The sequence below is a fragment of the Hydrogenophaga sp. GW456-12-10-14-TSB4 genome (assembly GCF_059424305.1).
The window spans coordinates 1-55561 of record NZ_JBWKZH010000023.1; the positions used below are offsets into that span (position 1 = coordinate 1).

General features: G+C 66.9%; 53 protein-coding genes (1 of these 53 cut by a window edge). 21 read left to right on the forward strand and 32 right to left on the reverse strand.

All coding sequences use genetic code 11. The features are described 5' to 3' along the window. Nucleotides 1-110 precede the first annotated feature (110 nt). The 7 genes from AC07ZS_RS13085 (at nt 111) to AC07ZS_RS13115 (ending at nt 5178) form a co-directional block, all read left to right on the forward strand. A complete protein-coding gene (locus AC07ZS_RS13085; RefSeq protein ID WP_494798977.1) occupies nt 111-1094 on the forward strand; it encodes a Bug family tripartite tricarboxylate transporter substrate binding protein in 984 nt (327 codons plus the stop codon). Nucleotides 1095-1199: 105 nt separating this feature from the next. Next, a complete protein-coding gene (locus AC07ZS_RS13090) occupies nt 1200-2186 on the forward strand; it encodes a Bug family tripartite tricarboxylate transporter substrate binding protein (protein ID WP_494798978.1) in 987 nt (328 codons plus the stop codon). A 5-nt stretch (nt 2187-2191) separates the two neighbouring features. Next, on the forward strand, nt 2192-2518 hold the full coding sequence (locus AC07ZS_RS13095; RefSeq protein ID WP_494798979.1) for a hypothetical protein: 327 nt from the start codon (nt 2192-2194) through the stop codon (nt 2516-2518). Next, a complete protein-coding gene (locus AC07ZS_RS13100; protein ID WP_494798980.1) occupies nt 2515-2961 on the forward strand; it encodes a RidA family protein in 447 nt (148 codons plus the stop codon). The genes AC07ZS_RS13095 and AC07ZS_RS13100 overlap by 4 nt, the downstream gene beginning before the upstream one ends. 6 nt (nt 2962-2967) lie before the next feature. After that, nucleotides 2968-3747, forward strand: a complete 780-nt coding sequence (locus AC07ZS_RS13105; protein ID WP_494798981.1) for an SDR family oxidoreductase — start codon at nt 2968-2970, stop codon at nt 3745-3747. A gap of 61 nt (nt 3748-3808) precedes the next feature. Next, nucleotides 3809-4795, forward strand: a complete 987-nt coding sequence (locus tag AC07ZS_RS13110) for a Bug family tripartite tricarboxylate transporter substrate binding protein (RefSeq protein ID WP_494798982.1) — start codon at nt 3809-3811, stop codon at nt 4793-4795. A 14-nt stretch (nt 4796-4809) separates the two neighbouring features. Then, nucleotides 4810-5178, forward strand: coding sequence for a RidA family protein (locus AC07ZS_RS13115; RefSeq protein WP_494798983.1), 369 nt, complete (start codon nt 4810-4812; stop codon nt 5176-5178). Here AC07ZS_RS13115 and AC07ZS_RS13120 read toward each other — a convergent pair. Then, nucleotides 5166-5477 carry an NYN domain-containing protein gene (locus AC07ZS_RS13120; RefSeq protein WP_494798984.1) on the reverse strand — a complete coding sequence of 104 codons (312 nt, stop codon included), beginning with the start codon at nt 5475-5477 and terminating at the stop codon, nt 5166-5168. The genes AC07ZS_RS13115 and AC07ZS_RS13120 overlap by 13 nt on opposite strands. 12 nt (nt 5478-5489) lie before the next feature. Next, nucleotides 5490-5630 carry a hypothetical protein gene (locus AC07ZS_RS13125; RefSeq protein ID WP_494798985.1) on the reverse strand — a complete coding sequence of 47 codons (141 nt, stop codon included), beginning with the start codon at nt 5628-5630 and terminating at the stop codon, nt 5490-5492. A 393-nt stretch (nt 5631-6023) separates the two neighbouring features. On the opposite strand from AC07ZS_RS13125, the gene AC07ZS_RS13130 reads away from it, so the two are divergent. Further along, complete coding sequence (locus tag AC07ZS_RS13130; protein WP_494798986.1) at nt 6024-6533, forward strand: DUF1993 domain-containing protein; 510 nt, start codon at nt 6024-6026, stop codon at nt 6531-6533. A gap of 319 nt (nt 6534-6852) precedes the next feature. Here the strand turns inward: AC07ZS_RS13130 and AC07ZS_RS13135 are convergent, their stop codons facing one another. Together AC07ZS_RS13135 and AC07ZS_RS13140 are read right to left on the reverse strand one after the other, a co-directional pair. Continuing rightward, entirely contained in the window at nt 6853-7416 is a 564-nt protein-coding gene (locus tag AC07ZS_RS13135; RefSeq protein ID WP_494798987.1) for a uracil-DNA glycosylase family protein, read from the reverse strand. 36 nt (nt 7417-7452) lie between these two features. Continuing rightward, the gene (locus AC07ZS_RS13140; RefSeq protein WP_494798988.1) at nt 7453-7980 is read right to left on the reverse strand and encodes a hypothetical protein; all 528 of its coding nucleotides are present in this window, start codon (nt 7978-7980) and stop codon (nt 7453-7455) included. A gap of 161 nt (nt 7981-8141) precedes the next feature. On the opposite strand from AC07ZS_RS13140, the gene AC07ZS_RS13145 reads away from it, so the two are divergent. Continuing rightward, nucleotides 8142-8663 carry a hypothetical protein gene (locus AC07ZS_RS13145; protein ID WP_494798989.1) on the forward strand — a complete coding sequence of 174 codons (522 nt, stop codon included), beginning with the start codon at nt 8142-8144 and terminating at the stop codon, nt 8661-8663. A gap of 404 nt (nt 8664-9067) precedes the next feature. Here AC07ZS_RS13145 and AC07ZS_RS13150 read toward each other — a convergent pair whose 3' ends face one another. The 4 genes from AC07ZS_RS13150 to AC07ZS_RS13165 all read right to left on the reverse strand — a co-directional run bounded on the left by AC07ZS_RS13150 (nt 9068) and on the right by AC07ZS_RS13165 (nt 14097). Beyond that, nucleotides 9068-9649: an AlbA family DNA-binding domain-containing protein gene (locus AC07ZS_RS13150; protein ID WP_494798990.1), complete on the reverse strand. Its 582-nt coding sequence runs from the start codon at nt 9647-9649 to the stop codon at nt 9068-9070. Nucleotides 9650-9972: 323 nt separating this feature from the next. Beyond that, nucleotides 9973-10701: a complement resistance protein TraT gene (traT, locus tag AC07ZS_RS13155; RefSeq protein WP_494798991.1), complete on the reverse strand. Its 729-nt coding sequence runs from the start codon at nt 10699-10701 to the stop codon at nt 9973-9975. A gap of 1 nt (nt 10702) precedes the next feature. Continuing rightward, entirely contained in the window at nt 10703-13087 is a 2385-nt protein-coding gene (locus AC07ZS_RS13160) for a S1C family serine protease (protein WP_494798992.1), read from the reverse strand. Between the two features lie 641 nt (nt 13088-13728). Beyond that, on the reverse strand, nt 13729-14097 hold the full coding sequence (locus AC07ZS_RS13165; RefSeq protein ID WP_494798993.1) for a DUF1428 domain-containing protein: 369 nt from the start codon (nt 14095-14097) through the stop codon (nt 13729-13731). Nucleotides 14098-14326: 229 nt separating this feature from the next. Between AC07ZS_RS13165 and AC07ZS_RS13170 the strand changes: the two genes are divergently transcribed. The 3 genes from AC07ZS_RS13170 (at nt 14327) to AC07ZS_RS13180 (ending at nt 18628) form a co-directional block, all read left to right on the forward strand. Then, a complete protein-coding gene (locus tag AC07ZS_RS13170; protein ID WP_494798994.1) occupies nt 14327-15136 on the forward strand; it encodes a phosphatase PAP2 family protein in 810 nt (269 codons plus the stop codon). A 171-nt stretch (nt 15137-15307) separates the two neighbouring features. Then, a complete protein-coding gene (locus tag AC07ZS_RS13175; protein ID WP_494798995.1) occupies nt 15308-15811 on the forward strand; it encodes a hypothetical protein in 504 nt (167 codons plus the stop codon). Nucleotides 15812-15847: 36 nt separating this feature from the next. Continuing rightward, nucleotides 15848-18628 (forward strand): M48 family metalloprotease, encoded by a 2781-nt coding sequence (locus AC07ZS_RS13180; protein WP_494798996.1) that lies wholly within the window; start codon nt 15848-15850, stop codon nt 18626-18628. Between the two features lie 41 nt (nt 18629-18669). Here the strand turns inward: AC07ZS_RS13180 and AC07ZS_RS13185 are convergent, their stop codons facing one another. The 5 genes from AC07ZS_RS13185 to AC07ZS_RS13205 are packed head-to-tail and all read right to left on the reverse strand — an operon-like array spanning nt 18670 to nt 24320. Further along, entirely contained in the window at nt 18670-20265 is a 1596-nt protein-coding gene (locus AC07ZS_RS13185) for a class I adenylate-forming enzyme family protein (protein ID WP_494798997.1), read from the reverse strand. A gap of 2 nt (nt 20266-20267) precedes the next feature. Beyond that, nucleotides 20268-21248 carry a Bug family tripartite tricarboxylate transporter substrate binding protein gene (locus tag AC07ZS_RS13190; protein WP_494798998.1) on the reverse strand — a complete coding sequence of 327 codons (981 nt, stop codon included), beginning with the start codon at nt 21246-21248 and terminating at the stop codon, nt 20268-20270. A gap of 23 nt (nt 21249-21271) precedes the next feature. Then, complete coding sequence (locus AC07ZS_RS13195; protein ID WP_494798999.1) at nt 21272-22525, reverse strand: thiolase family protein; 1254 nt, start codon at nt 22523-22525, stop codon at nt 21272-21274. Next, nucleotides 22522-23508 (reverse strand): fumarylacetoacetate hydrolase family protein, encoded by a 987-nt coding sequence (locus AC07ZS_RS13200; protein ID WP_494799000.1) that lies wholly within the window; start codon nt 23506-23508, stop codon nt 22522-22524. Before AC07ZS_RS13200 ends, AC07ZS_RS13195 begins: the two co-directional genes overlap by 4 nt. Next, nucleotides 23505-24320: a cyclase family protein gene (locus tag AC07ZS_RS13205; RefSeq protein ID WP_494799001.1), complete on the reverse strand. Its 816-nt coding sequence runs from the start codon at nt 24318-24320 to the stop codon at nt 23505-23507. Before AC07ZS_RS13205 ends, AC07ZS_RS13200 begins: the two co-directional genes overlap by 4 nt. A gap of 106 nt (nt 24321-24426) precedes the next feature. Between AC07ZS_RS13205 and AC07ZS_RS13210 the strand changes: the two genes are divergently transcribed. Then, nucleotides 24427-25161 (forward strand): TetR/AcrR family transcriptional regulator, encoded by a 735-nt coding sequence (locus AC07ZS_RS13210; protein ID WP_494799002.1) that lies wholly within the window; start codon nt 24427-24429, stop codon nt 25159-25161. A gap of 2 nt (nt 25162-25163) precedes the next feature. On the opposite strand, the gene AC07ZS_RS13215 is transcribed toward AC07ZS_RS13210, so the two are convergent. Continuing rightward, nucleotides 25164-26153 carry an AraC family transcriptional regulator gene (locus tag AC07ZS_RS13215; RefSeq protein ID WP_494799003.1) on the reverse strand — a complete coding sequence of 330 codons (990 nt, stop codon included), beginning with the start codon at nt 26151-26153 and terminating at the stop codon, nt 25164-25166. A 92-nt stretch (nt 26154-26245) separates the two neighbouring features. On the opposite strand from AC07ZS_RS13215, the gene AC07ZS_RS13220 reads away from it, so the two are divergent. From AC07ZS_RS13220 to AC07ZS_RS13230, 3 genes are read left to right on the forward strand one after another with little or no spacing between them, the layout of a single operon-like run. Continuing rightward, on the forward strand, nt 26246-27385 hold the full coding sequence (locus AC07ZS_RS13220; RefSeq protein WP_494799004.1) for an FAD-dependent monooxygenase: 1140 nt from the start codon (nt 26246-26248) through the stop codon (nt 27383-27385). A 29-nt stretch (nt 27386-27414) separates the two neighbouring features. Further along, nucleotides 27415-28398 carry a Bug family tripartite tricarboxylate transporter substrate binding protein gene (locus tag AC07ZS_RS13225; RefSeq protein ID WP_494799005.1) on the forward strand — a complete coding sequence of 328 codons (984 nt, stop codon included), beginning with the start codon at nt 27415-27417 and terminating at the stop codon, nt 28396-28398. Between the two features lie 10 nt (nt 28399-28408). Next, entirely contained in the window at nt 28409-29989 is a 1581-nt protein-coding gene (locus AC07ZS_RS13230) for a sulfatase family protein (RefSeq protein WP_494799006.1), read from the forward strand. Nucleotides 29990-29993: 4 nt separating this feature from the next. On the opposite strand, the gene AC07ZS_RS13235 is transcribed toward AC07ZS_RS13230, so the two are convergent. Genes AC07ZS_RS13235 through AC07ZS_RS13255 form a run of 5 tightly spaced genes read right to left on the reverse strand, consistent with a single transcriptional unit; the run spans nt 29994 to nt 35319 of the window. After that, nucleotides 29994-30710, reverse strand: coding sequence for an SRPBCC family protein (locus AC07ZS_RS13235; RefSeq protein ID WP_494799007.1), 717 nt, complete (start codon nt 30708-30710; stop codon nt 29994-29996). Continuing rightward, nucleotides 30700-31176, reverse strand: coding sequence for a (2Fe-2S)-binding protein (locus tag AC07ZS_RS13240; protein WP_494799008.1), 477 nt, complete (start codon nt 31174-31176; stop codon nt 30700-30702). Before AC07ZS_RS13240 ends, AC07ZS_RS13235 begins: the two co-directional genes overlap by 11 nt. Before the next feature lie 3 nt (nt 31177-31179). Further along, nucleotides 31180-32046 carry an FAD binding domain-containing protein gene (locus AC07ZS_RS13245; protein WP_494799009.1) on the reverse strand — a complete coding sequence of 289 codons (867 nt, stop codon included), beginning with the start codon at nt 32044-32046 and terminating at the stop codon, nt 31180-31182. Then, complete coding sequence (locus AC07ZS_RS13250; protein WP_494799010.1) at nt 32039-34336, reverse strand: xanthine dehydrogenase family protein molybdopterin-binding subunit; 2298 nt, start codon at nt 34334-34336, stop codon at nt 32039-32041. The genes AC07ZS_RS13245 and AC07ZS_RS13250 overlap by 8 nt, the downstream gene beginning before the upstream one ends. Before the next feature lie 2 nt (nt 34337-34338). After that, nucleotides 34339-35319, reverse strand: a complete 981-nt coding sequence (locus AC07ZS_RS13255; protein ID WP_494799011.1) for a Bug family tripartite tricarboxylate transporter substrate binding protein — start codon at nt 35317-35319, stop codon at nt 34339-34341. Between the two features lie 237 nt (nt 35320-35556). On the opposite strand from AC07ZS_RS13255, the gene AC07ZS_RS13260 reads away from it, so the two are divergent. Next, complete coding sequence (locus tag AC07ZS_RS13260) at nt 35557-36099, forward strand: MarR family winged helix-turn-helix transcriptional regulator (protein ID WP_494799012.1); 543 nt, start codon at nt 35557-35559, stop codon at nt 36097-36099. On the opposite strand, the gene AC07ZS_RS13265 is transcribed toward AC07ZS_RS13260, so the two are convergent. From AC07ZS_RS13265 to AC07ZS_RS13285, 5 genes are all read right to left on the reverse strand, one after another. Then, complete coding sequence (locus tag AC07ZS_RS13265) at nt 36096-37064, reverse strand: PDR/VanB family oxidoreductase (protein WP_291117532.1); 969 nt, start codon at nt 37062-37064, stop codon at nt 36096-36098. The genes AC07ZS_RS13260 and AC07ZS_RS13265 overlap by 4 nt on opposite strands. A gap of 10 nt (nt 37065-37074) precedes the next feature. Beyond that, nucleotides 37075-38103, reverse strand: a complete 1029-nt coding sequence (locus tag AC07ZS_RS13270; protein WP_494799013.1) for a Rieske 2Fe-2S domain-containing protein — start codon at nt 38101-38103, stop codon at nt 37075-37077. A gap of 43 nt (nt 38104-38146) precedes the next feature. Next, nucleotides 38147-38371 (reverse strand): recombinase-like helix-turn-helix domain-containing protein, encoded by a 225-nt coding sequence (locus AC07ZS_RS13275; RefSeq protein WP_494799014.1) that lies wholly within the window; start codon nt 38369-38371, stop codon nt 38147-38149. Between the two features lie 18 nt (nt 38372-38389). Continuing rightward, the gene (locus AC07ZS_RS13280; protein ID WP_494799015.1) at nt 38390-39364 is read right to left on the reverse strand and encodes a VOC family protein; all 975 of its coding nucleotides are present in this window, start codon (nt 39362-39364) and stop codon (nt 38390-38392) included. A gap of 184 nt (nt 39365-39548) precedes the next feature. After that, nucleotides 39549-40430, reverse strand: a complete 882-nt coding sequence (locus AC07ZS_RS13285; protein WP_494799016.1) for a transglutaminase-like domain-containing protein — start codon at nt 40428-40430, stop codon at nt 39549-39551. 167 nt (nt 40431-40597) lie between these two features. Between AC07ZS_RS13285 and AC07ZS_RS13290 the strand changes: the two genes are divergently transcribed. Then, a complete protein-coding gene (locus tag AC07ZS_RS13290) occupies nt 40598-43150 on the forward strand; it encodes an ABC transporter permease (RefSeq protein ID WP_494799017.1) in 2553 nt (850 codons plus the stop codon). Continuing rightward, nucleotides 43150-44280, forward strand: a complete 1131-nt coding sequence (locus tag AC07ZS_RS13295; RefSeq protein ID WP_494799018.1) for a lipocalin-like domain-containing protein — start codon at nt 43150-43152, stop codon at nt 44278-44280. The genes AC07ZS_RS13290 and AC07ZS_RS13295 overlap by 1 nt, the downstream gene beginning before the upstream one ends. A gap of 204 nt (nt 44281-44484) precedes the next feature. Here the strand turns inward: AC07ZS_RS13295 and AC07ZS_RS13300 are convergent, their stop codons facing one another. Both AC07ZS_RS13300 and AC07ZS_RS13305 read right to left on the reverse strand, forming a co-directional pair. Next, nucleotides 44485-45555, reverse strand: a complete 1071-nt coding sequence (locus AC07ZS_RS13300; protein ID WP_494799019.1) for a M48 family metallopeptidase — start codon at nt 45553-45555, stop codon at nt 44485-44487. Beyond that, the gene (locus AC07ZS_RS13305) at nt 45555-46757 is read right to left on the reverse strand and encodes a YjgN family protein (protein WP_494799020.1); all 1203 of its coding nucleotides are present in this window, start codon (nt 46755-46757) and stop codon (nt 45555-45557) included. Before AC07ZS_RS13305 ends, AC07ZS_RS13300 begins: the two co-directional genes overlap by 1 nt. Nucleotides 46758-46846: 89 nt before the next feature. Here AC07ZS_RS13305 and AC07ZS_RS13310 point away from each other — a divergent pair, with 89 nt between their 5' ends. After that, on the forward strand, nt 46847-48631 hold the full coding sequence (locus AC07ZS_RS13310) for an ABC transporter transmembrane domain-containing protein (protein WP_494799021.1): 1785 nt from the start codon (nt 46847-46849) through the stop codon (nt 48629-48631). A gap of 119 nt (nt 48632-48750) precedes the next feature. Continuing rightward, nucleotides 48751-50082 carry a Glu/Leu/Phe/Val family dehydrogenase gene (locus AC07ZS_RS13315; protein ID WP_494799022.1) on the forward strand — a complete coding sequence of 444 codons (1332 nt, stop codon included), beginning with the start codon at nt 48751-48753 and terminating at the stop codon, nt 50080-50082. Between the two features lie 68 nt (nt 50083-50150). On the opposite strand, the gene AC07ZS_RS13320 is transcribed toward AC07ZS_RS13315, so the two are convergent. The 6 genes in view from AC07ZS_RS13320 to nuoL are tightly spaced (at most 55 nt apart) and all read right to left on the reverse strand, a layout consistent with a single transcriptional unit that may run on beyond the window. Next, entirely contained in the window at nt 50151-50624 is a 474-nt protein-coding gene (locus tag AC07ZS_RS13320) for a DUF1178 family protein (protein ID WP_494799023.1), read from the reverse strand. Continuing rightward, a complete protein-coding gene (locus AC07ZS_RS13325) occupies nt 50621-51229 on the reverse strand; it encodes an NUDIX domain-containing protein (RefSeq protein WP_494799024.1) in 609 nt (202 codons plus the stop codon). Before AC07ZS_RS13325 ends, AC07ZS_RS13320 begins: the two co-directional genes overlap by 4 nt. A gap of 5 nt (nt 51230-51234) precedes the next feature. Then, a complete protein-coding gene (locus AC07ZS_RS13330) occupies nt 51235-51537 on the reverse strand; it encodes a DUF2818 family protein (RefSeq protein WP_494799025.1) in 303 nt (100 codons plus the stop codon). A 55-nt stretch (nt 51538-51592) separates the two neighbouring features. Continuing rightward, entirely contained in the window at nt 51593-53101 is a 1509-nt protein-coding gene (gene nuoN, locus AC07ZS_RS13335; RefSeq protein WP_494799026.1) for an NADH-quinone oxidoreductase subunit NuoN, read from the reverse strand. A 27-nt stretch (nt 53102-53128) separates the two neighbouring features. After that, nucleotides 53129-54604: an NADH-quinone oxidoreductase subunit M gene (locus AC07ZS_RS13340; protein WP_494799027.1), complete on the reverse strand. Its 1476-nt coding sequence runs from the start codon at nt 54602-54604 to the stop codon at nt 53129-53131. A gap of 16 nt (nt 54605-54620) precedes the next feature. After that, a protein-coding gene (nuoL, locus tag AC07ZS_RS13345) for an NADH-quinone oxidoreductase subunit L (protein ID WP_494799028.1) crosses the window boundary here: on the reverse strand, nt 54621-55561 show its end. The gene runs 1111 nt beyond the window's last position; the window shows 941 of its 2052 coding nt (coding positions 1112-2052); its start codon lies off the right edge, out of view; its stop codon occupies nt 54621-54623.

The following is a 55561-nucleotide window of genomic DNA, read 5'->3' on the forward strand; positions in this document are numbered from 1 at the left end:
GGCCAGGAGAAGGGCCGCCTGGGCATCCTCGAATACACCAGCCAGAAGAGCTTCTATTGGGGCTTGAACGAATCGCCCATGCCTTGGGCCACCTCCTGAATCAACGACACATGACCTCTCGCCGCACCCTCATCGCTCTCGCCTCGCTGTTCGCCCTGCTGGGGAACGCGCAAGCCCAGACCCCCGCCGAAAAACAGCTGGCGTCCGACAAGTTCACCCTGGTTGCGCCCTTCCCCGCCGGTGGCGCCATCGACGCCCTCGCCCGCCTGCTGGCCGACGGCCTGGCCAAGCGCTACAACCAGACCGCCATCGTGGAAAACGCCCCCGGCGGTGCGGGCACCATCGGCATGGGCAAGGTCAAGCGCGCCAAGGCCGACGGCCACACGCTGCTCGTGATCCCCGCCGGCAACCTCACCATCAACCCCACGCTGATGCCGAAGTTCCCCTTCGACGTGCAGAAGGACTTCGAGGCCGTCACCATGCTGGCCACCACGCCCAACGTGCTGGTGACCCACCCCAAGAGCGGCTTCAAGAACGTGGCCGACGTGATCAAGGCGGCCAAGGCCAAACCCGGCACGCTGTTCTACGCCTCGACCGGCATCGGCAGCGGCCTGCACATCGCGGGCGAGCTGTTCAAGGACCAGGCCGACATCGACATCCAGCACGTGGCCTACAAGGGCTCGACGCCGGCCATCAACGACCTGATGGCGGGCACCGTGCCGCTGATGTTCGGCAACCTGCCCACCATGCTGCCGCACCTGGAAAGCGGCCGCCTCGTGGCGCTGGGCCTGACCGACCGCGCTCGCACCCCCAACGCGCCCGACATCCCCACCCTGGCCGAACAAGGCGTGCCCGGCGTGGTGGTGCCTTCGTGGTACGGCCTGCTCGCGCCCGCAGGCACGCCGGCCAACGTGGTCGATCAACTCGCGAAAGACATGGTCGAGATCCTGGCGCAGCCGCATGTGCGCGACACGCTCAAAGCCCAGGGCATGACCGAGTGGACGATGAAACCCGCCGCCTTCGATGCGCACATCCGCACCGAGACGGCCAACTGGGCCAAGGTGATCAAGGCACGCAACATCACGATGGAGTGACGGGGCCTCGCGCAAGCCGCGTGCCTTGCACGCATCTTGCGTGACCGGTGTGTGCCCGGCACCGGGCGCACCATTCTGTTTCTTTGAACCGTTGAGAGTTTTTTCATGACACACCGCCGCACCCTTCTCGCCCTCACCTCGCTGCTCGCCCTGCTGGGCACCACCGCCCACGCACAGACCGGCGCCGAGAAGCAACTGGCCGCCGACAAGTTCACGCTCGTCGCCCCGTTCCCCGCCGGTGGCCCCATCGACACGCTGGCCCGCGTGCTGGCCGACGGCCTGGCCAAGCGCTACAACCAGATCGCCGTGGTCGACAACGCCCCGGGCGCGGCCGGCAACATCGGCATGGAGCGCGTCAAGCGCGCCAAGGCCGACGGCCACACGCTGCTGGTGATCCCCGCCGGCAACCTCACCATCAACCCCACGCTGATGCCGAAGTTCCCCTTCGACGTGCAGAAGGACTTCGTGCCCGTGGCCATGCTGGCCAAGACGCCCAACGTGCTGGTGACGAACCCGGCCACGGGCATCAAGAGCGTGGCCGAACTCATTGCGCGCGCCAAGGCCAAGCCCGACTCGCTCTCTTACGCGTCGCCCGGCGTGGGCAGCGGCCTGCACCTGGCGGGCGAGCTGTTCAAGTCGCAAGCCGATGTGGACATCCTGCACGTCGCCTACAAGGGCACGCCGCCCGCCATCAACGACGTGCTCGGCGGCACCGTGCCCCTGATGTTCAGCAACCTGCCCACCGTGCTGCCGCACATCCGCAGCGGCAAGCTGGTCGCGCTGGCCGTGACCGACAGCGTGCGCACGCCCACGGCCCCGGAAATCCCGACGCTGACCGAACTGGGTGTGCCCGGCGTGGTGGTGCCTTCGTGGTACGGCCTGTTGGCGCCCGCCGGCACGCCGGCCGACGTGGTCGCACAACTCGCGCGTGACGCCGCCGTCATCCTGGCCGAGCCTGCCGTGCGCGAGCGCCTGCAAGGCCAGGGCCTGAGCGCCTGGGACATCCAGACGGCCGCGTTCGACGCCCACATCCGCGAAGAAACCGCGCGCTGGGCCAAGGTCATCAAGGCCCGCAACATCACGATGGAGTGAACGCCATGAGCGACGCCGCCGCCAATGTGTTGATCACCCTCGTGTTGAAACACCACGCCGGCCTCACGCTGGACGACGTGCAGGCGAAGCTCAAGGCCAGCGAATGGTGGGAGCGCTTCCCGGTGGAAGGCACGCGCGTGGTGTCGTGGACCGTGGCCATGGGCCTGGGCCAGATCGTCACGCTCGAAGTGCCGCCGCACCTGCTGGGCCGCGTCAACCTCGAACTGGAGCGCTCCGCCTGGGGCGTCTTCCAGACCGAGTGCTACCCCACCTACGACTTCGTGCCGGTGCGCGAACGCATCATCGAGCGCGTCAAGGCCGGAGGCCAATGATGGTGACCGTCGCCGAAAAAATCCAGTGCCCGCAGGTGCCCGACCTGCCCACCGCGAGCTGGACCAACGGCTACCGCATCGGCCAGGAAGTGGTGGTCTCGGGCATGACCGGCCACCCCGCCACGCGCCAGGCCGCCGAGCGCGGCGCGCCGCTGGGCGCCTACGACCAGGCCATGGTCGTGCTCAAGAAACTCGAAGCGCTGGTGACAGCCGCCGGCGGCCACCGGCACAACCTGACCAAGACCGTGGTCTACCTCACCGACATCGCCGACAAGGACGAAGTCGGCCGCGCGCGGCGCGACTTCTTCGGCGAGCACACACCGTGCTCGACCCTGGTGGCCGTGCAGGCCCTCGTGTTCCCCGAGCTGCGCGTGGAGATCGACGCCTGGGCCCGGCTCGACGTGGACCTGCGCCAGGCCCAACCCCTCACCAACGAAAGCTGAACCACCATGGACCTGGGCATTGCAGGCAAGAAGGCACTTGTGTGCGGCGCGAGCTCGGGGCTGGGCTATGCCTGCGCCGAAGCGCTGGTGAAAGACGGTGTGCACGTGGTGATCGCCGCGCGCACCGAAGGCCCGCTGCGCGAAGCCGCCGAACGCCTGGCCGCGCACGGCGCGGGCCAGGTGAGCTACGTCGCCGCCGACGTGACCTCCGACGAAGGCCGCGCGCGCATCTTTGCCGCGCACCCCGACTTCGACATCCTCGTCACCAACGCGGGCGGCCCGCCGCCGGGCGACTTCCGGAACTGGGACCGCGAGACCTGGCACCGCGCGATCGACGCCAACATGCTCGCCCCCATCGAACTCATCAAGGCCACGGTGGACGGCATGATGGCGCGCGGCTTCGGCCGCATCATCAACCTCACCTCCAGCGCCGTGAAGTCGCCGCTGGACGGCTTGGGCCTGTCCACCGGCGCGCGCAGCGGCCTCACCGGTTTCGTGTCGGGCCTGGCGCGCACCACCGTGGCGCGCGGCGTGACCATCAACAACCTGCTGCCCGGCACCTTCGACACCGCGCGCCTGGAAAGCAACTTCGCCGCGCAAGCCAAGCGCGAGGGCAAGACCGTGGACGAAGTGCGCACCGCGCGCCTGGCCAAACACCCGGCCCACCGCATCGGCCAGCCCAGCGAACTCGGCCACACCTGCGCCTACCTGTGCAGCGTGCACGCGGGCTACATCAACGGGCAGAACATCCTGCTCGACGGTGGCTCGTTCACCGGCGTGTTCTGACGCCGCCTGTTTCGTTTTTGTTTTCCCTGCCAGCTCAACGACACCCTAGGAGACATCGAACATGACCGCCCGCCGCCCCCTGCTGCTCACCGCGCTCGCCGCCGCTGCCGCCCTCGCCCTGCCCGTGGGCAGCGCACTGGCGCAGACCTACCCCAGCAAGACCATCACGCTCGTCGTGTCCTTCCCGCCCGGTGGCGACACCGATGCCCTGGCGCGCACCTTCGCCGAGAAGCTGCAGGCCCGCGTGGGCCAGCCGGTGGTGGTGGAGAACAAGACCGGCGCCAGCGGCACGATTGGCAACTCGTTCGTGGCCAAGGCCGCGCCCGACGGCCACACGCTGCTGTTCACGCCCAACACGATCGCAACCGCCCCGCTGGTGCTCAAGCCCGGCACCGGTGCCACCTACAACCCGCTCACCGACTTCACGCCCATCCTGCTGGCCGGCACGCAACAGCTGTTCCTCATCACCCACGCCGGCTCAGGCCTGAACACCGTGAAGGACGTGGTGGCTGCCGCCAAGAGCGGCAAGCTCACCAACTACGCCAGCCCCGGCAGCGGCTCGCCCATGCACATTTTGGGCGAGATGTTCAACCGCTCGGCCGACGTGAAGATCACCCAGGTGCCCTACCGGGGCGTCGCGCCCGCCGTCGTCGACATCGTGGCTGGCCACATCCCCATGCTGTACACCACGCTCGGCCCGGTGGCCCAGTACATCAGCCAGGGCAAGCTGGTGGCCGTGGCGGTGGCCGACCCGCAGCGCTCGCCGCTGGCGCCCAACGTGCCCACCCTGGCCGAATCGGGCGTGAAGGACGCCGAAGTCGGCGCCTGGCAAGGCTTCATGGGCCCCAAAGGCATGCCGCCTGAAGTGGTGCGCACGCTCAACAGCCACCTGAATGAAATCCTGAAAATGCCCGACGTGATCGCGCGCATGAACACCATGGCGCTGATCCCGGCCGGTGGCGACCCGTCGGCGCTGGCCAAGATCAACCAGTACCACAACGAGCGCTACGGCAAGGTGATCCGCGAGACCGGCATCATGGCCGACTGAGCACCGCCGTAACGATGAAGGAAATCATCGACGTCGGCCTGCCGCCGTTCAAGCAGCCGTTCTCGTGGATGGTGCGCGCCGGCGGCGTGCTCTACACCGCCCACGGGCCGGTGCGCGAAGACGGCAGCGTGGACACCACCGGCAGCATCGAACAGCAGGCCCGCCTGACCTTCAGCAACCTGCAGCGCGCGGTGGAACGCGCGGGCAAGACCATGGACGACGTGGCGCAGGTGCTGATCTACATGACCGACGTGGCCGACATGCCGGCCATCGACGCCGTGTACCGCGAGTTCTTCCGCGCGCCCTGGCCCAACCGGTCCAGCGCCGGCGTGGCGCTGGTGGTGCCGGGGATGAAGATCGAGATCGTCGCCTACGTGGCCTGAGAGGCCGCCTCGATCGACTCGGTGTAGATGAAGCTGGTGCAGGCGGCCACGAAAGCCCGTGGCGTCTGCCGCGCGCCGAAGCCATACACACGGACACCCTCGCGCCGCACGCCGAAGGCCAGCGGTGTGAGATCACTGTCTGACGACACGAGGCAGACCGCATCGAACTGCCCCGTGTTCACCAGCGACATCGCCTCCACGCTGAGCATGATGTCGGCCGCGTTCTTGCCCTTGGCATACGGAAAGAGCTGCACCGCCTCGATGGCGTTGTAGAGCAGTACGTTCTTGAAGCGGCTCATGTTCGGCCGCGTTCAGTCGGCGTACGCGCGCTTGACGATGAGCGCGCCGTAACAGGCGGCGCGCAACAGGATGGAACGGATCAGCGTGTGAGAGACCTTTTCCGCATCGATCAACACGGCGAGCTTCTGTTGCTTGTGCTGCAGCTTGGGCATATGGCGCCTGCCTTCCCTGTTCGTTGGGGAACAGCCGCCGCCACGTGACAGAGTGGCGGCGGCCCGAACGGGCTGAGAACCGGGGATCTTCTCGCGAAAAACCGGCAAGCCTCGCGGCTTCCCATCCAGGCCGCCATAAAGCAAGCGTAAATAATGATGAAGGCCGCTGTTCTAGCGGTTTACAGCGGCCTTCTGGCCGCGACAAGATCCCGGGTTCTCAGGCCCGCGCTCACCTTTTTCGTGAGCGGGGGAGACTTTACTTCAGTACAACCAAAGAATTCATGTTGCGCACAGTAAGAATCTGCAGCGGGCACCCGTCTCGTCGGCCAGTGCGGGGGTGACCGTGTCCTGTTAGCCTCCACGATCCTGTCCCATTTAAAAAGTGAATTCCCCATGACCAGCCCGCTGTACACCGCTTCCATTCCCGTCCTGCAGCAGATGCTGCGCGCCCTGTCCGATGTGCTCAAGAAGGCAGAAGACCACGCGACGCAAAAAAATATCGATCCCAACGCGCTGCTGCAGGCGCGGCTGTTCCCCGACATGTTTCCGCTGGTGCGTCAGGTACAGATCGCCGCTGACTTCTCCAAGGGCATTGCGTCCCGCCTGGCGGGTGCCGAGGTGCCTTCCTGGCCCGACACGGAAGCCAGCTTCACGGACCTGCAAGCCTTGATCGCCAAGGCCTTGGCCCACATCGGCTCCTTCAAGCCCGAGCAATTTGATGCCAGTGAGAGCCGCGAAATCGTGTTGCGCCCCGGCACCCCCAAGGAAAAGAAGCTGACCGGCAGCGCCTATCTTCTGCACTACGGTCTGCCGCAGTTTTTCTTCCACGTGACCACCGCCTACGCCATCTTGCGCCACAACGGCGTTGAGATCGGTAAGCGCGACTACATGGGGGCCTATTGAGGCAAGACGCCTGAGTGCAGCCGGGCGCCAGGCGCGCCTTGCCGCCCTTCATTGACAGCTACAACGCCAGTCGGTGAAATCACATTTTTGACCTCTGTGGGCGTTCGGCGGTGTTTTGGAGAGGCGCCTATGCAGCGGGAGCTGTCATTCAGATCTGTATGTCGAGAGCCTGCTGTCGGCCACAAGCGGAAGCTGCGCCGATGTGGACGCGGCTCAACGTTTGAGCTGAGCGGACGCCACCGGTGTGGCGCCGCGAGGCTCTCAGGTCTATCCTCCGCCTCGCGGCGCCACACCGGTGGCGGTCCGCTCGAGCGAAGAGTTAGCCCACCGCGGCGTCAAGTTCCGCATCGGACAACCCACCGGCTGGATGTTTGACGAACTGGAATCTCGGATCATTTGCATAGCCAAGGGATCGAACGGCATTTCGTGCTGGTGAGCCAAAGACCACAACAGTCTGGTACGGCAGTGCTTCGATGTCGGCGCGGAGCCAATGGGAGCAGTGTTCGAGTGCCTTGGCAGGAGGTCTCTTGTCTCGAGGGCGCTTGTCCTTGACCTGTGCGTTCTTGCCAGGAAAGCATTGCGCGGTGTTCGTGATGTTGTAGTCTGCTCGAGTCTTTCCTGCGCGACCAAAGGCATCGAGCAATCGTGCGCCGGCCGAGTGAGGTTTGGTACTAGAAATCGGCCGTCCGCTCTCCCACTCCTCGTCACCAGGTGCTTGGAAGATCAAGAGTACCGAGCTCCCGTTATCTTCCATAGACAGTGGCGTTGAGCGGAAGCTTCGGAACGTCGCCGGTAGGTGTTCCGCATGCTCCAGCGGGCAGCCTTGACAGTGGGGACCGTAGTTCTGGGGCATCGGTGGGCTAACGTTTGACATGAGAGGCATGACCCGGCAAGCCGGGTCATGCCTCTCGATTGATAGTTAGGCGTCGCGGCGCCAGTACTTCACATCAAGGTGCACGCGGAGCACGCCTTCCTGCTTTGCTACTACAGACGCGAATGTTTGATACGCCAAGTGCTCGCTCGGCGTAAGGCGAATGACGGTTCTCCAGCGCGGTAACGCTCCACGCTTTCCTTCCCTTTTCAGTCCCTTCGCAACGTGGCTGTCTATCGGCACCTCCAGCCACGCTTCGATCTTGTCGAGCCGGTACTGCTCGCACACGTACTTGTTGTACGCGCAGCTCCGAAGGAAGATGTTAAGAAACTTTCTGGCACTACCCCAATATCGAGCTTCCTTAGGAAGGGCCTTCTGCAATTCAAGCGTGGCAACTTCAAGTTCAGCACGGAAGGCGCTCTCATTGCTCTCTACGAAGCGGCTGATGTTGACGCCCTGAAGATACTTCCGAGCGGCCTGGATCGTGCCGGCGGGTCCCATGCCTCTTGCGGTGGAGGCACCGACGGATGTGCCGCCAACACGCTTCTGCAATAGCTGGAGGTAGTTCTTGTTCATGGCGATCTCTAACGTTTGAGCTGAGCGGCAGCCAGCGGCTTGGCCCGCGAGGCGGATGATGAACGACAGCGCGCCGCGGGCTAAGCCGGTGGATGTCCGCTCGAGCGAAGGGTTAGACCTCACGGCGTTGACGGTCGCAGAAAGTTCAAGTGGCCGTGTAGGTGAAAGGAGATGTCTGCGACGGTTCCGAGAGCTGTAGTCAGTTGGGGCGCGGGACTAAGGTAGTCTGGATAAACGAGCCCGGTGTACAGGCCAACAAGAAGGACATCGGTGCCTCTCTCGACAAACACCGGCCCGCCCGACATGCCGGCTCCGCCAATGCTCTCGAGCAAATACTGACGTCGCCGGTCGGGCACGTTTACAGCGGCCACAAATCGCGTGAGGACAACCGGCGTGGGCTGACTCTGACCGTTGGCGCTAAACCCGTATGGATATCCTGCGACAAGCATCTTGTCGCCAGGAACAATCATGTCGGAACCGAGTACTCGAGTGTTGTCCGTGAGCTGAACCTCAGCGACCTGCAGTTCGGACGGAAGCTTCAACTTTACGGCGTCGTGCCAGAACGGTACGCGGAGACCAAGGGCATTGAGCTCGACATGAGGGGTGTCTTGCTCATCTTGAAGCCACTGGGGCCGCAACTGATCGCCTTGCTCGGCGTACAACGGCAGGTCAATGCTTTGTAGACCTGCAACCCGCTGGGCGCCCGCGTCTCCAATCACAAAGGTGCTGTTCCGGTGACCCCCGGGCTCCAATACGTTGGAGGTAAGCCCAGTTGCTCCCTGCAACGAGATGCGTAGGTAGCAGCGTCGCGTCGGGGGTGTTGGCGGTACCTGCTTGCTGTACGGATCGAAGCCGGTGACTACATGCCAACAGGTGTAGAGAAAGCAGGCATCATCTTCGCGTCGCAGGAACCCACTTGCGAAGGCTCCTGGAATCTCCCGGCGGTCCGCATCAAGGCATTGAAGAAGCACGCAGGAGTAGCCAAGCAACCATCGCTGTGTTGGTCCCGGAACGGCAGACATAGTGGTTTGTGAGGTCTAACGTTGAAATTTAGCGGCTGCCGAAGGCAGTCCTTTGGAACGAATGATTAGAAGCGCGCATAGACAACCGATGCAATCACTGATGCTAGAGCACCAAGGAAGAAGCCGACACCCCGCTCTTTCCAACGCGCCTGCCAAGTGTTCGATTCTCGGATCTGCTCATGCATTTCTTCAATGAGCTTCGATTGCCGCTCTATGGCCTTGGTGAGCGATTCGATCGTGGCCGAACTCGGCTGAGACGGGAGATGCTGCCGCATCTGCGTCCAGGCCATGGGCTGGGTCATCGTTCCCGCCCTCACAAATGCACTGCCTTCCGACAGGACGATCTCGGCCGACCGCTCCACGTCAATGACGGCGACGCGCTTTCCTTCCGTTTCGACGATCGATAACTTGGTATTCGGCTCTGGGACTAGACGTTTTCGGGCTGCCTCGTAGACACGGCGCGCAAGCACTTCGTCTACCCCAACAACCTCTGGAGGCTCCTTGACGCCGATAACAATCTTGCCCCCTTGTGCATTGGCAAAGGAGCCAATCAGCTTGGCGAGAAGCTGCGGATCACGGACAGACGTCTTGAGTTCTAGAGATTCGCTCTCGCCCGCAAAGATGAATTCAAGGATTTGCGAATGCACCGAGGCTCCTTACGCTTCTAACTTTGATTTAAACCGGCAAAACACCCGGCACCCACAACAGCAGTCGTTAAACAAAGTCGCATGCCGCCCCTGAAAAGTGTTTGAAATCAACCGGTTGGCTCTAACTGGCGGGTGGATGAGTGGGCATAACAGATCCGACAAACCTGACCAAGCTCGACAAGCATCTCCGATATGGCCGCTCCGGGTCGGGAGTTGCTGGTCCCGAGACGAAGGTGAATGTCCTAGTCCAGTCTAGAGTGGACTTCGGAACCGCGTCTGCGGAATTGCCTCGAAAGTTGCCGGTAGCGGGCCTACCCCCTATCTCAGATGAGGTTCGCGACCACGCTTGAAAGCCTGTCCTGAATCGCTCCAACGACGTAGCCGCGGTTCTCTCGCCGGTCACCGGCGTAAACCGCAAGCTTGACCGTCTCGCGCATGGCGAAAGAGTCAAACGTCGCGCGTTCGTCATCGCGCCTGTGCTCCATCCGGTTTCCTCCAATCACAAAGCTGTCCCGAGCCTTGTTCTCTTGGCGAACCACACCGATGTTGACGTCACATAGGACCAAGTAAGAGTCGTACTCGTTGTGCGCACGCAGAACCTCCTGAAGAGTTGCCCCTGCCACGGCACCTAAGACCACGCCAGACGCGGCCGAAATACCGCCAGCGCGTCGTCCTGCCTCGTATCCAGCCACGCCCCCAAGCAACGCCCCAACCTCATTGCCTGCTTGCACTCGACCATTAGCGACGGTGCCCATGAAGTAGAGATTGATGTCCATCACGATTCCGGCGGTGTCGCTACCAATAGAGTAGCCCGCCGAGCGAAGTCCCTCCTCCACGGTCGAGCGGATTTTCGACATATCTATGGCGGGGTCGCCGGACGAGTTCCGAAGTCGAACACGGACTTGCCGATTGGCAAACTGGTCGGGCGAAACGAACAGATTTTTTGACACCGAGCTTCCGATTTGGAACCCTGGTGTTTGGAAAGTTGATGCACAACCAGCCAAGGTCATGGCGACCAAAGCAGCTAGAGGCATACGGATACGGTTGCGCATTTCAGCGTCCTTGGAATCTGTTGAGGTAGTTGCGAATTTCATTGAATGAGACACTGAAGTTCAAATTCTGCGACCCCTTGTCCACACGAATCCAGTCATTCACGCCAATAACAACATCCTTAAGCAACAACGGGCCACCCGAATTTCCCGGACTGATTGGCGTATCCGTTTGAATGAACTCCACAAAATTCTCAGAGGCAATCGTCGCGCTGCGTTGTTTGCGAACCGCGCTGATGACTCCACGTGTGATAGTGAACTCGTACCCCTTGGGATGTCCAATGGCTTCGACCGTCTCTCCAAGACGCAACGGCCCTTCGTGAATCTTCAGGGGTTTTCCAGCCGTCTGAGCGCGAACAAGAGCCAAATCCAAACGAATGTCATGGTCAACTACTCGACCGTAGGACTTCGTACCGTCGTGAAAGGTGATTTCTGCCAGGGAGTTGCCATCCACCACGTGGAAAGCCGTCAGGATCAGATCCGGCGTGACGTAGAACCCGGTCCCTGTGGCCTTGGAATTGCGAACTATGACCACGCTGTCAAACCGTTCATCTGCGATGGTTTGGGTAGAGACTGTGCGCGAAGTGGTCATCGAGGAGTTTGAGGCATAGGTAGGCCCCGCAGCCGCGTAGCTTCTCGAGTTGAGCGTTTGAAGAAATGCCTGAACGTTTTGGAACGGATCTTGGGTCGCACTCTTCAGCCCTGCTGGGCTGAACAAGCTCGACAGTGACACGCTTATCGGACGCTTCTCCCAATCAGAGACTTCCTTCTCATTCTTCAAGTTGCGCGAGATGCTTGAATGCTGCGGGTCCTTTTCGTGCACGTTGTACGCAACATTGAAAGTCTCTTGATCATTGACTGTGAAGTTGTTCTTCAAAGTACGACCTGCCTTCACGTCAATCACGTAATAGTTCACCTGGGCGGTCTTTTGTGCATTGATGTCCACGGCTTGGTACGCATACTCAGCATACACAGGAACGGTCAGCGTCTGCGGTGTGTTGGCTAGCGCGCTCGAAGCCTGCTCGACTTGGCTGCGCGTGGAGGCACTTTGCACCCCGTCGGCAAGGCCTTGCAACACACAGCCCCAACCCTGGCATGCCTTGGGCATCGCGCTACTAATTTGGGCTCGCTGATACTGCGACATGGCCGTTTGATACCGAGTCATCGCATCCACATAGCCAGGATTTGGTGTCTGCCGCGTATCTGACTGGAAGCGACTCTTGATCTCGCTCTTGCTTTTAAACTCACGGCTCACCTTCGCCACAGTTAAGTCCGTGACGAACACGAAGTCATATTGACTCAGATTCGAGGCTGTGAAGATGGCTTCAGTTGCTGGCTGAAACGCTACTTCAACGTCGCGATCAAAGGAAACTTCAAAATCGAAAATGTTGCGATCCTTGAAGCTCGCGCTGGTGAGATCCACGTACCCGATTTTTACCAGCGAGCGAAGCGCATCGGCAGACGTTCCAAAAGGAGGCTTGGCGGAACTAAGAGCCCCCACCTCTTCAAGCGTGATGCGTCCATCTGCATAAAGTTGGCGCCGCGCCAGCTCGACGTATGCGCGGTCGACCGCCTCTTTGCTCTGTGGGCTGAGGTACTCGGTAAAATTTTTGGCTCGCAGATGGGTCTCTTCGAGACTCGAAAGGCTCTGAATGCGAGAAACTGCAGCCTGCTGAAATGGTCCCGAGCTGACAAAGTCCGAGCGTTCAATCTTCAGCTCGCCAACGTACGAAGGCTCGTGCGATCCTGTGGAGAAAACATCATCTGCCAGCGCGCCGACGGCGAGTACCTTTCCTTCACGCGCCATGGCGTGGATACGCGCCAATTCCGCAACCAGCAGATCTCTCTGAGGGATGCCCTGCTTCGTAAGCCGAAGCAGCCTGTCTTCAGACAAAGTTGCCGCAGCAATTGATGCGGCTTTGACTTGAGCTGACAAGGCTGGCCATCCCGCCCTGTCGGGTATCGCCGTGACCGATTTCAGTGCAACTGTCGCCCGCGAAACCTTGTCTTGATACCGGGTCGTCCAAACATACTCCGAGAGCTGGGAAAACTCCGGTGGCAACGGCGTTGAACTATCCTTGTATCGACTCTCAAAGTAGTCTGAATTGCGGTTGAAATAGTCATCTGCCTCAGCAAACTTTGAAGCACCGACCAATGACTTGAGCTCGCGCACCTGCGTGCTCAACATATCGCTTAGTCCAGTCGATGCCAACCCAAAAGGCATCGTCAGATCTTTGACCAAACCAGTCGGGCCCTGCATGGTGACGCAACCACTCAGGAACACGAGAACGGAAATAGATGCCAACAGGTTGGGCAATCTGCACACTGCCGGAAGCAATCCATTCTTTGCAGCCGACTCCTCCCTCTTGCCATTTTTTAAAAATCGCATAGTGCCATCCTTGAATCTGGAGGCACTCTATCACTTCTGGTTACATCTTTGATCACACCAAAAGTGTCGTAAATCACGGATCTGGGTCTGAAGTATCTTTTCAGCGGGCAAGACATATCCCGGGCCTTCGGACGGCAGTTAAACCTCTAAATGCAGGTGTGTCGGACGTTCTGACAGTTCCGTTACCGCTCGATGTGATCTGTTCAAGGACCGCCATTTGCGAGAACGATTGTTCAAAGCGGTGACGAGGACTGTCCGAGGCCAGTCTGAAACAGACCTATGCCGCCTCGCGTGCAAGAATCGTTTCCAACCTAAAGCATCAATATTGCGAGGTCCGACGCTCAGAGTGGCGGGCCACATTCGCACTTCGTGACCACCCTGCCAAGGGACAACGACTTAACCCAAGCCCTCGTTGGGCTGAATGGCTCGGACGCCACGCTGTCCCCGTGCTCGCTGGGACCGCTGAGCGGAGTCGCTACGAGATCACGTAGGTCATGGCTCCGCTAGGTTCAAGAGGCCCAAAGACGCTTAGTCCACGTTGCATTCAAGCGAGGACGTGAGTGATGGTTTCTGCTCTGCTAAGCGAAGCGCGCGCTGCGCACATCCAGGCGCAGCGCAACCGCCCCCCCCCCAACGCCCCATCAAGCCTTCACTTCGACCACCTGTTCAAAGCCGCCAAAGATCATGCGTTTGCCATCAAAGGGCATGGGCGGGTTGCCGGGGGTGGACGGGTCCATGCGCGGGTCTTCCATCATCTTCTTCATGCCCGCGTCGCGAGTGGCTTTGTCCGGCCATTCGACCCACGAAAACGCCACAGTCTCCTCGGCCGTCGCCTGGACGGCACGGCGGAAGTCGGTGACTTTGCCGTCGGGCACGTCGTCGCCCCAGCCCTCGATCACCCTCGTAGCGCCCAGCTCGAGAAATATCGGGTCGAGCTTTCGCGCGTGTTCAATGAACTTCTGCTTGTTGGCGGTGGGAACTGCGATCACGAAACCATCGATGTAAGACATATCAGACTCCTGTGGGGTTGACCTGCAAGGCGCCCCCTGTGGGCACCCTGTAGTTGCTCGACGAACGACAGCAGGAGAAATCGACATGACCATCCATCCTGCGTTAGAAGAACATGGTGAGCACTGCCGGCTCACGAGGCTGTAGGACAGCCGCGCTTTTTGCGGGCGGGCCTCGCGTGCAAAAATCGTGTGCAGCCCTGACGATCTGGCCCAGAGAGCACCAGCACACATGGACAACGATCTCCCCCAAGCCCTCGCCTGGGCCGAATGGCTCGGCCGCCACGCGGTCCCCGTGCTTGCTGCCGCCCTCTTGCTGGTGCTCATCGCCGTCGCCGCCCTCGTCATCGCCTTCAGGCGCTACAGCCCCTACGCCGCCTGGGACCGTTGGCCACGCCCTCTGTTGCTGGGCGTGTGCCTCGCGCTCGGTGCGGGCGTGCTGGTCGCCACGGCTTCTTTGTTTGCCGAAATGCTGGAAGTGTTCGATGCGGACGAGGAGATCGGCCAGTTCGACGTGCGGCTCACCGAGACCCTGGCGCGCGAGCTGTCCCCTGCTGCCCTGCGTTTCTTCGGCGACCTGACCCACCTGGGCGACCCCTTGCCATTGACGCTGCTGGTGATCGGCGTGGGGGTGCTGCTGCTCGTTCGCCGGCAGACCTCAACGGCCCTGGGCTGGGTGGTGGCGTGCGCGGGTGCGGGCTTGCTCAACCGGGTGCTCAAGCACATCTTCGAGCGGGTGCGCCCGGTGCACGACCACGGCTTCGCGCAGGCCGACGGCTACAGCTTTCCCAGCGGGCACACCTCGGGTTCGCTGGTGGTGTACGGCATGCTGGCCTATCTGTGCCTGCGCTTGCTGCCGCCGCGCTGGCATCTGCCCAGCGTGCTGCTGGCCTCGGCCCTGGCTTTCAGCATCGGCTGGAGCCGCGTAATCCTGCAGGTGCATTGGGCGAGCGACGTGGTCGCCGGGTTCGCGTTTGGTGTGGCGTGGTTGACGGTGTGCATTGCGGCGGTCGAGATGGTTCGCCGGGCTTCTCGCGCCTAGGTCGTGCCTGTCTGGGGCGGGGGAATGGTTGTGGTTTCGGCATGCCACCAACATCCCCCAAAGGTGCACGCAACAGCACCAACAGATGCGCCCGGCTATTGAGACCAAGTGAAGGCACAGCTACCATTCCAGGGCTCGCTTCACAGGGTATCGAGCAGACTGGAGCCTCACATGACGGACGAGATCGGCCTTCAGAAGGATCTTTCGGGTTTGCTGGTAGGGCACTTCTGCCCTGAGGAGCTGCCCATCCTGGACTCCGCATTCGATCGCCTGAAAGACGGGCTGCCCGCTGCCGGCGGGCGCACGGATCCCCTGGGGTCGGGCCTGGGAGAGTATTTCGCCCTGGCGACGCTGGGAAGCACGCTCCTGGTTCCACTCGCCACCTGGCTGGCCAAAGACGTCCTTGGAAAGGCCTTCCAGGACGTGTTCGTCGAAAAGCTGAAGGGGGCCCTCAAGCGCGTCGCCGCCAGCGGGAAGGACGGTACGGCGTCCCCCGCCGAAGTGACCGGAACATCGCCCGATGACGTGCGGATGGTGGCGGGGATCGTCCATCGTGTCCGTGAACAGGCCAAGATCCTGGGGACGGATACGCAGCTCGTCGAGCAGGTGGTGCTGCACCTGTCGATCGCACTGCCCATGGCTCTCGTGGAAACGAGATCGAAGATTTCAAAGTAGCCCGCACCAGTCCCTTCTTGTGACCTGGACGGCACCGTGTGGGCAGCCCTCTCCTCCGCGCTGGTCTGGCTGGTCGTGGCCCTCTGCATGGGCACGGTGTGGCTCGCTGTCCTGGCAACGGGCAGTTCGGTATCGTCCGCGTTCAACGTCGGTGCATCGATGGCCAGTGCACTGGCTCTCGCTGTCTCCGGTTCAATCGCTGCGGCCTACCTGTGGCGGAGCAGTCCACGGCGCCACATCAAGGAGGTGGTCCACAGCCCGATCACGGAAAAGGCCCATGAGCTACTGGAAGGCGAAAGCCGAAAACTGAATCTGCCGACGCCGAAACTCCTGGTCACACGCGGCGACGGCATTCGCGATGCGAGGGTCTACTTCATCGGACGAAGAGCGGCGGTGATCCTGCCCGAAACCTTCTCCTGGCTTGCCCTCATCCGTCCGGATGAGCTGAAGGCCATTCTTTCTCACGAGCTGTCCCACATCGCCAACGGTGATGCCTGGCGCGGAGCAGTGGCACATTCGGCCGTGGTTTTCACAACGGTGGCGGTGGTGGTGTTGAGCATCCTCGTCACCGCTGCTCACGCCTACCAGATGGCGCAGATTGCGGCGAGCTACACGCTGCTGGGTGCCATACGGCCACGGAACCTGCTCGGCTACTTCCAGGCTCTGGTGATGCCGCTTGTGTGCCTTGCGATCGTGCTGGCCGCCTACACGACCTTTCTTCGGCTGCGGGAGTATGTTGCGGATGTCACCGCGGCAACTGCCGGGCATCGGCAGGCGATGCGGCAGATTTTCTCGCGCGCCGCGGCCGCTGTGGGACGTCGTGAGAACACCTTGGCCTTTCATCCTTCAGCAGGCTCACGGCTGTCGCGCCTGAAGCCGCTCAATTTCGATCGCGGCCCGGGCCCCGGGGCCATCTTCACCGCGACGATCGCGCTGATGGCCGCCGATTCGCTGTTCAGCGTGCTTCTGTCGGGGCGCCCATTGAACGCGCCCTCCATGGCCCAGACGGCAATACACTTTGTGCTCTCACTTCTGTTGTTTGCATCGCTGGGCCTTTCCTTTGGTCGATCGCCAGCCTTCCGCGGGCTTCGTGATCGCCATTGGCTGGCATTTCGGCAGACGGCGCTGGCGATCGTCGGCGTTTTTCTGGGCTCACTCGTGGTTCAGTGGTCGCTTGAAATGCCCCGGGTTGTGCGCGTCGGAGCGCCGATCGAGGTCGATCTTCTGGCGGCCGTCCAAGAGGCCCTGTTTCAGTCGCTGCTTCCCGTCACAACGCTCCTGTGTTCGATCGCGGTGGGTGCGCTCTCACGGCGCAGCAACTCGTCAGGGCAGCTGCCTGAGGGTGCCCTGATGGTGGTGGCGGTGGTCATCTCCAATTTGGCAAGCGGTGCGACAACTGGCGCTTTCCTTTGGCTGACGCGGAATCAACTGGATCTTTCGCAGGCCACCAACGTCTTCGCGTTCGACGATCTGGTGGGTATGGGGAGCCTCGTGTTGGTCGTTGTGGCGGCCGGCATCGCGGTGGTCCTCGCTGGCCTGGCGTTCACGGGTCAGGCCTTCCGATACTTCCAGAGGCACAACACAGGACGCCGGCGTCAGACTGCCGTGTTGTCGGGCATCGCGCTGGCCGTCCTGGCATGCAACAGCTTGGCCATGCTCGGCTGGGCGACGATCGCCACGCACATCTCGGAGCGCGAGACACTCTGGGTTCGGTGCGACTCGCTCGATGTTCAAGAGCTCGCTGACGCGCTCACCACGAGGCTGGACACCACACTGTCAGGCGTGGCCACTCAGCGAGGCAAGGCACGCGCGCGGATGCAGCAAGCCTCTGGCTGTTCTGCGCAACAGCAAGACCCCGCCAGCGCCGGCGGCATGCTTCGGAAAGCCTTGAGCACGCTGGGGCGGATTCAGGACTCGTCCCTGACGCTGTCACGTCCGAATGCGCGGGACATTTCTGCCCGGTATGAAGGTGCGAGCGGCCGGACCTGGACGTGGACGCTTCCGGTCGACACCATCAACCTTGAACAGTTCACCACCGAGTTGCTGGTCTTTCACGATCCACACCGCTGGGCCATCCATGAGACGGATCGGGACCCGAAGAGCATGGTCGCTGCGGAGAAGCTGCTGATCGACCTTCAGGAGCGAGGGAGTCATCACGAAAAGCCGTGGGCATCCCTGCAATTGGCCAACTTCGCGATCGCGCGCGGCGCACCCGGGAACGCCGAGACCCACCTCCGCCGTGCCCATGCACTCGCGCCAGACAGTGAAGTCATTCAAAGGCTCCTGGCGATTGTTCTGCTCCAGCAGCAGAAATGCGACGATGCCGCCCGCTTCATCCCTACGCTGTTGGTCTCACAGCACCTGGAGGTTGAGCATCTGACGCGGTGGAGTTGGTGCGAGGCGGCACGAGGCACGCCACGCGACCGCCTTGCAACGCTCTGGAAGTACCGCACCCGCTTCTCGGACAGTGCGAACTTGATGGCGAACATCGGTCTGAGCGCCTATGAAGTCGGCAGCCGCGATCTGGCAACCGAGTACTTTCGGGACGCGCAAGCGCTGGATCCGGGGAATCAGGAGTGGTGCGTCCCGCTGTACCTGGCTTGCCTGACCACAACGGCGTGTCCCACTCCGGCCCCACACGATCCCCCCATGCAGTTGAACGGCGCGTTGCAGAACATCTGCTGGGGTTGGATATTGAGAGGCCGTGTCGCGCCGGAGTCCGTGGCGCGGTACTGGCGCAAAGCCATCGAAATTCGACCTGACCTGGCTCGCACCAGGCTGTCCCAGGATTTGGACGACCTGCTGCGCCCCAAATAGGGCTCCGCATCACCCCCCGCCCGACGCTCGCTCCGGATCGGTCATGCGGGCCAGTCGAGCGCAAGGCCCGGCTGCTCCGCCAGCCTCTGGCTGAGCACACGGGCCAGAGGTTTTTCGGAGGCAGTTTTCGGAATGGCCTTCAAAGGCAACACCTGCTGCAGCACCACCGGCCTGGGCAGTGCGGCGCGGAGGGCAGCCACCGCGAGCCCCTGGTCGGCAGGCGCGTTCTGCGCAAAGACGACCGCCGCTGCCACGTCCGACTCGCCCGGCACGCGGGACGCCGCCGGCACGCCGAACACGAAGACGTCATCGACCAGGCCCGTTTCGGCCAAGGTCTTTTCGATGAACGCGGTGTCGATGAAATCGCCGTTGCGGCGGATGCCGTGCCCCATGCGAAAGTCGAAGAACAGCCAGCCGTCCGCATCGCGGTGCACCACGTCGCCGGTCCACAACCAGCCATCGCGGCATTTGGCTTGCGAGGCTTCGGGTTCGTCCACGTAGGCCACCTGGAACGGCGTGCCGTCCGCAGACCGGATCAGCAATTGGCCGCGCTCGCCGGGCGCCACGTCCTGCCCTGCGTCGTCGACGATGCGAATGCTCAACGTGGGCGGCGGCTGGCCGATGCTGCCCGCCGGCCCCTGCCCTGGCGGCTTCATCGTGAGCCCACCCTCGGCCGTGCCGTAGAACTCGAGCAGGCTCACGCCGAAGCGGTGCTCGAAGTCGCTCCAGATGGTGGCGGGCATGCCGGCGGACACCACCAGCCGCACCTGGTGGTCGCGGTCGGCGGGCGTGGGCGGGGCGCAGTAGACGGCCGTCGTCATGCCGCCAAGCAGCGTCAGGCTGGTGCAGCGGTGTTCGCGCACCGTCTGCCACATGCGGCTCTTGCTGAAGCGCCGCGAAAACACCACCGGCAGGCCGCGCACCAGGGCGGCGCCCAGCGTCACCAGCTGGGCGTTGGCGTGCGTGAGCGACAGGCCGGAATACAGCCGGTCGTCCGGCCTGTAGCCGAAGGCCGAGGCAGCCATCCGCGCGGTGTCGGTGAATTTGCGGTGGCTGTAGACGATGCCCTTGGGGTTGCCGGTGGTGCCCGAGGTGAAGAGGATCTGCATGTCCTCGTCCGCCGGGCGCCGCTGTGCGGCGATGTCGGGCGAGGCGGTGTCCGCCATCAGGCTGTCGTAGGTCACCGCAGATGGCGAAGGCGGCTCGCCCAGCACGGCGATCAGGCGCAGGCTGGGGCAGGTGTAGCGCACCGCCAGCGCACTCGGCAAGGCGGTCGGCTCGGCCACCAGCAGCGCGCAGCGGGTCTTGCTCAGCATGAAGGCCAGGCGCTCGGGCGGCGTGCGGGGGTCGATGGGCACGAGCGTGAGCCCGATGAGGCTGCTGGCGATCAGCAGCTCCACGAATGCCGGGTGGTTGGCCATGAGCAAGGCGGCGCGGTCGCCCGGGCCAAAGCCTTGCCGCGACAGGCCGGTGGCCAGCCGCGTGGCGGCGTCCCACAGTTGCGCATAAGTGCGGTGCTCGGTGCCTTGCGCCAGCGGGGCGGCGTGGTCGATGAAGGTCAGGGCCGGGCTGTCGCCGCGCTCGCGCGCCAGCGCCTCGACCAGATCGGCGATCGTGTGCAGGGTCGCAAGTGCCATCGTCAATCTGCCTTGATGCCCTTTTCGCGGATCAGCTTGCCCCATTGCGCCGACTCCTGGGTGGTCAGCCGTTCCACCTCGCCCGGCGCGGAGCCCTGGGGTTCGACGCCCATGTCACCGAGCCGCTTGCGCAGTTCCGGCTCCTGCAAGGTGGCCTGGATCGCACGGGACATCTGGTCCACCACCGCAGCCGGCACACCGGCAGGGGCCCACACCGCGTTCCAGCCGGTGAGCTCGAAACCGGGCACCGATTCCTTCAGGGTCGGCACCGTCGGCAGCGCGCTGAGCCTGTCGGGCATGGTGACCGCCAGCGCCTTGACCTTGCCGCTGCGCACCAGGGGAACGGCCGAGGTCTGCGTGTCGAACTTCACCTGGATCTGGTTGGCCATGAGGTCGGTGTTGGCCGCCGCGCTCGTGCGGTAGGGCACGTGCAGCAGGTCGATGCCGGCGCGCTGCTTGAGCAGTTCCATGCCCAGGTGGGGTGCGCTGCCATTGCCGAAGGACGCGTAGGTCAGCGCACCCGGGTGGGCGCGGGCGTGCTGGATCATGCCGGCCACGTCGTCGAAGGGCACGGTCGGGCCGGCGATGAGGACATAACCCCCCTTGGAGATCATGCTCACCGGTGCGATGCCCTTCACCGGGTCGTAGGGGAGCTTGGCGTAGATGTGCGGATTCATGGTCATCAACTGGTTGAATCCGAACAGGAAGGTGTAGCCGTCGGGCGCGGCGTTCAGGGCTTTGTCGGCGCCCAGGATGCCGGAGGCGCCGGGGACGGGCTCGACCACGATGGGCTGACCCAGGCGCTGCCCCAGCCGGTCCCCGATCAAGCGGGCCATGACGTCCGGGCCGGTGCCTGCGCCCGCGGGCACGATCAGCCGGATGGGCTTGTTGGGCCAGGCGGTTTGCGCCAGCAGCGCCGGGGCCATCGCCATGCCGGTCAGAAGGGCCATCACATGGCGGCGGTGGAAGGAAATTCGTTTCATGTCATGTCTCCTGTTGAGGTTGTTCAAGCTCGTCCGTGGGGCCCTGCACCGAGAAGGGTGACGCACGCGACGGCCTCCTCGTTCTCGATGAAGCCGCCGCCGTTCTCGGCGAGGGCCACCCGGGCGCCGGGCACCTGCCGCGGGCCGGCCCGGCCGCGCAGCTGCTGGGTCAGTTCGCCGATCTGCATCAGGCCGGTGGCGCCGATGGGGTGGCCTTTGGATTCGAGCCCCCCCGACACGTTGACGGGGAGCGAGCCCCCGAGCGCGGTGGCGCCGGATTCGGCGAAGCGCCCGCCCTCGCCGGGGGCGCAGAAGCCCAGCGCTTCCGTCTGCAGAATTTCACCGAAGGCGGTGGCGTCGTGCACCTCCGCCAGGTCAACGTCTTCAGGGCCGATGCCCGCGTGCTCGTAAGCGGCGCGGGCCGCGCGGTGCGTGATGGCCAGCTCCGCATCATCGTCGCGGCGAGGCAGGCTGCTGACCAGCTCGCAGGCCAGCACGGCCACCGGGGCCGCGTCGGACAGGCGCTGGAGCCCGGCGGCATTGCAGACCAGCACGGCGGCCGCCCCGTCCCCGATGGGGGCGCACATGGGCAGCGTCAGCGGATAGGCAATGGCGCGAGCGGCCAGCACCTCGTCCACGGACAGCGCATGGCGGTATTGAGCGAGCGGGTTGTGCACCGAGTGCGCGTGGTTCTTGGACGCCACGACGGCCAGCTGCCGTTGCGTGAGGCCATGGCGCTGCATGTGGTTCGCGGCCAGCGCCGCGTAGATGTCCATGAAGATGCTTCGCGCCGACGAAGCACCCTCCGCTGCAGGGACGCCGGCGGCCTGGTTCAGGCGCGCCAGGTAAGCCAGCAGCTCGTTTTCCCGGGTGACGTCGAACCCGCCGCCGAAGATCTCGAACGACTTGGCGCGGTCGGCATCGAACAGCTTTTCCGCACCGACGGCGAGCGCCACGTCGGCGCTGCCCGATCGCACGCTCTGGCAGGCCAGCCAGAAGGCGGTCGAGGCACTGGCGCAGGCGTTCTCGACGTTGACGATCGGCACGCCCACGATGCCCAGGTCGCGCAGAACGACCTGCCCCGCCACCATGTGCTGCCCCTGAAGGTAGGAAGCGGCCACGTTGGAAAAGTAGGCCATGTCCACCTGCTTCGCGGTGGCACCGGCATCGGCCAGCGCGGCGCGCACGGCGGTGGCGGTGAGCTGGTGCAGGGGGATGTCGGCAAACTTGCCCGTGGGCGTCATGCCGACGCCGACGACGTAGACCGCGCTGCTCATGCCGTGCCTCCCGCACCGGCCGCGACGATGGTGTTCGCCAGCACGCCGATGTGCTCGGCCTCCAGCTCGATCTTGTCACCGGGCTGCAGCAAGCGCCCGGTCTCCACACCGCAGCCGCGCGCGAAGGTACCCGACGCAAACACCTCACCCGCGTGCAAGGTGCAGGACCGGCTGGCGTAGGCGATCAGGTCCTCGAAGCCGATCTCCATGCTGGCCGTGCTGTCCTCGGTCTGTGTCTCGCCGTTGAGCCGCGAGGTCACGCGCAGCTGGTACAGGTCCGGCAGCTCGTCCAGCGTGGCGATGCACGGGCCCAGCGCGTAGGCGCCGTCGAAGTCCTTGCTCTTGCCCGCGGGCTGGCCTTCCGCCGCCTGCACGTCGCGGGCGGTGAAGTCGTTGAACAGGGTCACGCCCAGAATGAAGTCCCGGGCCCGGTCTTTGGGGATGTCTCTGCCCGTGCGGCCCAGGACGACGGCCAGCTCCAGTTCGTAGTCGAGCTTCTGGGCAAAGGCGGGCCACTCGATGGCCTGGCCCGGCCCGGCGAGGTTCAGCGGGTTGGCGGTGTAGAAGCGCGGCACCGTGAACCAGTTGGGCGGCAGGTCCATCTCACCGGCCTTGCGCGCCGCTTCCAGGGCCGCCGCCGGGTCCGGGCTGGCCTGGGCGCGTTGGCGTGCGCGCATTTCCAGGAAGAACTTCGGGTGTGCGGTCATCGTGCCCCAATCCCGCATCAGCGGCGGTCGCTCCAAAGGGGTCAGCAAGGTGCAGCCGCCCGGCGGGACCTCGTGGGCGCCACCGGGCCGGTGGGCCTCTGCAGCGCGGCGCGCGAGCGCGAGCGCTTCTTCGCCGCCGGCAATCAGGGCCGCCATGGAGGCGAAGCGCGCGTCACCCGCGTGCCGGGAGGTGAGACACAGGACGGCGCCATCGGGTTGAAGAGCGCCCAGGCGGGGTGCCTGCGCGGGCGCCGATCGGTAGGTGACGAGTTTCATGCGGCCGCCCCGTGATCGGAAAGAAACGCCACGGCCCGGGCGGGCGCGGCGCTGGTCCGCGCCAGCTTGATCGGAAAGAAGCCGACATGGAAGCCGCTCACGGGCAGCGCGCCGAGGTTGCAGAGCTGCTGGACGATGAAGGCCTCGCACTCCGTGATGGCCTTGTGCGCGTCCCAGAGGTAGCGGCGGTCGCCGGTGCGGCGGAAGTCCGCCGCCATCGTCGCAAACGGCCGGTCCCAGCCGACCGCATCGGTGCCCAGCACCTTGGCGCCACGCTCCGTGAGAAAGAGCGTGCTTTCGCGCGTCATGCCGGGGTACTGGAAGAAGCCCGACTCCCCGATCCGGAAGCGTTCCTGCCCGGTGCGCAGCAACACGGCGTGGCCCGCGATGTCGCTCACGCCGGCGGCGTCCATGGCCGCTTGCAGCATCTCGGGGGTGATCGCACCGCAAGGCGCCACCATGGCGCGCAGGTCGAGCACGACGCCCGGGCAGTACAGCTCGTCCAGTTCGATCTGGTCGATGGTGCGCGCCGGTTGGCCCGCGCAGCGGGAGCCGCTGTGCATCGGCGCGTCCACGTGCGTGCCGCAGTGCGACGACATGTCGGTCAGGATCTCCGACCCCCAGCCCTCGCCGTCGGGCAGGTCTTCGTGGGTGCAGCCGAAAAACTCGCAGAAGCGGTCCTTGCCTTCGGCTTCGTCGGGGCGCTGGTAGTCGATCCTGGGCGCGACAACGCCGGCCGCTGCGCTCAGCGCGGGCGGCAGAAGGTCTCGGTCCTGAGGGTCAAGGAGGGTGCTGAGGTCGATGAGTTTCATGTTTATACGTCCGTGTAACTTAATCTTATACGGTCGTATGATTTTTTGTCAACAGGCAGAATGCCCCCATCGAATGGAGCGCTCCTCGGCGGGCGCGGGAGATGACATGGTCACGAAGAAGGCGGGTCCGGCGGTCAGACGCAAGCGGACGGAAGAAGCGGGCAAAGCCGAGCGCCCGAACACGCAAGAGCTGATCCTGGATGCGGCCGAGCAACGGTTCGCGGCCCAGGGCTACGAAGGCACGAGCATTCGCCAGATCGCCGAAGCGGCCGAGGTCAACCTCGGCATGTTTCACTACTACTGGGGTTCCAAGCAGGCGCTCTGCCGGGCCGTGCTGGAGCGCCGCCTCGGGCCCATCATGGCGGAGCGGGTGGCCCGGCTGTCGTCGGCGGTGGAGACGCGCGCGCCCATCGAGGAGCTGCTGTTGGCAGCCATGGAGCCTTCGTTGATGGTGACGGGCGCCAGCCCCGAGCAGCGCGACGCCTTCCGCAGCTTCTATGGCCGCATGCTGGCCGACCCGTCGCCGGACGTGCGCGAAGCGCTGGGCGCGATCGTGGACGGGTTCTCGCGCGAGTTCATGAAGGAACTGCACCGGCGCTGCACGCACATCGACGACAAGGAGTTCTACTGGCGCATGGTGTTCGTGTTCGGCGCGTTCTTCTACGCGCACAACGCGCACGACCGCATCCTGACGCTGCTGGGCGCGGAATTCACCGCCCCACCGATCGAAGACGCCGCGCAGTACCTGGTGCGTTTTGTCGTGGGCGGCCTGCAGGCCAAGCCCTTGAGTGAGAAAACCGCGCCGGCCCCGCGCAGGCGCGGCAAACCGGCGGAACGCTGACCTCAGTCCCCGGCCGAGGCCGTGTGCGGGTCGGTCATGGCGGTGCGCCGCGCCACCTCGCGCTTGGCGTACGCCGTGGGCGACAGGCCTGACCAGCGCCGGAACGCGCGCGCGAACACCTTGTCCGACTCGTAGCCCGCGTCCTGCGCCACCTGGGCCAGCGGCAGGTGCCCGGCTTCCAGTTGCTCGGCCGCGAGCGCCATGCGGTGCCCGCCCAGGTAGCCCATGGGCGTGTCGCCCACCAGGGCCTTGAAGCGGTCGCTGAAGCGCGAGCGCGACATGGCGGCTTCGCGCGCCAGGGTCTCCACCGTCCAGCTGCGCGCGGGCTCGCGGTGCATGGCAGCGATGGCGCGGGCGATGGCGGGGTCGGACAGGCCTCGCCACCAGTTCGCCTCGGTCGGGCCCGCGCCGCGCAGCAGGTGGCCGCGCAGGATGTTGATGAGCAGCAACTCGCCCATGCGGCTGGCCGAGAGGCGCCAGCCCGGGCGCTGGTCCAGCGTTTCGGTCACCAGGGTTTCCATCGACGCGGCCAGGATCACGGCGGTGGGCAGTTCGCTCGCGCGCACGTGGATGAGCGGCGGCAACACGCTGAGCACCGAGTGGCGGCAGTAGGCGGAGAACCAGAGCAGCGCGCTGAACATCTCGCAGCCGTCGCCGCCGCCGCCGTGCCGCAGGTCCAGCGGCGCTTCGTCGCGCGCGCCAGGCGTGCGCTGGGTGAGCAACTGGGCGAAGGGCACGGTGGGCGCGTCGGGTGCGGAGCCCATGCGGTGCGCCGCGCCCAGCGGCATCATGACGAGGTCGCCGGGCTCCACGCGCAGCGGCCCGCCGCCGCCGGCCGCTTCCACCCACCAGGGCGCGCCGCGCGCCATGCGGATCATGGCGGCACCGGACACGCCGTTGGAATGCAAGCCCCACGGCGCGGACAGGTGGAACCGGGCCGTCACCGCGCGTTCGGCGCGGCAGATGGCAAGCACTTCGCTGAGGACATCCATGGACGAATCGTACCCATTTCGGGCGTCCGGGCGGTTGAGCGCGCGGGGCCCGCGCTGAACAATGCACGCTTCGACATTGCAGGAGCAGCCCCATGAGCAGTTTGAAAATCGGTATCGCCGGCGGTGGTGTGGGTGGCCTGGCCGCCGCGATCGCGCTTCGCCAACAAGGCCATGACGTCACCGTGTTCGAGCAGGCCAAGGGCTTCTCGCGCGTGGGCGCGGACATCAACCTCACGCCCAACGTGGTGCGCGCCATCGACGGCCTGGGCGCGGGCCCGGCGATCCGCGAGCGCGGTGCGCGCCCGACGTTCCGCATCAGCCGCGACTGGGACACGGGCAAGGAAACCTCGCGCCTGGGCATGAGCGACATCGCCGAGCAGCAGTACGGCGCGCCGCAGGTCACCATCCACCGCGCCGACATCATCCACGCGCTGGCCGAAAAATTCCCGCTGGAGAACATCCAGTTCGACAAGCGCATCGAGACGCTGACCCAGAGCGACGCCGGCGTGAGCGTGCGCTTCTCGGACGGCAGCGAGGCCACGTTCGACGTGGTGGTGGGCGCCGACGGCATCCACTCGCGCGTGCGCACCGCCCTCTTCGGCGAAGAGAGCCCGCGCTTCACCGGCGTGGTGTCGTTCCGCTCGGTGGTGCCCACCGAGCGCGTGAAGAACGTGCCGGAGATCGAGGCCTTCACCAAGTGGTGGGGTCCCAACCCGCAGAGCCAGATCGTCACCTTCCCGCTCAACCAGGGCCAGGAGACCTTCATCTTCGCCACCACCGGGCAGGACAGCTGGACCGAAGAGTCGTGGACCAGCCCGGGCGACGTGAACGAGCTGCGCGGTTTCTACAAGGACTTTCACGCCGACGCCCGCGCGCTGCTCGACGCCTGCGACACCACGCTCAAGAGCGCGCTGTACGAGCGCGAGCCGCTGCCGCAGTGGTCGCAGGGCACGGTGACGCTGCTGGGCGATGCCTGCCACCCCATGCTGCCTTTCATGGCGCAGGGCGCAGGCATGGCGATCGAGGACGCGGTGGTGCTGGGCCGCGCCCTGGCGGGCGTGGGCACGCGGGCGCAGGCCGTCGAGGCGCTGCGCCGCTACGAGAAGACGCGCCAAGAGCGCACGGCCAAGATCCAGATCGGCTCGCGCGGCAACCAGTGGATGAAGGGCCAGGGCAACGCCGACTGGGTCTACGGCTACGACGCCTGGAACGAACCGCTGGCCCAGGCCTGAACTTTCACTTCTTTCACCCGGAGACCACCATGAAAAACCAAAAGCGCACCTTCACCCTGGGCCTGATCGGCCTGGCCCTCGCCTCCGCCCTGCCCTTCGCGGCGGCGCAGACCTTCCCGAGCAAGCCCATCACCATCGTCGTGCCCTTCCCGCCCGGCGGCGGCCCCGACCTGGCCGCGCGCGTGCTGGCCGAAAAGATGGCGCCCAAGCTCGGCCAGCCGGTGGTGGTGGACAACCGCCCCGGCGCCGGTGCGCTGCTGGGTGCCAGCGCCGTGGCCCGCTCGGCCGCCGACGGCCACACGGTGCTGCTCACGCCCAACACCATGGTGATCTCGCCCCACGTGCTGCCCTCGGGCGCCGGTGGTGGCGTGGACGTGCACAAGGACCTGGTGCCGGTGATCTCGCCCGCCACCACGCCGATGGTGCTGGTGGCCAACCCCTCGCTGGGCGCGACCGACCTCAAGAGCGCGCTGGACGCCGCGCGCAAGTCCCCCGGCCTGCCCTACGGCAGCCCGGGCAACGGCTCGCCGATGCACTTCGCCGGCGAGATGCTCAAGAGCGCGGCCAAGGTCGATCTGATGCACGTGCCTTACCGGGGCGTGGGCCCGTCGCTGACCGCCGCGCTCAGCGGCGAGGTCAAGCTGCTGTTCACCGGCCTGGGTGGTGCGGTGCCGCACATCAAGTCCGGCAAGCTGGTGCCGCTGGCGCTGACGGAGAAGAAGCGCTCGCCGTTGCTGCCCGACGTGCCCACCGCCACCGAGCAGGGCGTGAGCGGGGTCGAGGTGAACGCCTGGTACGGCGTGTTCGCGCCGGCCGGCACGCCCGCGCCCGTGGTCGCGCGCCTGAACCAGGCCTTCAACGAAGCGCTGCAGCTGCCCGACGTGCGCGAGAAGCTCGCCGGCGCCGGCCTGGATGTGCTGGGCGGCACACCGCAGGTGCTGGCCGACTTCATGAAGGCGGACAACGAGCGCTACGGCCGCCTGGCCAAGGAACTCAACATCAAGGCCGACTGAGGCCGGCGGCATGGCACGGCGACCGAACTTCCTGCTGTTCATCACCGACCAGCACCGTGCCGACCACCTCGGCTGCTACGGCAATGCCGAAGTGCGCACGCCGCACATCGATGCGCTGGCCGCGCAGGGCTGCCGCTTCGACGATTTCCACGTCGCCACGCCCATCTGCCAGCCCAACCGCGCCTCGCTCATGACCGGGCGCCTGCCCAGCGTGCACGGGCTGCAGATGAACGGGCGCGAGCTCTCGCTGGGTGAGCGCACCTTCGTCGAGACCTTGCGCGAAGCGGGCTACCAGACCGCGCTGGTGGGCAAATCGCACCTGCAGAACATCACCACCCTGCCGACGGCCTGGCCCGGCAAGGGCCCGCGCCGCCCGCACGAGGCCCTGCGCCCCTACCCGGGCCGCTACGGCCAGGAGGTGTGGCAGCGCTGGGAAGAAGACCCGGTCTACGAGTTGGAGCTGCCCTACTACGGCTTCGAGCAGGTCGCGCTCACCATCGGCCACGCCGACGAGCAGCACGGCCACTGGCGGCGCTGGCTGCGGCAGCAGACACCCGACGCGGACCGCCTGATCGGCCCCGCCAACGCGATCCCCACGCCCGACCTGCACCTGGCCCGCATCGGCCACGCCTGGCGCACCCGCGTGCCCGAGGCGCTGTACCCCACGGCCTACATCGCCGAGCAGACCTGCCACACGCTGGACCGGATGGCGCGCGAAGCGCAGCCGTTCTTCATCCAGTGTTCGTTCCCCGATCCGCACCACCCCTTCACGCCGCCCGGCCGCTACTGGGACCTGTTCCGGCCCGACGACGTGTCGCTGCCGGCGTCGTTCCATGCCGAGCTGACCGACCCGCCACCGCCGGTGCACTGGCTGCGCGAGCAGCGCCGCAACAACCCGGCGTTCCGCCCCGGCTACGGCAGCTTCGCCTGTTCCGAACAGGAAGCGCGCGAGGCCATCGCGCTGAACCATGGCAGCCTGGCCAACATCGACGACCACATCGGGCTCGTGATGGCGCGGCTGCGCGCGCTGGGCCTGGACGAGGACACGGTGGTGATGTTCACCAGCGACCATGGCGACCTGCTGGGCGAGCGCGGCCTGATGTTCAAGGGCGGCCTGCACTACCCCGCGCTCACCCGCGTGCCCTTCATCTGGCGCGACGGCGCGCAGGCGCCGGCCACCGCGGCCACGGCCGCGCTGACACAGACCATCGACATCGCGGCCACCGTGCTGGAGCGCGCCGGCCTGGAGCCCACCAACGGCATGCAGGGCGCGTCCCTGCTGCCCGTGGTGGCGGGCCAGGCGGGCGCGGTGCGCGACGCACTGTTGATCGAGGAAGAAAGCCAGCGCAGCGATTTCGGCATGGACCGCCGCGTGCGCATGCGCACCCTGCGCAACCACGCACACCGCCTCACGGTGTACGACGGCCAGCCCTGGGGCGAGCTCTACGACCTGCGGCAGGACCCGCTGGAGTTGCGCAACCTGTGGGCCGATACGGCCTCGCTGCCCTTGCGGCGCGAGCTCATGGAGCAACTGGCGCGCACCATGCTGTCGGCGGCGGACAGCAGCCCGTACCCGGGCGCTGCCGCCTGAAGGCTTACGCCAGGGTGCGCAGCCAGGCGGCGCATTCCTGCGAGGCCTGCACCGGCCAGTGCACGGTGATGGTGGTGTCGCCGCGCCGCACTTCCACGCGGATCTCCTGACCCGAACCGCCCCACAGGCGCGCCCAGAAGCCCCGGGCCCGCGTGGCGGGCGCAGCGGGCGCAGGAATGGCCGGTACCGCCGGCGCGGTGATCGGCTGAGCCGGCGCGGGCGCCTCGGCGACCGGTGGCACCGGTGCCGCGACCTCCACCCCCTCCACCGCAGTCGGGCCGGCCAGGCGCGCCGCCGCGTTGACCCCGAACTCGTCCCACATGCGGTCGGCCTTGGTCTTCATCACGCCCAGGCCGAAGGTGCCCATGCGGCCCAGCACGTCCACCTTGACCTTCATGCGCAGCTCGGTGCCGCCGCCCTCGCGCGCCTGCAGCCACATCTCGCTGCTCTGCTTGAGCGAGCTGGCCACCGAGGCGTCTTCGCCCGTGCCCTCGGCGCGCAGGTAGCACGGTTCGTCGCGCTCGACGATGCGCGTCTTGAGCTTGAAGCGGGCGCTGATGAAGGCGATCTTCACCTTCATCACGGCCACGTACTCGTCTTCGCTCACGACCTCGATGGATTCCATGCCGGGCACGCAGGCCCCCATGGCGTTCGGGTCGAGCAACAGGGCCCAGACGCTCGCCGGCGGCGCGTCCAGCAACAGGGTTTTTTCAATTTCCACGCATCTTCTCCGCAGCGGTCAGGATGGATTCAACGATCTGGGTGTAGCCGGTGCAGCGGCAGAGGTTGCCGTTGAGACCGTGGCGCACCTCGTCTTCGCTGGGCGACGGGTTGGCCGCCAGCATCGCGCACGAGGTCATGAGAAAGCCCGGCGTGCAGTAGCCGCACTGCAGGCCGCCGCATTGCATGAAGCTTTCCTGCAAGGGGTGCAGGGTGTCGCCCTGCGACAGGCCTTCCACCGTGGTGACGCTGCGGCCGTTGTGTTGCACGGCCAGGCTCAGGCAGGACTTGACGACCTGGCCGTCCACCAGCACCGAGCAGGCGCCGCAGATGCCGGTTTCGCAGCCGCGCTTGGTGCCGGTGAGGTGCAGGTCGTCGCGCAGGAAGTCGGACAGCAGGCGCCGCGCGGGCACGGTGCTCTGCACGGCCTCGCCGTTGACGGTCAGGTTGATGGGGTGTTGGCTCATGGCTTACTCCTGGGGCAGGCCGAAGAGGCCCGCGATGTTGCGCCGCGCGACCACGCGCACCATGTCGCGCCGGAAGTCGGCGTCGCCGCGGGCGTCGGACACGGGTTCGATGTCGGCGGCGACGATGTCGGCGGCTTCGGCCGCCACCTCGGCAGTCACGGTCTTGCCGACCAGCCAGGCCTCGGCACGCGGCAGGCGCAGGGGGATGGGGGTGGACGCACCGACCGCGATGCGCGCTTCGGTGCACACCGCGCCCTGGCGCCGCGCCACGAAGGCCACGCTGACCAGCGGCCGGTGCTCGGCCGCGGTGCGCAGGAAGCGCGCGTACTGGCCACTCGCATCGGCCGGCATGGCGGGCACGCGGATCTCGACCAGCAGCTCGTCGGGTTCGAGCGCGGTGGTGTAGTAGTCCACCAGGAACTCGGTGAGGGGCAGCAGGCGCTCGCCGCGCGCGCTGGCGAGCACCACCTGTGCGTCCAGGGCCATCAGGCAACCCGGCGGGTCGGTCGACGGGTCGGCGTAACAGAGGTTGCCGCCGATGGTGCCCTGGTTGCGCACCTGCGGGTTGGCCACGCGCGAGGCCATGCTGGCAAGCATGGGCCAGCGCTCGCGCACCAGGGGCGAGGCGGCCACGTCGGCGTGCAGCGTGAGCGCGCCGATGCGCAGGCCGCCGCGCTCGTCGAGCGCGATGCCGCGCAGCGCCGTCAAGCGGCCCAGCGACACCAGGTGCGACGGCGTGAGCATGCGCTGGCGCATGCCGAGCATGAGCGCGGTGCCGCCGGCGATCACGCGGCATTCGTCGCCCAGGTCGGCCAGCATGCTGCTGGCCTCGGCCACGCTGGTGGGTTCGAGGAAATCGAAGTCAAGCATGGGCCGTCTCCTTCAGGGCGCGCAGCGCGGCCAGCACTTTCTGCGGCGTGATGGGCAGGTCGGTGATGCGCACGCCCACCGCGTCGTACACCGCGTTGGCGATCGCCGGTGCGCCGGGCAGGATGGCGGTCTCGCTCGCGCCTTTGGCGCCGTGCGGCCCGTTGGGTTCGTGGGATTCGACCAGCCCGCCGCGCAGCATGGGCACGGCGTCGGCGGTGGGCATGTTGTAGTCGGCGAAGTTGCCGTTCATGAGGCGGCCGCCCTCCAGCTGCAGGTGTTCGTAGAGCGTCCAGCCCATGGCCTGCACGGTCGCGCCGTTGGTCTGGCCGTGGATCGCCAGCGGGTTGAGCGCCTTGCCGCAGTCGTCGCTGACGTAGCTGTCGATCACCGTGACCTGCCCGGTCTGCGTGTCCACCTCCACCTCGACCGCCTGCGCGGCGAACGAGTAGGCGGGCGCGATGTTGCCGTAGACCTGGTCGTCGTGCATCTGGGTCTTGGCGTCCCAGCTGCCCATGACCTGGATGCCCTCGCCGCCGTGGCGCCAGATGTGCTGGCGCGCCACCTCGGCCAGCGTGCGCCGCTGCCCGGGTTGCTGGCGCACGCGGATGTGGCCCTCGGCGAGTTCGAGCTGGTCGGCCGGCGCATCGAGCATCTGCGCCGCCATGGCCAGGAGCTTGTCGCGCGCGGCGTTGGCGGCCACGATGGCGGCGTTGCCCGCGGCCATGGTCACGCGCGAGGCCAGGGTGCCGATGCAGAAGGGCGCGGTGTCGGTGTCGGGTGCGATCACGTGCACGTGGGCCAGCGGCAGGCAGAGTTCGTGCGCCACGATCTGGCTCAGCATGGTCATGGCGCCCTGCCCCATGTCGCCTTCGCTGGAATGCACCACCACGCGGCCGTCTTCGTTGACCTTGATCACCACGGTGGAGCCGTCCCAGTTGCCGATGGTGCGGTTGCCGCTCACGTGCATGGCCGCGGCCATGCCCACGCCGCGCCGGCGGCTGCCCGTGCCCGGTGCGCGCGTGCGCTTCTCGCGCCAGCCGATGGCCTCGGTGCACTGGGCGATGCATTCCAGCAAACCGGTGCTGCCGATCTGCCAGCCGTGGATCGAGGTCTCGCCGCGCCCGATGGCGTTGCGCCGGTGGATCTCCACCGGGTCCAGCCCGAGCTGCTCGGCCATGGTGTGGATGTGGCTGTTGAGGGCGAACAGCATCTGCGTGCCGCCGAAGCCGCGGAACGCGCCGTGCGGTGGCGTGTGCGTGTAGGCCATGGTGGCGTGCGAGCGCACGTGCTGCAGGCGGTGCATGTTGTCGCTGCGCATGGCGCTGACGTGCATGACCTCGGGCGAGAGGCCGCAGTAGGCGCCGCAGTCGGCGACGATGTGCACGTCCTTGGCGACGATCAGGCCCTCGCGCGTCATGCCCAGCTTGAGCGTGATGCGCTCGGGCACGCTGGAGCACGCGGCCTGGAAGTCCTCCAGCCGGTTGTTGACGAGGCGCACCGCGCGCCCGGTTCTGAGGGCCAGCAGGCCGGCCACCAGTTGGTTGTCGTCTTCGACGATCTTGCCGCCGAAGCCCCCGCCCACCGTGGCCGCCACCACCCGCACGCGCGAGACCGGCAGCTCCAGGGCCGCGGCCAGGCGCGCGCGCGCCAGAAAGACCGACTGCGTCGAGGTCCAGACCTGCAGGCGCCCGTCCGGGTCGAGTGCGGCCACGCTGGCCATGGGTTCGAGGTAGCCCGGGTACTGCGCGTGCGTGGTGTAGGTGGCCTCGTGGATCAGGTCCGCCTGCGCAAAGCCCGCTTCGACGCTGCCGCGCTCGAAGCGGATTTCGTGCGCCACGTTGCCGCGCCCGGGGTGCACGCCGGGGGCACCTTCGGCGAGCGCGTCTTCGGGGGTCAGGAGCGCGGGCAGTTCTTCGTACTCGATGCGGATCAGGTCCAGCGCATCGCGCGCGATCTCTTCGGTGGTGGGGGCCACGGCCCCCACCTCTTCGCCCGCGAAGCGCACCACCCCGTCGGCCAGGATGCGGCGCTCCTTCTGGTGCACGCCCCACATCGTGCGAGGCGCATCGGCCCCGGTAAGCACCGCCTTGACGCCGGGCAAGGCCAGCGCCGCCGAGGTGTCCACGCTGACGATGCGCGCATGGGGGTAAGGGCTGCGCAGGATCTTGCCGTGCAGCATGCCGGCGACCTTGATGTCGCCGGCGTACACCGCGCGGCCCAGCACCTTGGCGCGGGCGTTGACCTGCGGCGTGTCGCGGCCCAGGGTGGATTCGCTCGCTGCTGCGCTCATGGTCAGTCGGCCTGGATGTTCAGCTCTTTGATGAGCTTGGACAGCCGCGCGTAGTCGTCGGCGTTGATCTTGGCCAGCGCCTCGGGCTTGCCGCCCACCGGGCGCGAGCCGAAGGTCGCCATCTTCTCGATGACATCGGGCATGCGCAGGATCTCGTTCATGTGCTCGTTGAGCAGCTTGACGATCGCTGGCGGCGTGCCCTTGGGCGCGAAGATGCCGTTCCAGGCGCCGAGCTTCACGTCCTTGTAGCCCTGCTCGGCCACGGTGGTGAGGTTCGGCACCAGGGGGCTGCGCTCGCCGTCGGTGAGCGCCACCGCCACCAGCTTGCCGGTCTTGAGGTGCGCTTCCACGGCACCCAGCGTGGGGTAGCCCATGGTGACCCGGCCCGCGAGCATGTCGGGGATCATCGGGCCGACGCCGCGGAACGGCACGTGCTGCACCTGGATGCCGGCGGCGCGGTTCAGCCACTCGGCCACGATGTGCATCGGCGAGCCCGCGCCCGGGCTGGCGTAGGTGAGCTGCTTGCCGGCCTTGGCCTGGGCCACGAGGTCGGCCACGGTCTTGATGCCGCTGTCCGGGTGCGTCACCAGCAGCACCGACTGCATCGCCGTCAGCACCACCGGCTCGAAGCCGTTGAGCACGTCGTAGCTGGCGTTGGGCGCGAGCTTGAGCACCATGGGCGCGGTGGTGAAGGGGTTGGGCGTGAACAGCAGCGTGTAGCCATCGGGCTTGGCGCGCGAGACGTAGGTGTTGCCCAGCGTGCCGCCCGCACCCGGCTTGTTCTCCACGATCACGGTCTGCTTGAGGCGCTGCGACAGCTTGTCGGCAAACAGCCGCGCCGTGGCGTCGGAATCGCCACCGGGGGGATAGGCGACCACCAGGCTGATGGTTTTTTCCGGGTAGGCCTGGGCGGCCGCGCCACCCGCCAGCAAGGCCGTGGCCGCCATGGCCAGACCCATCCACTGTCGACGATCCATTTTCATCATGCGCTCCTGTGAAGGCGATTCATGCGGTTGTGGGGTGCGGGTGCCGGCTTTTTGCGCGCTGGCCACCGGTTTCATATCGGAAACGCAGGTTCACAACAGAAACGAGACCATCGTAGGCTTTCGTCGTTGACTGATCAACGATGATTTCCCGATTTATGACAATTTGTTGCAATTTTGTTGATCGATCAACGATCGATCAGCGGTGTGCCCTGTGGCTTCCCTGAGAATGGCCCCATGTCCCCACACCAGCCCCTGCCGCCCGAGACCGGCACCGACGACACCGCCAACCCCTGGACCGATCTGGCGCCCGATGGCGCAGGCCTGGCGGTGCACGATTTCCTGACCACCATGTTCAGCCACACCAGCAACGGGCTGCGGCGCGCGATCACCCTGCCCTACGCGGACCGCTTCGAGCTCACGGTGTCGGAATGGCGCATCCTCTCGGTGCTGGCGCACGCGGGTTCACTGCCATTTGCGGAACTGGTGGAACTGGCGGCCGCCGACAAGGCGCAGGTCAGCCGCGCGCTGCGGCTGCTGGGCGATCGGGGGCTGGTGGAGATGCAGACGCCGGGCCCGCGGGGGCGCAAGGGCCTGATCTGCCGGATGACCGAGGCGGGTGAGGCGCTGTACGGGGAAATCATGCCGCTGGCGCGGCGCAGCCAGGCGCAGATGATCCTCACGCTCAGCCGCGACGAGCGCCGTGTGCTGTACACGGTGCTCGGCAAGCTGCGGCGGCAGTGCGGGGCTGCCGCCGACGACGGCTCGATCGACGCTTAGATGTCCAGGACGAGCCGGTCGCTCTTGCAACCGGAGACGCAGACCATCATGGCCTTGTTGGCCGCGCGCTCGGCGTCGGTCAGCACCATGTCGCGGTGGTCGGGGATGCCTTCGAGCACCTTGGTTTCGCACGAACCGCAGATGCCCTCTTCGCAGCTGAAGGGCACGTCGGCGTTGATCTCGATCAGGCGCTTGTGCAGCGTGGTGTCGGGCGTGACCTCGAACATCTGGCCGCTGCGGCGCAGCTCGACGGTGAAGCTGGTCTTGGCGTCGTCCGCCGCCGCCACCTCGACCGCCGCGAAGCGCTCGATGTGCGCCTGGGTGTGGCCCAGCGCGGCGCAGGTCTTCTCGAAGTTGTCCAGCATCACGGCCGGACCGCAGGCGTAGTAGTGCTCGCTGGCCGAAGGCGCGCGACGGCCCAGCAGGGCCGGGAGGTCGGGCGGGCCGCCCTTCTCGTCGTCGAAGTGCCAGGTCACGGGCACGCCCAGGGCCTCGATCTCGGCGACGAAGGCCGCGCTCTTGCGCGAGCGGGCGAAGTACAGGAACTCGAAGCTGCGGCCCAGGTCCTTCAGGCGGCGCGCCATGCACAGCACGGGCGTGACGCCGATGCCGCCGGCCACCAGCACGGTGTGCGAAGCCTCTTCGTGCAGGCCGAAGTGGTTGCGCGGCGCGCTGATGGTGATGCGCATGCCCACGCGCAGTTGCTCGTGCACGCAGCGCGAGCCGCCCCGGCTGGCGCGGTCCTTGAGCACGCCGACCACGTAGCGGTGGCGCTCCTGGCTGGGGTTGCACAGCGAGTAGCTGCGCACCATGCCGTTGGGCAGGTGCAGGTCGATGTGGGAGCCGGCCTCGAACGCGGGGAACACGACGTCGGGGGCCGGACGCAGGTCCACGCTGATGATGTCGTCGGCTTCGTGACGCAGCGTGTGGACCCAGGCTTGCAGGGTGGTGGCGTTGTTGCTCATCCCGCGATTCTCACACGGGCTTGTCGAGCTGGGCCTTGGCCAGGTTTCTGAGGTGGCGGCGCAGGCGCACGATGCCCATGTCGTGGGCGTACAGGTGCTCGCGCTTGTTGGCGTCGGGCTCCATGTTTTCCACCGCCACGCGGTCCTGCTCCAGCACGTTCCAGTGGCGCTCTTCCAGGCGGTTCTTGTACAGGAAGCGCCAGGTGTCGCGCTGCCAGCCGGTCACGCGGCGGCAGCGCCAGTGGAACACGCCGGAGGTGCGGCTGCTGATCGGGGTGTAGCTGCCGATGATGGTGAAGTTGCCGCCGGGGCCGCCGGTCTTGGGGTACGGGATCTCCAGGCGCATCACGTGGATGCCCAGGTCCATCCACTCGGTCCAGTCGAAGTTGACGCCGCGCTGGCCCTTCTTCTCGAAACAGAAGCCGTTGGGGATGTCGCGGATCTGGAACTCGGCCTGGCTGTCGCCTTCGCTCATGGTGTGCGACTGCTTGTGCAGGTACACGCCGTGCATGGGGTCCATGACGTTGTCGATCACGTAGCGGTAGTCGCCGCCCCACTCGGTGTAGCAGAGGAAGTTCGACCACTCGGGCGAGGTCAGTTCCTCGGGCAGCTGCAGCGGCGGCGCCTGGTCCAGGATGGGGTTGCTCGCGTTGTAGAGAAAGATCGCGCCGGCCGCTTCGGCGGCGTGGAACATGCGCGCGGGGCGCGAGCCTTCGAGCTTGCAGCCGGGGCTGCCGGGCACGCGGGTGACGGTGCCGTCGCAGCGCACCTCGACACCGTGGTACGGGCAGGCCAGGCGGTCGCCCAGGTTCACCCCCAGCGAGAGCGGCGCGCCGCGGTGCGGGCAGTGGTCTTCCAGCGCGTGGACCTGGCCGGCCTGGTCGCGCCAGAGCGCGATCTTGTAGCCCAGGCGGCGGATCGAGATCGGGTCGTTCTTCACGAAGCTGGACGGGCAGACCGGGAACCACAGGTCTTTGAGGCCGACTTCGAGGACGGCGTCGACCGGGTCGAGCTGAACGTTGATGACAGAGGTATCCATGGACGTGTCTCCTGGCGATGGGCTGGGTTCGGGCGGCGCGCGGTCAGGCGCCGAGGCGGGCCATTTCCTGCTGGAAGGACGGCTCGGTCCAGCGCTGGCCGTTGGGGCCGGAGGGGCCCGCATCGTTGAGGTAGTTCACCACGCCGGCGAGGTCGTGGATGCCCTGGGCGTAGGCGCGTTCGATCGAATCGCCCAGCAGGCCCTCATACGAGGTCGGCGGTGCGGTGCGCGTCTGGTGGGTTTCGTTGTACAGATCGGGGGTTCGCATGTCATGTCTCCTTCGGTGTCATTCCGTGGGCGGCTTGGGCTTGTCGGTCATGAATTTGCCGCTGGGCGCGGCGGCGTTCACCTGGCGGCGGGTGTTGCCGTCGATGCCACCCTTGATGGCCCATTCGGCGAACACCGTCGGGCCGGGCGTGAATTCGCGCGGTTGCCAGTCGGCGGTGAGTTCGTCCTCGTCGGTGTAGTACTCCACCAGCGCGCCGGCCGGGCTCTCGAAGTACCAGAACATGGCCGACGAAATCGGGTGGCGGCCCGGGCCGAGCTCGGTGCTCCAGCCGCTGCGCGACATGTGCATGCCGCCGCCGACCACCTCGTGCAGGTCGCGCACGGAAAAGGCCACGTGGTTCAGGCCCCGGCGCGGCTCGGGCGGTTGCAGCAGGAACAGGTCGTGGTGCCCGCCTTCGGCCGCGCAGCGCAGGAACAGGCCGCGCTCGGGGTACAGGTCGGAGACGACGAAGTCCAGGTTGTCGATGTAGAAGGCGCCGGTGGCCTTGAGGTCGGTCACGAAGAACACCACGTGGCCCACCTCGACCGGCGTGGCGCGGTCGTAGGCCGGGCTGCGCTGGTTGCGGCGCGGGCGGTCGCTCCAGGTGTTGACGAGCGCGCTCTCGATCTTCACTTCGCGCTTTTTCGTGAGCTGCAGGCGCACCGCCAGGCCGTTGGGGTCGGTGCAGCCGAAGCGGCCGTCGGCGTCCACGAAGCCGGGCTGGCTCTGCAGGCGGCTGCGGTAGAGCGCCAGGCTCTCGGCCGTGTCCACGCCCCAGACCACCTCGCGCAGCGTCGGGTCCGGCTCCACGCCGGCCGGCAGGCCGGGCTTGTCGGAATGCGCGACGACCACGCGGCAGCCGTTGAGCGACTCGAACACCAGTTCCTGGGGCGACTCCTGCACCAGCGACAGACCCCAGTCCAGGAAGAACTGGCGGCAGCGCGGCAGGTCGGCGGCTCCGTAGGTGATTTGATCGATGCCCAATACGCTCATCTGCAATCCTTGAAGTGCCTGGGCGCTGCGGGCGCCCAATGTTTCTTTAGTAAACCCGTGTTTCTTACTTGAAACGACCTGAATTCTACCGGCAAACCTCCTGCGAGGGAAGTGGCATGCAGAGTAATTTGGTCGGCTATGTGGCCGGGGGTGCCCGGCCAGAGAACCCGGCCGCAGGGCCGCCTCAGGCGCCCGCTTGCCAGCCGCCGTCGGTGGACAGGGCTTCGGGCCGGTGCACGGGCATCAGCCAGCCGTGGCGGGGGCTGGTCTGGGCCGAGATGTCGATGCGCGGCGCGTGCGTGTCCACACCGCCAAAAATGGTGGCAAACGAAGCGTCGGCCGCATCGCGGCCGGTGCCGATGCGCAGGAAACCCATGGGGATCGCGGTGCCCGAAGGATCGAAGATGTACCAGCGGTGGCCCACATAGGCCTCCACATAGGCATGGAAGTCGGTCGGGCCCAGGGCGGGGTCGGCGCCGAAGTCGATCGCGGTGGTGAAGCGCGCGGGAATGTTGAGCGCGCGGCACATCGTGATCATGAGGTGCGCGAAATCGCGGCACACGCCTTTGCGGTCGTTCATCGTGTCCAGGGCCGAGGTCATGGAGTTGCTGGTGTTCGACTCGAACGTCACTTGGCTCTGCACCCATTGCTGGATCGCCTGCACGCGGCGGTAGCCCTGCGGCATCTGGCCGAACAGCTGGTTGGCCATGGCGGTGACGCAGTCGGACTGGCAGTAGCGGCTGGGGTAGATGTAGGCCAGTGCTTCGGGTGGCAGTTGGGCCACCGGCGTTTCGAACACGCTGTCGGGTGGCGCCACGTGGTGCTCGATGTCCACCGTGGCACGGTAGCGCACCGACAGCGGACCCGGGCCGGCGCTCAGGCGCAGCGTGCGCGTGCGCGTGGCCGCGTCGGTGTGCATCAGCAGGGGAACGGGCTGGCTGACCTGCAGCTGCTCCCAGCTCACGGTCTGCTGCGGCGAATGCGCGGCCTGCACGTTGAAGATGAAATCAGCACCGGGAGGGTGGATCTCGTACTGCAGATCGATGGCGAGGTGAATGCGAACCATGGGGATCACCGTGTGGGGAGAAGTGGACCCGCCTCGCGGCGGGCAGCAGCGCGTGGGTGCGCTGTGTGATCGGTGAGCGCCAGACAACCGTTGGGCCATCTTACGCGCGCCCCCGGTTGGCCGTCGGTGCGCTGCCCCACCAAACCCGATGGGCTTAAGCTCAAGCCATGCGCTCGCTGCTCTCGACCTTTTCCCTGCAAGAGTTGCGCCACCACCCCTGGCGCAACGCCTCAGCCGTGGTGGCGGTCATGCTGGGCGTGGCGCTGGCGTTCGCGGTGCACCTGATCAATGCCTCGGCGCTGGCCGAGTTCTCCAGCGCGGTGAGCTCGGTCAACGGCCAGCCCGACGTGGAGCTGCGCGCGCGCCAGGGCACGCTGGACGACGCCCTGCTCGCGCGCGTGGCCGCGCAGCCCGGTGTGGCGCTGGCCAGCCCGGTGCTCGAAGGCCCGGTGCAGGTCGTCGCGAGCGACGGCGGGCGGCTGAGCGTGAAGCTGGTGGGCGTGGACGCGCTGGTGGTGGCCGGCCTCTCGCCCGCCTTGATGCCGGTGGCCGACGGCGACGGCGCCACGCGGCGCTTCGACCTCTTCGCGCCCGACGCGGTGTTTCTCAACGCGGCCGCGCAGCAGGCCCTCGCGGGGCAGCCCCGCCTGCCATTGCAGAACGGCGCGGTGCTGCGCGTGGCCGGCCGCGTGAACGCGCCCGGCGCGCCCTTGCTGGTGATGGACGTCGCCGCCGCGCAAGACCTGCTGGACCGCGTGGGCCAGTTGAGCCGCATCGACCTGCGCCTGGCCCCCGGCGCGCGCGCGGCCGAGGTGCTGGCCGCCCTGGCCCTGCCCGCCAACGTGATCGCTCAGCGGCCCGAGCAGTCGGGCGAGCGGGTGAGCAACCTCTCGCGCGCCTACCGCGTCAACCTCACGGTGCTCGCGCTGGTCGCCCTGTTCACCGGCGCCTTCCTGGTGTTCTCGGTGCTCTCGCTCTCGGTGGCGCGGCGCCAGCCGCAGTTCGCGCTGCTGGGCGTGCTGGGCCTGTCCAGCCGCGAGCGGCTGCGCCTGGTGCTGGCCGAATCGGCCCTGCTCGGCCTGCTGGGCAGCGCGCTCGGCATCGCGCTGGGCACGGCGCTGGCCGCGCTCGCACTGCGCCTGCTCGGCGGCGACCTGGGCGGCGGTTACTTCTCGGGCGTGACACCGCCGCTGCTGTGGAGCCCGCTGGCGGCCGGTGTCTACCTGCTGCTGGGCGTGGTGGCCGCGCTGGTGGGCGGCTGGTGGCCCGCGCAGGCCACCGCCCGCCTGGCGCCCGCGCTCGCGCTCAAGGGCCTGGGCGCCCCGCTGCGGCCCGGCGCGCGCCGCCACACGCTGGCGCTGGCCCTGGTGCTGCTGGCCGCCGCGATGGCCTGGGCGCCACCGGTGGCGGGCATTCCGCTGGCGGCCTATGTGTCGGTGGGCCTGCTGCTGGTGGGCGGCATCGCGGCGCTGCCGCTGGGCGTGGGCTGGCTGCTGGACCGCATCGCCCCGCGCATCGCGCGCCATGCGCTGCCGGTGCTCGCGGTGGAGCGCGCGCGCCGCCTGCGCGAGACCGCCGCCGTGGCCACCAGCGGCGTGGTCGCGAGCCTGGCGCTGTCGGTCGCGCTCACGGTGATGGTGGCGAGCTTTCGCGACTCGGTCACGCACTGGCTCGACGCCGTGCTGCCCGCCCAGCTGTATGTGCGCAGCGTGGGCAGCGGCGCGGGCGACGGCAGCCACCTGCCGGCGGCGTTCGTGGCCGGCGTGGCCGGCGTCGAGGGCGTGGCCCGCGTGGACACCTTGCGTGCCACGCCGGTGCAGCTTGCGCCCGAGCGCCCCGCCATCGCGCTGCTCACGCGCCCGCTGGAGACCACGCCCGGCGGCACCTTGAGCCTGCCCCTGGTCGGCAACGCCCTGCCCGCCCCCGCCGCACCCGATGGCGCGCGCGTGGTCGCGGTCTACGTGAGCGAGGCCATGGTGGACCTCTACGGCGCCCCGCCCGGCAGCTGGTTGCCGGCGCTGGCGCAGGCCTTTGCCGAGCCGCAGGTGCGCGGCACGCGCTTCTTTGTGGCGGGGGTGTGGCGCGACTACGCGCGCCAGCACGGCAGCGTGGTGATGGACCGCGCCGACTTCGTGCGCCTGACCGGCGACGCGCGCGTGAACGACCTCGCGCTGCACCTGGCCGAAGGGGCCGACGAAAACACCGTGCGCGAACGCATCCGCGCAATCGCCGAGGCACAGGGCGCGGCGGATGCCATCGAGTTCGCCTCGGTCGGTCAGATCCGCGCCAACTCGCTGCGCATCTTCGACCGCAGCTTCGCCGTCACCGTGTGGCTGCAGGCGGTGGCGATCGGCATCGGCCTGTTCGGCGTGGCCGCGAGCTTCAGCGCGCAAGTGCTGGCGCGCCGGCGCGAGTTCGGCCTGCTCGCGCACCTGGGCCTCACGCGGTCGCAGATCCTGGGCGTGGTGGCGCTCGAAGGCCTGGCCTGGACGGTGCTCGGCGCCCTCGCCGGCCTCGCGCTCGGTCTGGCCGTGAGCCTGGTGCTGGTGCACGTGGTCAACCCGCAGAGCTTCCACTGGACCATGGACCTGGTGCTGCCCTGGGCCCGCCTGCTCGCGCTGTGCGCCGCGGTGGTGGTGGCCGGCACGCTCACCGCCTGGCTCGCCGGCCAGGCGGCCGCCAGCCGCGACGCGGTGCGCGCGGTGAAGGAGGACTGGTGATGAACCCGCTGCGCCGCCAACTGCTGATCGCCTCGGGCGCCACCGTGCTCGCCCTGCCCCGTGCGCAGGCGCAGACCCCGCACCGCCCGGGTGAGGCGCTGCGGCCGCGCGCACTGCACTTCCCGCGCGACCACGGCACGCACAACGAGACGCGCACCGAGTGGTGGTACCTCACCGGCCAGGCCAAGGACGCGGCGGGGCGCGACTTCGGCTTCCAGGTGACGTTCTTCCGCAGCCGCGTGGACGGCACACAGGGCCTGCGCAGCGCGCTGGCCGCGAAGCAGCTGCTGTTCGCGCACGCGGCCATCACCGACGTGCAGAGCGGCCGCTTGCTGCACGACCAGCGCATCGCGCGCTGGAACGGCGAGCCACCCACCTCGACCGAGCGCGGCGTGTTCGCCAGCGCCGAAGACACGCACGTGGTGCTGCGCGACTGGTCGCTGCAGCGCCTGCCCGACACCGGCCACTACACCACGCGCGTGGTGGGCGACGAACTCGGCATCGACCTGAGCGCCGTGCCCGAGCAGGCCTGGCTGCTGCAGGGCGACCAGGGTTTCTCGCGCAAGGGCCCGGACGCCTCGCAGGCCAGCTTCTACGTGAGCCAGCCGCACCTGGCGGTGCAGGGAACACTGACGTTGAAAGGCCTGCGCTTCGAGGTGCGCGGCACGGCGTGGCTGGACCACGAATGGAGCGAGGCCTTGCTGCACCCCGAGGCGGTGGGCTGGGACTGGATCGGCATGAACCTGTTCGACGGCCACAGCCTCACGGCATTTCAGTTGCGGCGCAAGGACGGGAGCAAGCTCTGGGCCGGGGGCTCGTTCCGCGCGGCGGGCAGTGCGCAAAGCAGCACCGACCTCTACCGCTTCAGCCCGGGCGAGGTGGACTTCCAGCCCCGACGCTGGTGGACCAGCCCGCTCACGCGCGCGCGCTATCCGGTGGAATGGGTGGTGCGCACGCCGGGCGATTTCTACACGGTGAAGGCGGTCATCGATCCGCAGGAACTCGACAGCCGCTCCAGCACCGGCACGGTGTATTGGGAAGGGCTGTCCGACCTCATCGACAGCAACGGGAAGCCCGTGGGGCGCGGGTACCTGGAGATGACGGGGTATGTGCAGCGCTTGGTGCTGTGAGGCATTCAACTTTCGATTGAACCAACCTCACTCTCGACGGATGGTGGGGTTCGCGGGCGCAGGCGCCGATTCGCGGTTGCCACAGAGGGTGCGTGAGGCAACCGTGTTGATGAAGTCACCCCTGAGCGCTCGGGCAGTCGTCCGCGAGCAGCGCCGGAGAACGCGGACCACGCCAGCCGTCAGCGCGAAACAACGGCCAGAAACCTAGCGAGGAGAATCCTCACCCCGCCACTCCCGAAAAAACCGGATGCGTTCCGCGTGATCCGGATGGCTCCCGATGGCGATCGGCAACGACACGCGCTCATCCTCATCGTCCTCCGAAGGCGCGTCCGAGTCGGCCTCAGCGAGCATGCGCTCGAAAAACACCGCCATGGCCGAAGGTGGAATACCGGCCGCGTGCATCACACGCGCGGCATGCGCATCCGCCTGCCGCTCGGTGTCGCGCGAATAGGCCTGCGTGGCCAAGGTCGCCGGCACGGTCGCCAGGAAACCGCTGGCGTCGCCCAGCACCACCCCCACCAGCGCACTGATCAGACTCGCGCGCACCACCATATCCAGCCCGTCGCGGTGCGCCACATGACCCAGCTCATGCGCCAGCACCCCCACCAGGGCATCGGGCTGATCCTGCAACAACAGCACCAGCTCGTCCGTCATCACCATGAACCCACCCGGTAGCGCAAACGCATTCGCACCCAACACCGGCGACGCGTGAAACGCCAGCTCCCAATGCGGCGCGTCGCCCTGAGGGTAAGCACGCTCCACCGCCGACGCAAAACGCTGGCGCAGCTCGTCCTGCTGCTTCTGCGGCAACCGGCTCGGCCGCAGGAACAGCCGGTCCAGCTGCTGCAAGCTCTGCTCGCCCACATGCCGGTCCAGCGAATCCGGCACCTGGTGCGCCAGCGTCTGGCTCAACCAGGGCACGCCCCACAACCAGGCCGCCGCCAGAAACACCACCGAGCCCGCCAAGGCGACCAGCGTGGCGCGCCAGCTCTGCATCCAGCCCACCACCGCGCTGTCCTGCAGCCCGCTGGCCTGCGCCCAGGCATCCCACTCCGCCGCATCGGCGTGCTGGATCAGGCCCCCGTCAGGCAGCTCGGCCTGGCGCTGGCCATGCGTGCGCCGCTCGGGCCAGCGCACGCGCGCCAGCGGATAGCGCCGCGTCTCCTCCCCCAGGCGCATCAGCAGCTCGCCCGCCTCCACCTGCAGCGTCACCGCGTGCGGCTTGGGCGAGCGGCCATCGAACCACCGCGAGTGCAGAGACGCGGACGCGCTCATCAGAGCCCCATGTCCATGCCGAAGAAGTCGCCCGCGGCATCGCCCAGCACCCCCTTGCCGGCCTGCTGCGCGCTCGCCAGCCAATCGTCCACGCGGCCGTCCACGTCCAGCGACATCGCTTCCAGCTTCAGGCGCGCGGTGCGCACCTTGGCAAAGGGCCAGTACAGACCCAGCGTGACCACGATCAGCAACCAGTTGACCAGCGTCACGCGGAACAGACTGCGAAAGCGCAAAGCGCTGGCGAAACGAATCTTCTCGCTGCGGGTGCCGCCCCAGAGCAGGTCCTGGAAACGGGCACCGAAATACGGCGCGCTCACCAGGGGGATCAGCAGGTAGATCACGCCCAGCGCCACCGGCACCAGCATCGTCACCAGGACCCGCCGCTGGCCGGCCGCCATGTCGGTGAACGTGCCGCGCGCCAGCACGAACACCACCAGGGCGAACAGCGCCGCCCCCACCACCGCGGCCAGCAGGCTCACGCCACCGGTTTTCAGGAACAGGCCATAGAAGCGCCCCGTGCCGGCCTTGAGCTGGGTGCGCTGCTCGGCAAACACATAGCCGCCGTGCTGGTAGCGCTTGAGGCGAGCCATCAGCCAGGGCATGAGCAGCGAAAAGCCCAGCACCACCGCACCGAAGACGATGGCGCTGCGCCGGGCCGCCTCGGGCGCCATCTCCTCGCCTTCGCTCACCTCGGGCAGAAACAGCACGAAGGCCAGCGCGGGCAGAAAGAAGGGCAGCATGGCCGCGTAAGCCGACTTCAGATCGCCGGCGAACGACAGGCGCACGCCGCGCCAGCTGGTGTTGCGCAGGCGGAACTGCAGCGAAGCGCGCCACAGCGCGGGCCACAGCACCATGAAGACCAGCAGCGCGATCCACGCCAGCCCGGGCTGGAAGTTCGACACCGCCCAGTAGGCCACGCCCAGCAGCAGCATCAGCAGGTAGCCGCGGAACATCTTCCGGGGGTCGGCGTGAAAGCCCAGCGGGTCGCCGCCCACCAGGGTGTTGTTCTGGAAATAGGCAATGCGCCGGGCGCGCGCGAAGGGTGCATACAGGGTGAAGGTCACCAGCGTGAGCAGCAGGTTGACGATCCAGATGCGGAAGTACTCGCTGCCCGAACCGGTGAACCGGATGTCGAGCATCTGCACCGGCGCAGGCTCATCCGCCAGCGCCACGGTGGGCGCGAAATCGTCCTGTTGTGTCATCCCCGTCCCTTGAAATTGAAAAATTGGGAGGCATCCTAGCACCGTGCCCCCATTCCCGCCGGGCGCCCAAACCCGGCACACTGTGCCCCATGCCCATGCCCTCCTCCGACCGCCCGAAAGCCGAATCCCCCACCTCGCTCGGGGGCCTGCTGCCCTTCATGCGGCCCTATCGCACGCAGATCGTGCTGGCCATGCTGTTCCTGGTGCTGGCGGCGGTCGCCACGCTGTTGTTCCCGGTGGCGCTGCGCGGCCTGATCGACGGCGGCCTGGTGGCCGGCGACCGCAGCGCCCAGGCCATGGGGCTGCGCGGCCACTTCCTCGAACTCTTCGCCGTGGCAGTGGCGCTCGGCCTGTTCTCCGCCGCGCGCTTCTACCTGGTGAGCTGGCTGGGCGAGCGCATCACGGCGGACCTGCGCCACGCGGTCTACAGCCACGTGCTGCGGCAGAGCCCGCAGTTCTTCGAGACCACCCAGACCGGCGAGGTGCTCTCACGCCTGACCACCGACACCACGCTGGTGCAGACCGTGGTGGGCTCCTCGCTCTCCATGGGCCTGCGCAACGGCGTGATGGGCATCGGCGCCTTGATCATGCTGGTGTGGACCAACCCCTACGTGATGCTGCAGGTGCTGCTCATCATCCTGCTGGTGGTGCTGCCCAGCATGTGGTTCGGGCGGCGCGTGCGCAAGCTCTCGCGCGCCAGCCAGGACCGGGTGGCCGACTCCAGCGCGATCGCGGCCGAGGTGCTCAACGCCATCCCCATCGTGCAGAGCTACACCGCCGAAGACCGCGAATCGCTGCGCTTCAAGGACTCGACGGAGAGCGCCTTCGTCACCGCCATCCGCCGCACCAAGGCCCGCGCCGGCATGGTGGCCTTCATCATCATCAGCACCGCCGCGCTGCTGCTCTGGGGCCTGTACCAGGGCACGCAGGCGGTGCTGGCCGGCACCATCACGCCCGGGCACCTGGGCCAGACCGTGGTCTACATCATCATCCTGGCCGGCGCGGTGGGGGTGCTGGGCGAGGTGTATGGCGACCTGCTGCGCGCGGCCGGCGCGAGCGAGCGGCTGATGGAGCTGCTGGCCAGCGAGTCGCCGGTGCAGTCGCCCGCGCGGCCCCTGCAGGCGCCGGCGCCGCAAGGCGGCAGCGCGCTGGCGTTCGACGACGTGAGCTTCCACTACCCCTCGCGCCCCACCCAGGCCGCCCTCAGCGGCTTCACCCTGGCCGTGCAGCCGGGGCAGACGGTGGCGCTGGTCGGCCCCAGCGGGGCAGGCAAGACGACCGTGTTCGGCCTGCTGCTGCGCTACTACGACCCGGCGCTGGGCAGCATCCGGCTCGACGGCGTGCCGATCGACCAGCTGGACCTGCACGCGCTGCGCCAGCGCATCGGCATCGTGCCGCAGGACCCGGTGATCTTCTCCAGCAGCGCGCTGGAGAACATCCGCTACGGCAAGCCCGGCGCGAGCGACGCCGAGGTGCGCGCGGCCGCCGCCGCGGCCTTCGCCGACGAGTTCATCGAGAAACTGCCCGAGGGCTACGACACCTTCCTCGGCGAGCGCGGCGTGCGGCTCTCGGGCGGGCAGCGCCAGCGCATCGCGATCGCGCGCGCCATGCTCAAGAACCCGCCCCTGCTGCTGCTCGACGAAGCCACCAGCGCGCTGGACGCGCAGAGCGAGCGCATGGTGCAGGCGGCGCTGGAGTCGGCCATGAAGGACCGCACCACGCTCGTGATCGCCCACCGCCTGGCGACCGTGCAGCAGGCCGACCGCATCGTGGTGCTCGACCACGGCCGGCTGGTGGAACAGGGCACGCACGCGGAACTGGTGGCGCACGGCGGCGTGTACGCGGGGCTGGCGGCGCTGCAGTTCAACGCCTGACCCAAACTATGCATTTAGCGCATAACACAATGGCATCATGGCCTTGGACATGAAGAAGGCATCTCCGTAAGCTTCCGCGTGTTGGCTCAGCACAGGGCCACACACCAAAGGAATCTTCCATGTCACAAACACCGCCCGTCCCGGCCGGCAGCGCCACCAGCGCTCCGGCCGTTTTCACGCAAGCCCTTCCTTCCTACCTCGATCCCAAGCACCTCGGCCCCTGGGGCGTCTACCTGCAACAGGTGGACCGCGTCGCGCCCTACCTGGGCCCGCTGGCGCGCTGGGTCGATACCCTCAAGCGCCCCAAGCGCACGCTGATCGTGGACGTGCCGATCCACCTGGACAACGGCACCGTGGCGCACTTCGAGGGCTACCGCGTGCAGCACAACACCTCGCGCGGCCCGGGCAAGGGCGGTGTGCGTTTCCACCAGGACGTGACGCTGTCCGAGGTGATGGCCCTGTCGGCCTGGATGTCGATCAAGAACGCCGCGGTGAACGTGCCTTACGGCGGCGCCAAGGGCGGCATCCGCGTCGACCCACGCCAGCTCACGCGCGGTGAACTCGAGCGCGTGACGCGCCGCTACACCAGCGAGATCGGCATCATCATCGGGCCGACCAAGGACATCCCGGCGCCGGACGTGAACACGAACGAGCAGATCATGGCCTGGATGATGGACACCTACTCGATGAACGAGGGCGCCACCGCCACGGGTGTGGTCACCGGCAAGCCGGTGGACCTCGGCGGCTCTCTAGGCCGGCGCGAGGCCACGGGCCGCGGCGTGTTCACCGTGGGCGTGGAGGCGGCGCGCCGCATCGGCCTGGATGTGTCGACCGCGCGCGTGGCCGTGCAGGGCTTCGGCAACGTGGGCGGCGTGGCCGGCAAGCTGTTCTCCGAAGCCGGCGCCAAGGTGGTCGCGGTGCAGGACCACGGCGGCACCATCTACCGCGAAGCCGGGCTCGACGTGCCCGCGCTGCTGGCGCATGTGAAACAGGCTGGCACGGTGGCGGGCTTTGCCAGTGCCGAGGTGATCGCCAACGACGCCTTCTGGGGCGTGCCTTGCGACATCCTCATCCCCGCCGCGCTCGAATCGCAGATCACTGAAGCCAACGCCGGCCGCATCCAGGCGCGCATGGTGATCGAGGGCGCCAACGGCCCGACCACGCCGCAGGCCGACGACATCCTGCACGAGCGCAACGTGCTGGTGCTGCCCGACGTGATCGCCAACGCCGGCGGCGTGACGGTGAGCTACTTCGAGTGGGTGCAGGACTTCTCCAGCTTCTTCTGGAGCGAGGACGAGATCAACGCCCGCCTGGTGAAGATCATGAAGGACGCCTTCGCCGCCGTGTGGCAGGTGGCCGACGAGAACAAGGTGAGCCTGCGCACGGCGACTTTCATCGTGGCCTGCAAAAGGATCCTCCATGCCCGAGATCTTCGCGGGTTGTACCCCTGAGCCCAGTCGGCTTGCTCAAGAGAAAGCCCCGCGATGCGGGGCTTTTTTCATACGGGTCCGGTGGTGGCCTACTGCAGGGTTTCCTTGATCCCTGGCACCGAAGGCAGGGCAATCACCTCGATGCCCTCTTCCATCAGTTCCAGCGCTTCCTGCGGGCTGGCCTGCCCACGGATCTGCCGGTGCTCGACCTCGCCATGGTGCATGGCGCGGGCTTCGTCGGCAAAGCGCTCGCCCACGTCTTCGGTGTTCGCCATCACCTCGCGCAGCGCCTGAAGGATGCGCGCCTGCATGGCCACCAGGTCGGGCTGGGCGCCGTGGTTGCTCATGGCCACGGCGGCGTTGCCGGCGGCAGGAGCCTGTGCCTCCTGGCGGCCGGCGCGCAGGTTCAGCCTGGGGGCCGAGAGCTTCTTCTCGATGTGCACATCACCGCACATCGGGCACGACACCAGGCCGCGCTCCAGCTGGCTCGTGTAGTCGTCTTCGGAGCCGAACCAGCCTTCGAATTCGTGCTGGTGCGCGCATTGCAGGTTGAGGACCTTCATGCCCCGGATTGTCCCGCATCCGCCCCGTCAGGGCGCGGGTTCCAGGCCAGAACCCATTCGCCCCGCAGCACATTCTGCAGCCACATGGAGCCGATCAGGGTCTTGCAGTCGATCACGTCGCCGCTGAAGCACCAGGCCTGCAGCTCGGCAGGGGTGGCGGCGAACACGTCCAGGAACTCGCCCTCGTCAAGCCGGCGCTCGCCCAGCGTGAGGCCGCGCGCGAACCAGATGTCGATGACCTCGTCGGAGTAGGCGATGGTGGGGGCGAGCCGGCCGGCGAAAGCCCACTCGCGCGCGCGGTAGCCGGTTTCTTCGAGCAATTCGCGCTTCGCGCAGGCCAGACTGCCCTCGCCCGCATCGAGCTTGCCGGCGGGGAATTCGATCATCACCGCCTGCATGGGGTGGCGGAACTGCCGCTCCATCACCACCCGGCCGTCGTCCAGCAGGCCGATCACCATCACAGCGCCGGGGTGCAGCACGAACTCGCGCGTGGCCTGGGCGCCGTCGGGCATGCGCACGGTGTCGCGCACCACGTGCAGGAAATGGCCGCGCAGCAGCTCGGTGCGCGACAGCGGCGTTTCTCGGAGGTGGCTGTCGTCGGCCATGGCGCTCAGCCGCGGCGGCGGTACAGGTAGCGGTAGACGAAGCCCGGAAACGCCAGGGTGAGGAACAGCGCGCCCGTGACGGCGTAGAACTCCCAGCCCTGCGGCGCGATCTGGCCGGCGTCGTGCTCCAGCGCGAGGCCCAGCGCGCCGACCACGAAGTACAGCAGCACCAATTCAGCCAGGCGCAGCCACAGCGTCTTGGGCGCGCGGCGGGGCAGCACGGCCAGCCAGCGATCGTTGAGGAAAGGCAGGTTGGCGGCGATGAAGGCGGCGATCAACACCAGCCAGACGGAGAATGTGTGGGTCATGGAACGGTGTGAGCCGACGGCCACCGGCAAGTTCACCGGTTCGCCGCCGACGCGTTCAGCCGAGCAGTTTCGCCACGGCCTGGGCACACAGGGTCATGAGGCCACCGGGCACGATGCCCAGCACCAGCACCAGCAGGCCGTTGATGGAGAGCACCGAGCGCGCGTCCAGGCCCGCCTCGATGTCGGCGGTCTGCGTGGGGGCGTCGAAGTACATGATCTTGACCACGCGCAGGTAGTAGAAGGCGCCGATCAGCGACATGACCACGGCGAACACGGCCAGGCCCACGTAGAAGGCGCCACTGGAAGCCAGCAAGGCCTGCAGCACGGACAGCTTGGCGTAGAAACCCACCAGCGGGGGCACACCGGCCAGCGAGAACATGCAGACGGCCATGACGCCGGCGTACAGCGGGCTGCGCTGGTTCAGGCCGGCCAGGTCGTTGATGTTGTCCGACTCGAAACCGCTGCGCGAGAGCAGCAGAATCACGCCGAAGGTGCCCAGCGTGGTCAGCACGTAGGTAACGACGTAGAACATGGACGAGCCGTAGGCGTTGGCCATGTTGCTGGTGTCCAGGCCGTCGGCGCCCTGCACCACCCCGGCCAGCAGGCCCAGCAGCATGAAGCCCATCTGCGCGATGGTCGAGAACGCCAGCATGCGCTTGAGGTTGTTCTGCGCGATGGCGGCGAGGTTGCCCACCAGCAGCGACATGACGGCCAGCACCGCGAGCATCTGCTGCCAGTCCACCGCCATCGGCTGCAGGCCTTCGACCAGCAGGCGGATCACGATGGCGAACGCGGCCAGCTTGGGCGCGCCACCGATCATGAGCGTGATGGCCGTGGGCGCGCCGTGGTACACGTCGGGCACCCACATGTGGAAGGGCACCACGCCGAGCTTGAAGGCCAGGCCGGCGACCACGAACACGAGGCCGAGCGTGAGCACCTGCGGCGAGCCCCTGAGCGTGTCACCGCCGCCGGCGATGGTCAGCATCACCTCGGTCAGGTTCAGGGAACCGGTGGCGCCGTAGACCATGGAGAGGCCATAGAGCAGGAAACCGCTGGCGAGCGCGCCCAGCACGAAGTACTTCATGGCCGCTTCCGTGGCCTTCACGTCGTCGCGGCGCAGCGCCACCAGGGCGTAGCTGGAGAGCGTGAGCAGTTCCAAACCGAGGTAGATCACCAGGAAGTGGTGGCTGGAGATCATGACGAACATGCCCAGCAGCGCGAACATGCCCAGGCTGAACAGCTCGCCGCCACGCAGCATGTCGCGCTGGCCCGAGTAGGCGCGGCCGTACACGAAGGTGACCATCATGGCGATCGAGGCGAAGCACTTGAGCCAGTTGCCCATCGGGTCGCTGACGATCATGCCGCCGAAACCGTAGACGGTGTTGCCCGCGCTCGCGGCCAGGCCTTGCAGCACGGCGACGGCACCCAGCGTGAGCAGGGTCAGGCCGTAGGTGACGCCGCGCAGCGGCGTCTTCACCGCCAGATCGACCAGCGCAATCACGCAGGCCATCGTCATGAGGAGAATTTCCGGGTAAGCCGCGACCCAGCTGAGCTTGTCAATCATGTGAGGATTCTCTCGTGTAGCGTGGGCTCAGTTCAGTTTGGAGATGGCGACGTGGCGCAGCAACTCGGCCACGGACGCGTCCATCACGTCGGTGAAGGGCTTGGGATAGACACCCATGTAGAGCACGGCCAGCGCCAGCACGCCCAGCACCAGGAATTCGCGCGCGTTAATGTCGACCAGGGCCTTGACGTTGTCGTTGCCCACGCTGCCGAGGTAGACGCGCTTGTACATCCACAGCGAGTAGGCGGCGCCGAAGATCAGGGCCGAGGCGGCCAGCAGGCCGATCCAGAAGTTGGCCTTGACGGCGGCGATGATGACCATCCACTCGCCCACGAAACCGGCGGTGCCCGGCAGGCCGCAGTTGGCCATGGTGAAGAGCAGCGCGAAGGCGGCGAACTTGGGCATGGTGTTGACCACGCCGCCGTAGTCGGCGATTTCACGCGAGTGCACGCGGTCGTACAGCACGCCGATGCCCAGGAACATGGCGGCCGAGACGAAGCCGTGGGCGATCATCTGCACGATCGCGCCGGAGACGCCGAGGTCGCTGAAGACGAAGAAGCCGAGGGTGACGAAGCCCATGTGCGCCACCGACGAGTAGGCCACGAGCTTCTTCATGTCCTGCTGCACCATGGCAACCAGGCCGACGTAGATCACGGCCACGAGCGAGAGCGCGATCATCAGCCAGGCCCATTCGTGCGCGGCATCGGGCAGGATGGGCAGCGAGAAGCGCAGGAAACCGTAGGCGCCCAGCTTGAGCATGATGGCCGCCAGCACGGCGGAGCCGCCGGTGGGCGCTTCCACGTGCACGTCGGGCAGCCAGGTGTGCACCGGCCACATCGGCACCTTCACCGCGAAGGCGGCGAAGAAGGCGAAGAACAGCAGGGTCTGCGCGGTACCGCCCAGGGGCAGCTTGTACCAGTCGGCCAGCGCGAAGCTGCCGCCGGACTGCGTGTACAGGTAGATCAGGGCCACCAGCATGAGCAGCGAGCCCAGCAAGGTGTACAGGAAGAACTTGAAGGCCGCGTAGATCTTGTTCGGGCCGCCCCAGATACCGATGATGAGGTACATCGGGATCAGCGTGGCCTCGAAGAACACGTAGAACAGCATCGCGTCCTGCGCGCTGAAGACGCCGATCATCAGGCCCGAGAGGATCAGGAAGGCGCCCATGTACTGGTTGACGCGCGAGGTGATCGACTCCCAGCTGGCCACCACCACCACCACGTTGATGAAGGCGGTCAGCAGCACCAGCCAGAGCGAGATGCCGTCCACGCCCAGGTGGTAGTTGACGTTGAAGTTCTCGATCCAGACGCGCTTCTCGACGAACTGCATCGCGGCGGTGCCCAGCTCGAAGCCGGTGTACAGCGGCACGGTCACGGCCAGGCCGGCAATGGCGCCCACCAGCGCGATCCAGCGCACCGCGTGCGCCTGATCGTCGCGGCCCAGGGCCAGCAGCACGACGCCGAAGAAGATCGGCGTCCAGATTGCAAGGCTCAGCAAACCCATCTTGTTATCCCTCTTCTTATTTGGCGAGCCAGACGAAATACGTCATGAACAGCAGCACGCCCACGATCATCATGAGCGCGTAGTGGTAGAGGTAACCGGTCTGCGCACGGCGCACGACCGAGGACACCACGCCCACCAGTTTCCAGCTGGCGTTGACCACGCCGCCTTCGATCACGCCGCGGTCGCCGCCCTTCCAGAGGCCGACGCCCAGGGCGCGCGCGCCCCTGGCGAGCACGTTTTCGTTGAACCAGTCCAGGTAGTACTTGTTTTCCAGCACCACGATCAGCGGGCGCAGGGCGCGCGCGATGGCGGCCGGCACCGCCGGGTTGATCAGGTACATGTACCAGGCGCACACCGCACCGGCCAGGGCCAGGTACAGCGGCGCGGTCGAGAGGGCGTGGACTGCCATGGCCAGCGGACCGTGGAACATCTCGCCGAACTTCGCCATGGCCGGGTGGGCCGCGCTGTTGATGGTGATGGCGTCCTTGAAGAAGTCGCCGAACAGCATCGGCTGGATGGTCATGAAACCGATCACCACCGAAGGAATGGCCAGCAGCAGCAGCGGCACCGTCACCACCCAGGGCGACTCGTGCGGCTTGCCGTCGCCATGGCCGTGGCCGTGGCCATGGTCGTCGTGGTGGTCGCCATGGTCATCGTGATGGCCGTGGTGGGCGTCCGGGTTCTGGTCGTAACGCTCCTTGCCGTGGAACACCAGGAAGTAGAGGCGGAACGAATAGAACGAGGTGACGAACACACCGGCGAGCACCGCGAAGTGCGCGAAGCCGGCCGCCGGCAGGGTGCTGAAGTGCACCGCCTCGATGATGCTGTCCTTGGAGTAGAAGCCGGAGAACAGCGGCGTGCCGATCAGGGCCAGCGTGCCCAGCAGCGAGGTGATCCAGGTGATGGGCATGTACTTGCGCACGCCGCCCATCCAGCGGATGTCCTGGTTGTGGTGCA

Coding starts and splice junctions, on each gene's coding strand:
- AC07ZS_RS13085 (WP_494798977.1), top strand. CDS start 111: ATGACCTCTCGCCGCACCCTCATCGCTCTCGCCTCGCTGTTCGCCCTG.
- AC07ZS_RS13090 (WP_494798978.1), top strand. CDS start 1,200: ATGACACACCGCCGCACCCTTCTCGCCCTCACCTCGCTGCTCGCCCTG.
- AC07ZS_RS13095 (WP_494798979.1), top strand. CDS start 2,192: ATGAGCGACGCCGCCGCCAATGTGTTGATCACCCTCGTGTTGAAACAC.
- AC07ZS_RS13100 (WP_494798980.1), top strand. CDS start 2,515: ATGATGGTGACCGTCGCCGAAAAAATCCAGTGCCCGCAGGTGCCCGAC.
- AC07ZS_RS13105 (WP_494798981.1), top strand. CDS start 2,968: ATGGACCTGGGCATTGCAGGCAAGAAGGCACTTGTGTGCGGCGCGAGC.
- AC07ZS_RS13110 (WP_494798982.1), top strand. CDS start 3,809: ATGACCGCCCGCCGCCCCCTGCTGCTCACCGCGCTCGCCGCCGCTGCC.
- AC07ZS_RS13115 (WP_494798983.1), top strand. CDS start 4,810: ATGAAGGAAATCATCGACGTCGGCCTGCCGCCGTTCAAGCAGCCGTTC.
- AC07ZS_RS13120 (WP_494798984.1), bottom strand. CDS start 5,477: ATGAGCCGCTTCAAGAACGTACTGCTCTACAACGCCATCGAGGCGGTG.
- AC07ZS_RS13125 (WP_494798985.1), bottom strand. CDS start 5,630: ATGCCCAAGCTGCAGCACAAGCAACAGAAGCTCGCCGTGTTGATCGAT.
- AC07ZS_RS13130 (WP_494798986.1), top strand. CDS start 6,024: ATGACCAGCCCGCTGTACACCGCTTCCATTCCCGTCCTGCAGCAGATG.
- AC07ZS_RS13135 (WP_494798987.1), bottom strand. CDS start 7,416: ATGCCTCTCATGTCAAACGTTAGCCCACCGATGCCCCAGAACTACGGT.
- AC07ZS_RS13140 (WP_494798988.1), bottom strand. CDS start 7,980: ATGAACAAGAACTACCTCCAGCTATTGCAGAAGCGTGTTGGCGGCACA.
- traT (WP_494798991.1), bottom strand. CDS start 10,701: ATGCGCAACCGTATCCGTATGCCTCTAGCTGCTTTGGTCGCCATGACC.
- AC07ZS_RS13160 (WP_494798992.1), bottom strand. CDS start 13,087: ATGCGATTTTTAAAAAATGGCAAGAGGGAGGAGTCGGCTGCAAAGAAT.
- AC07ZS_RS13165 (WP_494798993.1), bottom strand. CDS start 14,097: ATGTCTTACATCGATGGTTTCGTGATCGCAGTTCCCACCGCCAACAAG.
- AC07ZS_RS13170 (WP_494798994.1), top strand. CDS start 14,327: ATGGACAACGATCTCCCCCAAGCCCTCGCCTGGGCCGAATGGCTCGGC.
- AC07ZS_RS13175 (WP_494798995.1), top strand. CDS start 15,308: ATGACGGACGAGATCGGCCTTCAGAAGGATCTTTCGGGTTTGCTGGTA.
- AC07ZS_RS13185 (WP_494798997.1), bottom strand. CDS start 20,265: ATGGCACTTGCGACCCTGCACACGATCGCCGATCTGGTCGAGGCGCTG.
- AC07ZS_RS13190 (WP_494798998.1), bottom strand. CDS start 21,248: ATGAAACGAATTTCCTTCCACCGCCGCCATGTGATGGCCCTTCTGACC.
- AC07ZS_RS13195 (WP_494798999.1), bottom strand. CDS start 22,525: ATGAGCAGCGCGGTCTACGTCGTCGGCGTCGGCATGACGCCCACGGGC.
- AC07ZS_RS13200 (WP_494799000.1), bottom strand. CDS start 23,508: ATGAAACTCGTCACCTACCGATCGGCGCCCGCGCAGGCACCCCGCCTG.
- AC07ZS_RS13205 (WP_494799001.1), bottom strand. CDS start 24,320: ATGAAACTCATCGACCTCAGCACCCTCCTTGACCCTCAGGACCGAGAC.
- AC07ZS_RS13210 (WP_494799002.1), top strand. CDS start 24,427: ATGGTCACGAAGAAGGCGGGTCCGGCGGTCAGACGCAAGCGGACGGAA.
- AC07ZS_RS13215 (WP_494799003.1), bottom strand. CDS start 26,153: ATGGATGTCCTCAGCGAAGTGCTTGCCATCTGCCGCGCCGAACGCGCG.
- AC07ZS_RS13220 (WP_494799004.1), top strand. CDS start 26,246: ATGAGCAGTTTGAAAATCGGTATCGCCGGCGGTGGTGTGGGTGGCCTG.
- AC07ZS_RS13225 (WP_494799005.1), top strand. CDS start 27,415: ATGAAAAACCAAAAGCGCACCTTCACCCTGGGCCTGATCGGCCTGGCC.
- AC07ZS_RS13230 (WP_494799006.1), top strand. CDS start 28,409: ATGGCACGGCGACCGAACTTCCTGCTGTTCATCACCGACCAGCACCGT.
- AC07ZS_RS13240 (WP_494799008.1), bottom strand. CDS start 31,176: ATGAGCCAACACCCCATCAACCTGACCGTCAACGGCGAGGCCGTGCAG.
- AC07ZS_RS13245 (WP_494799009.1), bottom strand. CDS start 32,046: ATGCTTGACTTCGATTTCCTCGAACCCACCAGCGTGGCCGAGGCCAGC.
- AC07ZS_RS13250 (WP_494799010.1), bottom strand. CDS start 34,336: ATGAGCGCAGCAGCGAGCGAATCCACCCTGGGCCGCGACACGCCGCAG.
- AC07ZS_RS13255 (WP_494799011.1), bottom strand. CDS start 35,319: ATGAAAATGGATCGTCGACAGTGGATGGGTCTGGCCATGGCGGCCACG.
- AC07ZS_RS13260 (WP_494799012.1), top strand. CDS start 35,557: ATGTCCCCACACCAGCCCCTGCCGCCCGAGACCGGCACCGACGACACC.
- AC07ZS_RS13265 (WP_291117532.1), bottom strand. CDS start 37,064: ATGAGCAACAACGCCACCACCCTGCAAGCCTGGGTCCACACGCTGCGT.
- AC07ZS_RS13270 (WP_494799013.1), bottom strand. CDS start 38,103: ATGGATACCTCTGTCATCAACGTTCAGCTCGACCCGGTCGACGCCGTC.
- AC07ZS_RS13275 (WP_494799014.1), bottom strand. CDS start 38,371: ATGCGAACCCCCGATCTGTACAACGAAACCCACCAGACGCGCACCGCA.
- AC07ZS_RS13280 (WP_494799015.1), bottom strand. CDS start 39,364: ATGAGCGTATTGGGCATCGATCAAATCACCTACGGAGCCGCCGACCTG.
- AC07ZS_RS13285 (WP_494799016.1), bottom strand. CDS start 40,430: ATGGTTCGCATTCACCTCGCCATCGATCTGCAGTACGAGATCCACCCT.
- AC07ZS_RS13290 (WP_494799017.1), top strand. CDS start 40,598: ATGCGCTCGCTGCTCTCGACCTTTTCCCTGCAAGAGTTGCGCCACCAC.
- AC07ZS_RS13295 (WP_494799018.1), top strand. CDS start 43,150: ATGAACCCGCTGCGCCGCCAACTGCTGATCGCCTCGGGCGCCACCGTG.
- AC07ZS_RS13300 (WP_494799019.1), bottom strand. CDS start 45,555: ATGAGCGCGTCCGCGTCTCTGCACTCGCGGTGGTTCGATGGCCGCTCG.
- AC07ZS_RS13305 (WP_494799020.1), bottom strand. CDS start 46,757: ATGACACAACAGGACGATTTCGCGCCCACCGTGGCGCTGGCGGATGAG.
- AC07ZS_RS13310 (WP_494799021.1), top strand. CDS start 46,847: ATGCCCATGCCCTCCTCCGACCGCCCGAAAGCCGAATCCCCCACCTCG.
- AC07ZS_RS13315 (WP_494799022.1), top strand. CDS start 48,751: ATGTCACAAACACCGCCCGTCCCGGCCGGCAGCGCCACCAGCGCTCCG.
- AC07ZS_RS13320 (WP_494799023.1), bottom strand. CDS start 50,624: ATGAAGGTCCTCAACCTGCAATGCGCGCACCAGCACGAATTCGAAGGC.
- AC07ZS_RS13325 (WP_494799024.1), bottom strand. CDS start 51,229: ATGGCCGACGACAGCCACCTCCGAGAAACGCCGCTGTCGCGCACCGAG.
- AC07ZS_RS13330 (WP_494799025.1), bottom strand. CDS start 51,537: ATGACCCACACATTCTCCGTCTGGCTGGTGTTGATCGCCGCCTTCATC.
- nuoN (WP_494799026.1), bottom strand. CDS start 53,101: ATGATTGACAAGCTCAGCTGGGTCGCGGCTTACCCGGAAATTCTCCTC.
- AC07ZS_RS13340 (WP_494799027.1), bottom strand. CDS start 54,604: ATGGGTTTGCTGAGCCTTGCAATCTGGACGCCGATCTTCTTCGGCGTC.